Here is a 57,671-nt window from a genome sequence, read left to right as displayed (position 1 = left end):
CCCCTACTTCGGGCACTCCGGGCAGACCGACCCCGAGGGCTGGAAGCACACCGGCCCCTCGTCCCGCTTCCAGGACTTCATCGAGGGCACCGACCTGTTCGCCAAGGGTTACGCCTTCGTCATGGTGGACCTGCGCGGCTTCGGCGGCTCCACCGGGTGCCTGGACTGGGGCGGCCCCGGCGAACAGGCCGACGTCAAGGCGGCGATCGACTGGGCGGCGAAGCAGTCGTGGAGCACGGGCGCGGTCGGCATGTACGGCAAGTCGTACGACGCCGTCACGGGCCTGATCGGCAACAACCTGAGCCAGAAGGCCCTCAAGGCCGTCGTCGCCCAGGAGCCGGTGTGGGACATGTACCAGTACATCTACTCCAACGGGGTGCCCCGCCCGAACGTCACCGGCACCGCCAACGCCTACAACTCCATCGCCACGCTTCCCCAGATGGCGGACGACGACGCGCACTACCTGGCCAACGCCCAGTGGGAGAAGACGCACCCGGAGTGCCTCACCCAGAACTCGGCCGGGTACAAGATCGCCGACCAGTGGGACAAGCACTGGCGGGACCGTGACCTGGCGAAGATGGCCAAGGGCACCAAGACCCCGCTGTTCGTCACCCAGGGCTTCATCGAGAACAACACCAAGCCCGAGGAGATGCAGGAGTACCTCGACAACCACGTGGGCCCCGAGCGCGGTTGGCTCGGCCAGTGGGAACACGTCCGCGGCGGCGACCGCACCAGCGACGGGCGTCTGTCCATGGGCCGGGAGGGCTGGTACGACGAGACCCTCTCCTACTACGACGAGTACCTCAAGGGCATCAAGCCGAAGGTCAAGTACCCGGCCTACGTCGTCGAGGACTCCACCGGCGCCTGGCGCGCCCAGAACACCTGGCCGGTCGTGAAGCGGTCCGTCACGCTCCCGCTCGGCAACGGCTCGTACCTGGACGACGGCGGCGCCTCGGGCCGCGCGGCCCTGGCCGCCTCCGGCGAGGCGGTCCCGCAGACACTCGGCAAGCCGTCCGGCGGCCAGTGGGACATGGAGAACGCTCCCGCCACCGAGCCGGCCGCGCCGCAGGGCCTTGCCCGGGGTCTTGCGAAGCAGCAGAAGGACGGCAAGGTCACGTCGAGCTTCTTCGTGTGGTCCAAGCCGGTCGGACAGTCGGTGCGCCTCACCGGCACTCCGCAGCTCTCCCTGACCGCCAAGGGTGAGGGCAACGTCATGCTCAAGCTGTACGACGTCGCCCCGAACGGCAAGGCCGTCATGTTCGACGAGCAGGTCTCCGTGCTGCGTTCGGGCCGGATGAGCGTCGATCTGAAGGCGACCGACTGGACGCTGGCCGCGGGTCACGTCCTGGCCGTGGAGATCGGCTCCATCCAGACCGGCTCGTGGCGTGCCACGCCGTCCGGCCAGACGATCGACGTCAAGGGTGCGCAGCTCAGGCTGGCCCTGGACGACCCGGCCCGCGACACCGCCACCCCCGGTGCCCGTTCCCCGTTCCTGGACACCTACCTGCGCCAGTACACGGTGAACCTGCCCGCCGGTCCCGCGTCGTTCACGGTGACCCCCGGCAACCACCTCTGAGCCGAGCGGCAACACCTGACGAGGGTCCCGACCGCCGAGGTCGGGGCCCTCGTCGGCGTATCGGCACGGGCGTACACGGATCACGCGGGGGCCGCGGCGGGGCGCCGCCACCGCACACCGCCACCCGCCCACCCGCCACCGCCGCGCGTCAGCCCAGGCCGTGCAGCCGCTTGTACTCCAGCGTGTAGGCGAGCTTGCCGGGCTTGGTGTCGGAGTACGGCTTGCTCAGCTTGCCGAACTCGCCCTTGGTGGCCGCGCTGCCGTCGTTCCACCGGTCCAGCGCGCCGAGTTCGGCCGCGGTGAAGCCGCTGTCGACGAGGGCGTCCTTGGGCAGCGCCGTCATCGTCTCGGTCAGGGACCTGACGGTGGCAAGGTAGGTGTCGAGGTCGTCCGGGTTCCAGCCGGCCAGGTCGACCGGCCTGGCGTCGCGGACCCAGCTGCCCCAGTAGAACTCCTGGAACGGGAGCCCGTTCTGCGCGTATCCGATGTCGCGGCCGAAGTAGAGCAGGCTGCGGTACCTGTCGTCGGTGAAGTTGGCCAGGCCCACGCCGGTGGGCAGCTTGTTCACCGTGACCTGGCGGCCCTCGGGGTCGCGCAGGTACACCCATTTGTGCGCCTTCATCTCGTCCCAGAAGGCCTGGCGGGGCAGGTTGCTCAGGTTGGCCTGCACCCGCAGCCGGACGTGCAGGTCGGGCCCGCCGTCGGGGGCCTCGTAGAAGGAGGTGAGCGTGTGGTGCCCGTCGGTGAGGAACGGTTCGCCGCCGGGGCCGATGACGACGGTCTTCATGGCGGCGACGCCGTCCGCCGTCTCCGCGCCGACCGGGAGTTCGCACGTGAACGACGACGGGTCGTCAAGTCGTGCGCCGGACTGGACGGTTGCGGCGGCCGACCGGCCGTCGGCCTCGCACCAGTCGTCGAACTTCTTGTTGACCGCGTCCTTGCCGAGGGTGTAGCGGCCGAGCTTGTAGTACACCTCGTCGTAGCCGAGCGAGGGCTGGGTCGGGTGCACGTCGCCGATGCGGACGTCGAGCAGGTCGCCGGGCCGGGCGCAGAGGTACCGCGAGAACGGCGTGCTCCGGTTGTCGTGGCCGCAGAACGACGGACGGGTGCCGGGAGCACCGGGTGCGGCCGCGGCGGCCGGCGCCAGTGCGGCAACGCCTGCCCCGGTGACGGCGAGGGCCACTCCGAGGACCGAGGCCCGGCGGGACGGGGATCCGAAGCGCATCACACCTGCTCCTTGCGGTAAGGGGAATGTCGACGGTCAGCGTGTGGCCGATCGCCCAATGCACCGGATCGTCCCGGTGACCCGCGGTCGAGCCGCAGGTGAACAATTCACCGCCAACCGGCTTCCGTACGGCACTTCCTGCCCGGTTTCCGCGCGCGCCGCTCACGATCCGCCGTACCTGATTCAATTTTTCGCAACCACGAAGATGTTGCGAGCATGTCAATACATCCCTTACGTTTACGCGCGTCAACCCAACCCGCACGCCGAGGAGTTGACGGCGTGCCCGGCCCCTGCTGACCCCCACCGCGACCGGCGCACGCCCTACCGCCGCCCACAGCTCCGACGCCCCATTCCCGACCGTCGATGGCCGCGACCCACGGCCACCCCGGCACAAGCGCATCGCAGTGTCCCTCCACACCTCTGGGAGCACCATGCCTTCCGCCACCCCCTCGCGGTTCAGACCAGGCACCACCCCCACCGGCGGCCGCCGGACGTTCGCCCGTGCGGCCGGGCTGCTGGCCGCCGCCCTGACCCTGCTGGTCCTGCCGGGCACCGCCTCGGCGACGGCCGCCGGCGACCCGGGGACCTCCTCCGGGACCCCGGTGCGGATGACGCACCCGGAGCAGGACCACGCCGGATCAGGGCTCCAGCGCCTGGGCGCGGGATCGCTGGCAGCCCCGCTCGCCGTCAGCACGGGTCCCGCCGGACTCGACGTCAGCGGTCACCAGGGCAACGTCGACTGGACGTCCGTCAAGAACAAGGGCGCCGCCTTCGCCTACGTCAAGGCCACCGAAGGCACCACGTACACGAGCCCCTACTTCTCCCAGCAGTACACCGGCGCGTCCAACGTCGGACTGATCCGCGGCGCCTACCACTTCGCGCTGCCCGGCAACTCCAGCGGCGCCGTGCAGGCGGACTGGTTCGTGAGCCACGGCGGCGGCTGGTCCGCCGACGGAAAGACGCTGCCGCCCGCCCTGGACATCGAGTACAACCCGTACGGGGCCACCTGCTACGGGCTGAGCCAGAGCGCGATGGTCACCTGGATCCGGGACTTCAGCAACCAGGTGCGCGCCAAGGTGGGGCGCTACCCGACGATCTACACCACCACCGACTGGTGGACCACCTGCACCGGCAACAACAGCAGCTTCGGGGCCACCAACCCGCTGTGGATCGCCCGTTACTCCTCCAGCCCGGGCACGCTGCCCGCCGGCTGGTCGGCCCAGACGATCTGGCAGTACGCCGACTCCGGAACCTTCCCCGGTGACCAGGACACCTTCAACGGCACCCTCGCCGACCTCCAGGCCTTCGCCAAGGGCGGCGGCTACAACCCTCCGCCGACGGCCAGTTGGCCCACGGTGAAGCAGGGGGCCTCCGGTGAGCGGGTCAAGTCCGTCCAGTACCTGCTCAACGCGCACGGCTCCGCGCTGGCGGTGGACGGCGCGTTCGGGGCCGGGACCGACTCCGCGGTGCGTTCGTTCCAGTCCTCGCACGGCCTCTCCGTGGACGGCGTCGTCGGACCCGCCACCTGGCAGGCCCTCATCGTCACCGTGCAGCAGGGTTCCTCGGGGGCCGCGGTCCAGGCGGTGCAGAGCCAGCTCAAGGCTCATGGCGCTTCGTTGACGGTCGACGGCGCGTTCGGGCCGGCGACCGACACCGCGGTGCGTTCGTTCCAGTCCTCGCACGGCCTCGCCGTGGACGGCATCGTCGGTGCCAACACCTGGCAGGCCCTGGTCGCCTGACCTCCGGCGCGTCGTCACCAGCAGTCACCGAGTCACCTGCAATCACCTGTAGTCACCAAGGGAGGAGACTTCCATGAACCCGGCATCACGGCCGCAGCGAAGCATCGACCGCCGTACCCTGTTCCGGAGCGCGGCGGGCGTGACGGCCGCGCTCGGCGTGGCCGCGGTCACCGGCGTCGCCACGGCGGGCTCGGCCTCGGCCTACGGCTGGAGCCGCACCCTCCAGCAGGGCGCCTCCGGCGCCGACGTGGTGGAACTCCAGATCCGCGTCGGCGGCTGGGCCGCGGGCAGCGCCTCCCAGACGTACGTCGCCTGGGACGGCGCCTTCGGCCCGGCCACGGCCGCAGCCGTCCAGCGCTTCCAGTCCGCCTTCGGCCTCGGTGCGGACGGCGTCGTGGGCCCGCAGACCCAGAGCGCCCTCAACAGCCTTGAGGCGAGCGACGGTTCGACCGCCCACTTCAACTTCAGCGAGTTCTACTCCAAGGACGGCGCCGGCTTCAACAACGGCAAGGTCGCGGCCGCGACCGTCAAGGAGAACGTCCGCCGGCTGATGTACAAGCTGGAGGCGGTGCGCAAGAAGGCGGGCAACAGCCCGATCACGATCAACTCCGGCTTCCGCAGCATCGCGCACAACGCGGCCTCGGGCGGCGCGTCCAACAGCATGCACCTGTACGGCGTCGCCGCCGACATCGTGGTCTCGGGCCACAGCACGCTGCAGACCTACCGGATCGCCGAGACCTGCGGCTTCTCGGGCCTGGAGGCGTACACGAACTCGTGGCAGCACTGCGACAGCCGCGTCCAGTACCCCTCGTACGGCTCCGGCTCCTGGTGGTGGGAGAGCGGCGTGGCGTGACCCGCCCGCACCCACCGCACCGGGCCCGTCCGCGCCGTCATGGCACGGACGGGCCCGTCCGGTCGTGGCCGGTGTCCGGGGAGCCGCCCATCATCCGCAGCATGGCCGGCCCGCCGGTGCGCCGGAACCGGAGCAGAAGCAGCGCGGCGAGAAGGAGGAAGACGATGTTGAGCCAGGTGGTGTAGTTCCAGCTGACGCCTTCCGCGGGGAGCCTCGCGCGGGCCTGGTCGGGGATCAGGCCGAGGCCGCCGAAGACGAATTCGACCACATAGCCGGCGACGACCATCGCGAGGTAGAAGGTGCCCAGCAGGAAGGCCGCCGTCCGGGCGCCGTAGTACTTCCGGTAGATGTTGAGGATCGGCAGGATCAGCAGGTCGGCGAAGATGAACGCCACCACGCCGCCGAAGCTGATGCCGCCCTTCCACAGCACCACCGCCAGCGGCACGTTGCCGATCGAGCACACGAACGAGGCGATCGCCACCAGCGGGCCGATGACGGGGCCCCACAGCTTGGCGGCGAGCGGGTGGCCGTCGAAGAAGAAGGCGCGCCAGAACGAGTCCGGGACCCAGGCGGCGACGGCACCGGCGATGAGCAGACCGACGACCAGGTCGCGCAGGATCGCCGCCCACTCCATGACGAAGACGTGGCTGACGGCGGTCCAGCCCTCGCCGGAGACCAGACGCCGGACGAAGGACCCCTCGCGCCGTACGGACATGTCCATCGCCGCGTGACCCTCCATCGACCCGGCCAGTCCGCGTTCCGCCTGCTCACGGGCCCGGCGCAGCAGCCTCTCGCGCAGGAACAGCCGGAAGAGGACGGCCAGCAGGACGATCATGACGGGGCCGCCGACGAACTCGGCGGCGGTGAACTGCCAGCCCATCAGCAGCGCGAGGATGACGCCGAGCTCGACGACGAGGTTGGTGGAGGCGATCTCGAAGGCCATCGCCGCGGTGAAGTCGGCGCCCTTGCGGAAGAGGGAGCGGGCCAGTGCCACGGCGGCGTAGGAGCAGGACGAGGACGCCACCCCCAGCCCGGCTGCGACGGCGAGGGTGCGGGGGCGGTCGTCGCCGAGCAGTGCGACGACGGTGGACTTGCGGACCACGGCCTGGACGACCGCGGACAGGGCGAAGCCCAGGATCAGGGCCCAGGTGATCTCCCAGGTCATGGACCCGGTGATGGACAGTGCGTGCAGTACGGCGTGCATCTGTGCAGCCTGGCCCGCAGGGCGTGGCGGACGAACCAGGGACACGCCCGTCGCGGGTCCGGCCCTCCTCAAGTCCCAGTACCCGGCGAGAACGCGGAATAGGCAGTGTCCAAGGCGTGAGCACCTGCGGAGTCAAACTCATCCAGTCACGGCCTCGCGCGCGTCGGCGTGATCGGCTGCCGCCACGATGAGCGGTTGAAGCCGCCGCACTGCTTCCAGATGGTCGTCGGTCCAGATGATGCGGACGCCGGTCCCTGTCGCCCGCCCGTCCGCATCCCGCAGGTCCCGGCGGACCGCCTCGACCAGCCGGGCGTTGTGCTCGCGGTCGGAGTCCAGCGGCTCCGGCACCGGCCCTTCGCTCTCCAGCCCCCCGGCCAGACCCTCGTACCACCGGAAGATCCGGTCCGCCATGACCAGCAGTTCCCTCTGCGCGGCGGCGCGGTCCTCGAGCGGCCGGCCGCCCGGGGCCCGCCGCCACAGCTCCAGGACCGCGTCGGCGGCCAGACGGAGCCCTACGACACCGTTGACCAGAGTCGTCGTCTCGCACAACGGGACGTCCTTCGTTCCGCGCTCGGACAGGTAGGTCCTGAAGGCGTCGTCCAGTCGGCGCGCCGCGGCCGCCGCTCGGCGGCCCTCCTGCGGGATTTCGATGGTCTCGGGCCTGAAAGTGCAGCACGACACCGCATAACCCACTGCCCCGAGCACATAGCGCGCGCTGTCGACATACGCCTCTGCCAACGCCCTGGCGAGGGCGGCGGACGCGCCGCGCGGCCAGAAGAGCAGGCCGACGACCAGGCTCACCGCACAGCCGAGCGCGATGTCCTCGATACGGAACAGGACGACCGACAGGTCCGCCGGCCGGGCGATGTCGAACAGGATGACCAGGGTCAGCGTGAAGGCCGCCTGCCCGGCGGCGAACGAGATCGCGGCCGGGACGACGCCCGCCGCCATCACCGCGACGGGCAGCAGGATCCACAGCACGCCCGTGTCGTGTCCGATGAGCTGGAGCAGACCGGCGCCCACGATCGAGCCGACCAGGGTGCCGCCGAGGGCGCGAAAAACGTTCTGCCCGGTGCTGAGGGCGTTGGAACGCAGCACCGACAGGGTGCCCAGCGTGATCCAGAAGCCGTGCTGGACGCCGGTCACATCGGCCAGCGCGATGCCGCGCCCTGCTCACCAGGTGTTCCCGGCTGCGACAGCCGCCGGGCCCTCGTCACCGGCGGTGGACGCTGACCGCGTAGCCGCCGCCGTCGTACGGATCGGCGTCCCAGGTGGCGAAGCGGTCGACGAGGGTGAGGCCGGCCGCGGCGCAGTGGTCGTCGTACTCGGCGAGCGTGATGCCGGGCGGCACGGGCAGGTGGGCCTCGTCCAGGCCGAAGCCGGCGACCAGCAGACCGCCGGGCCGCAGGGCGGCGGCCAGTCGCTGGACCACCGCGGCCTCGGTGCCGGCCGCGAGCAACGGGAAGATGTTGCCCGCGGCGACGACGAGATCGAAGTCCGCCGCGATACCGAGCCGCTCCGACTCGAACGCGGCCAGATCGGCCTGTACCCAGGGCAGCCCGGGCGCCTGCTTCCGGGCCACCGCCAGCATCGACGCGTCGAGATCCACCCCGACGCAGTCGTACCCGAGCTCAGCGAGCCGGATCATGACCCGCCCGGTACCGCACCCGGCGTCCAGCACCCGCGCCCCGGCAGGCACTAGCGCGGCGCAGAACCGCGCCTCACCGTGGACGTCCTTCCCGCTACGGGCGAGAGCGGCGAACCGCGCGGCATAGTCCTCCCCGGACTTCCCCCCGGTCAGGTCCCGCCAACGGCTCATACGGCCCACTATAGGCCGCCTGTACGTCAGGACGGTCCTGGTGGCGAGGGTGCGGTCGGTTCTCGTGGTCAGGCGTACACGCCCAGCTCGTACAGCGAGTAGCCCCAACCGGTTCCCCGCTCCGTGCAGTTGATGCGGACATAGCGGCCCGTGCCGGTGATGTCGAGGTCGTCGACGCCGCCGTTGCCGTCGGTGACCCGGCGCAGGGTCTGCCAGTTCTGGCCGTCGTCGGACGTCTGGATGGCGTATGCCTTGGCGTAGGCGGTTTCCCAGACGAGTTGGATGTGCCGGAAGGTGGTGGGGGCGCCCAGGTCGACCTGGATCCACTGAGGGTCGCTCCAGTCGCCGGCCCAGCGGGTGTCCATGCGGCCGTCGACGGCGTTGGCGGCCGTGCACGGGCAGTCCCCGCCGGACGGCTGGTACGAGGAGGCGGTGGCCGTCCTGTGCAGGGCCACGTTCGTGCCGTCGATCAGCGGCGGGATCACCCTGATCGAGCGCGACTGGACGCCGACGTTTCCATGGCCGTCGGTCGCCTTGACGTAGATCTTCCAGACGCCGGGGCGGTCGGGCGCCGTGAACCTCAGCCGGCCCGCGCCCTCGCTGGTGAAGCGCAGGGAGTTGAGCTGGCCGCTGCCGTCGAGGTACATGCTGTTGTCCAGTACCTCGTACGTGACCGCGTCGCCATCGGGGTCGGTAGCCTGGACGTCGAGTGTCACGTCCCGTCCTGCCTGTACCGCGCCCGGGTCGCCCTGGACGCCGATCTCGGACAGCACCGGCGGGGTGTTGTCGCGGGAGGTGTCGCCACCGTAGGCCTTCTTCACCGCGTAGTAGGACAGCCGTTTCTGTCCGGCGGGCAGCAGGTTGAACCAGATGCCGCCGAAGTCGTACTCCGTGCCGTAGTGGAACAGCGTGGCGCCGAGCGCGACCCCGCTGTGGCCGGTGACGCAGCCCCACGCCTTGGTGTAGCCCGCGGCCTTGGCCTGGTCGTTGGGCTCCGCCGGGACCCCGTTGGCGTCGTTCGGCACTTCCCACTCGCCGGCCGGTCCTGACTCGGTCACGATGTACGGCTTGTCGTAACCGCCCTGTTCCCAGGCGGACCTGATGCCGCAGACGCCGTTGTAGGAGTTGACGGCATACAGGTCGAGGTCGGGCGCGTTGCGCTTGAAGTAGGGCCAGGCGCCGACCCAGGCGTCGGTGGAGGTGACCGGGTGGTTCGGGTCGATGCCGTGGATCCTGCGGACGACCTCGTTGACGAATCTCGTGTAGGCGTCGCGCTGCCGCTCCAACTGGTCGCCGCCGTAGCAGTTCTGCAGGCCGAGGACGGACTCGTTGCCCACGTCCCACATGAGCACGCCCGCGTTGTCCTTGTAGGTCTGCACCCAGTTCGCGAACTCGTTGAGCATGTTGTTCTTGTACGTGGTGTCCGTGACGTAGTCGACGCAGCCGCCGCTGCCGGGACCGCCGCCGGGCTGGAGCCAGAATCCGGCGACGACCTTGATGCCGTGCGCGGCCGCGGAGTCGAAGAGCGGCTTGCTGCTCGCGTCCGTGCCCCAGGTGCGGATGGTGTTGACGCCCAAGGACTTCAGGTCCGGCAGATAGGTGTCGGCCAAGGTGGGGGACGGGCCCCAGGTCAGGCCCTTGAGCTGGTACGGCTTCCCGTCCACGGTGAGCTGCCAGTTGCCCTTGGCGCCGGTCACCTTCACGACGCTGCCGGCCGCGTGGGCCTGCGTGGCGGGCAGGGCGGTGAGGGCGCCGAGGGTGAGGAGGCCCGCGGTGAGCGGAGCGGTCAGACGGCGGGTGCGACTTCGTGGCATGGGGGGTCTCCGATGCGCGGGAGGGTGGGGGGAGAACGGGTGGCCCGGCCGTCGTGGGGTGGGTCCGGCCGGGCCACCCTGCTTCGCGGAGTGGCGCGCGTTCGGGGTGCGGGTCAGGGAAGCCGGTAGTCCGCGCCCAGCGCCGCTCCCGCCTCGGGGTGCGTCTCGTCGTAGCCGCGGGCGTCGCACTGGAGGCCGCCGACGATGCAGTGGTCGACCATGGCCGCCAGCGTGGGCGCGTCCCAGGCGTTGAAGAAGTCGTAGTGGAAGGACCAGGCGGCCCCGCTCGACAGCCTCACCCGGGACATGTCGCCGTTGACCGGGAACGCCATCTTGAACTCGATCATCGGCAGCGCGACGGGATGGTCGGCCGGGCACATGTTGTCGTTGGTGCCGGGCCTGACCACCGGATACGCCATGTGGCTGCGGTGGTCAGGGGTGTCGAGGTACTTGCCGTCCCAGCAACTGGGCGCCTGAAAGCGGATGTTGAGCTGCACGTCGGGCCTGTTGGGACAGCTCGCCGGGAAGTCGACGTTGAAGTAGCTGTCGCCGCACTCCCAGCCCTCGACGAAACCGGGGCTGTTTCGGAACTCCTGGGCGCTCTGCAGCGGGTTGCCCACCACGAAGCGCAGCCCCTTGGGGAAGGGCCGCACACTGGTGTAGTCGGTGACGCCCGTCTTGTAGTAGATCGTCTGCGGGCCGACCGGCAGCACCGCCCGGTCGCCGTTGTGGACGGTCGGCACCCAGTAGCCCGACCGGTCGCCGGGCGCCTTGCAGGCGGTGCCGCCCGCGTCCAGTGACGCGGTGGTGCTGTTCGCGTCGGTCGTGGTGTTGCCCATGAAGGTGTGGTCGTGCGACTTGCCCGGCTGCTGCGGATAGACGATCGGGTCGTCGGGCCTGGTGTGGGTGACCGAGCAGTTGGCCTGGAACTCGTGGAAGTAGCGGTGGGGCGGGTTCGCGGTGGACGGGGTGACGCCGGTGACCGGCGGGTTCGCCGGGATGTAGCCGTCGCCGTCCGGGTCCTCGACCGAGAAGGCGGTCGACGCGGCCATGGCGTGCCCGGAGTGGCCGGCCGCGAAAGACGTCGCCGCCTCGCTGCCGGGGGCGGGCGGACCTGCACTGGTGGCGACGCCGGCCACACCGAGGGACGTCATGAGCAGTGCTCCGGCGATCAGCATTCCTGACAGGGCTTTCGATCTCCGTGGCATGGAGACCTCCTGAACACAGGGGGTGAGAAGTGGGGGGTGAAGAAGGGCGAGCGGGCACGGACCTGACGGTGCGTCACGCACGTCGCCGGCGGCGGGCAAGCGCTCTCCCGCCTTCGGAGTGTTGAGTGCTTGACGCGCGGGTGTCAAGGCATGCCGCAGAAGGATCAGCGCCCTCCCACCCGTCCTCACTTCCTGAACACCACCCCACCTGCGGCGGGCACCGGTCCCATCAACGCTTGAAAAGATTCCCGCGTCCGGGGGCTTGCCGACCCCTCTGCCTCATCAGTTAAATCAAGATGTGAACTAAGCTGCGTCGGCGTGTAGTTGAGCTTGCGCAGCCGTGACACAGCCCCGCCCTCCTCGCGAACACTCGCCCATCGCATCCGCAGGGACCCGTATGAGACTCAGATCCTTGGGTGTCGCGCTCGCCGCAGTGGCAGCGCTCGTCGCCCTTCCCGCCACCGACCTGCCGGCCGCCGCCGCGGCCGGGACCCCGCTGCCCCAGGGCAAGGCCGCCACGCCGTCGGCCGACCGGAGCGCCGGCCTCGCGGCCGCCTGCGGCACCGGCAACGCCGCCCTGGGCAGGCCCGCGTCGGCCTCCTCCACGGAGAACGCGGGCACTCCGGCCTCCGCCGCCTTCGACGGCGACCCGGGCACCCGCTGGTCCAGCGCCTTCTCGGACCCGCAGTGGGTGCAGGTCGACCTCGGCTCGGTCCAGAACCTGTGCAAGGTGGACCTGACCTGGGAGACCGCCTACGCCAAGGAGTTCCAGATCCAGGCCTCCGCCAACGGCCAGAGCTGGACCACGCTGAAGACCGTCACCGGCGCGACCGGCGGCACCGCCTCCTACGACGTCAGCGGCTCGGGCCGCTACCTGCGCATCTACGGGACGGTCCGCTCGACCGGCTACGGCTACTCCCTCTGGGAGGTCGCCGTCCACACCGATTCGTCCGGCGGCGGCACCCCGCCCGTCCAGGGCGGCGGCGACCTGGGGCCGAACGTCATCGTCGTCGACCCCTCCACCCCCAACCTGCAGCAGAGGTTCGACCAGGTCTTCGCCCAGCAGGAGTCCAACCAGTTCGGCAGCGGCCGCTACCAGTTCCTGCTCAAGCCGGGCACCTACAACGGGATCAACGCCCAGATCGGCTTCTACACCTCGATCTCCGGGCTCGGCCTCAACCCCGACGACACCCGGATCAACGGGGACATCACCGTCGACGCGGGCTGGTTCAACGGCAACGCCACCCAGAACTTCTGGCGTTCGGCGGAGAACCTCGCCATCAGGCCGTCGCACGGCGACGACCGGTGGGCCGTCGCACAGGCGGCCCCGTTCCGCCGCATCCACGTCCAGGGCGGCCTCAACCTCGCCCCGAACGGGTACGGCTGGGCCTCCGGCGGGTACATCGCCGACTCGAAGATCGACGGCACCGTCGGCCCGTACTCGCAGCAGCAGTGGTACACCCGCGACAGTTCGGTGGGCGGCTGGACCAACGGCGTGTGGAACATGACGTTCACCGGTGTGCAGGGCGCGCCGGGGACCGACTTCGCCACCGGCTCGTACACCACGCTCGACACCACGCCGATCTCGCGCGAGAAGCCGTTCCTGTACCTCGACGGCAGCACCTACAAGGTGTTCGTGCCCGCCAAGCGCACCAATGCCCGCGGTGTGTCCTGGCCGGCCAACGCGGGCAGCTCCCTCCCGCTCGACCAGTTCTACGTCGTCAAGCCGGGCGCGACCGCCGCCACCATCAACCAGGCGCTGTCCCAGGGCCTCAACCTGCTGTTCACGCCCGGTGTCTACCACCTCGACCGGACCATCGACGTCACCCGTGCGAACACCGTCGTGCTGGGGCTGGGTCTCGCCACCCTCGTGCCCGACAACGGCGTCGACGCGATGCACGTCGCGGACGTCGACGGCGTACGGCTCGCCGGGTTCCTGATCGACGCGGGCACCGCCAACTCGGACACGCTCCTGCGGGTCGGCCAGCCCGGCTCGTCCGCCGACCACTCCGCCAACCCGACCACGGTGCAGGACGTGTTCGTCCGCATCGGCGGCGCGGGCCCCGGTCTCGCGACCAACTCGATCGTGGTCAACAGCAACAACGTCATCATCGACCACACCTGGCTGTGGCGCGCGGACCACGGCAGCGGCGTCGGCTGGAACACCAACCGGGCCGACTACGGCCTGTGGGTCAACGGCAACGACGTGCTCGCCACGGGCCTGTTCGTCGAGCACTACAACAAGTACGACGTGTACTGGAACGGAGAGCGCGGCCGGACGATCTTCTTCCAGAACGAGAAGGCCTACGACGTCCCGAACGCCGCCGCCATCACCCACGACGGCATCGTCGGCTACGCGGCCTACAAGGTCGCCGACTCGGTCAACACGCACGAGGCCTGGGGTCTGGGCAGCTACTGCAACTTCACGTCCGACCCGTCGATCGTCCAGGCGCACGGATTCCAGGTGCCGGTCAAGTCCGGCATCAAGCTGCACGACATCCTGGTGATCTCCCTCGGCGGCCAGGGCCAGTACGCCCACGTCGTCAACAACACGGGCGCGCCCACCTCGGGAACGAGCACGGTGCCGTCCAAGGTGGTCCAGTTCCCCTGACCGGCAACGGATGACCGGCCCGGACCGGCGCCGGCGTGCGGCGAGTCACCCCCTCGGTGGCTCGCCGCACGCGTGAGCGGCAATCGGATGCGCGGGTGCTAGGAACCAGCCGCGCCCCTCGCGGTGTTCTCGCGGCGGGCCACCACCACGCCGATGGCGCCGACGATCAGCAGGAGGGCGACGGTGCCGAGGGTGAAGGCCTCGAACGAGGCGCGGGACACGCCCCAGACGTCGTGGAAGACGTAGTCGATGCCGAAGAGCCGTTCCAGGACTCCGGGGAAGAGCGCCGACCACGACCCGACCAGGATCCAGGCGTAGACGAGTACCGCACAGAGCATGAAGCCCCGGTCGCCGAAGGGGACGCGGTAGGGCCTCGGGACCTCCGGCCGGCGGGTCCGCAGCAGGACGAGGGCGGGGATGACGACCAGGTAGGACAGCAGCAGGGTGGTGACCGCGACGGTGAGCACCACCGCGAACACGTCGGCCGCGTCGCCGTTCGCGAGCCGCATGGCGGCGATCATGAACACCGTGGCCACGGCTCCGGAGAGCAGGTTGGTGCGCACCGGCGTGCCGAGCCGCGGGTGGAAGGCGCCGAGCGCGCGCGTGAAGAAGCCTCCGTCGGCGGCGGCCATGGCCTGCATGCGGTCGCTGACGATCATCCAGGCGCTGCCCTGGGTGAGCAGGGCGAAGACGAACATGACGGCGGTGAGCTTCAGCAGGGGGCCGGCCGCGCCGCCGTAGACGCCGAAGACGAGGCGGGCGCCCTCCATGAAGCCGCCGATGCCGGTGACCTGCTGCTTGGGCACGACGGCCAGGAGGGCGAGGACCGGCAGCAGATAGCAGCAGGCGGCGACGGTCGCGGAGCGTCCGAGTGCGGCGGGCACGTCGCGCTGCGGGTCGTGCATCTCCTCGCCGGCGGCGTTGGGCGCCTCGAAACCGACGTAGGCGAACAGCAGGATCGGCACGAGGGCGAGGAAACCGGCGGTCGTCGGGGTGAAGCGGGTTTCGGTCAGGCCGTGGAAGCCGTGCCGCAGCCCGTAGAGCACCGCCGTGAGGGTGAACAGGGCGAGCGCCAGGACCTTCATCGCCGCGCCCGCCGTGGTGATCCATTTGCCGCGGCGCAGGGAGACGACGGCCGTGAGGATGGCGATCCAGACGAACAGCAGCTTGAAGGTGTAGTCCGCCACCGTGCCCGACCCCAGGTGGAAGACGAATCCGTCCCAGGTCTGCGCGGCGAGGAAGACCAGTGAACCGCCCAGCCAGATGGGGTTGGTGACCCAGTACATGAGGGTCGTCAGGGCGGCCGCCGGACGGCCGAGGGCAAGCTTGGCCCATACGTACGGGCCGCCTTCCTGGGGGAACGCGGCACCTGTCTCGGCGAACAGCAGGGCGTAGGGGATGAGGAAGAGGAGCGCCATGGCCGCCGTCCAGGTGGCGGCCTGGCCGCCGCCGGTGGCGATCTGCCCGACGGTGTCGAAGGAGATCACCGCGGCGATGGCCATGGCGGTGATGTCGAAACGCTTGAGGCTGCGTTGCAGGCTGCCGGTCGGGGGCTGGGACGCGCGGGGCGGGGTCGTCGAGAGATGGGAGGACACGGGCAGTTCCTAGGAGGGAGAGGGGCAACTGCGAGGGGGCGCGTGCGCGCCGTGACGGCATGGGGTCCGTGTCGGGTGGTGCTGGTGCTTGTGCGGGGGACGCCCGGTCGGGGCCGGGCCTCCCCCGTGGGCGTCAGGCGGCGCGGATCTCGCCGGTGGGCTCGGTGCGCTCCAGGACGCCCCGCAGCGCGGAGGCCGCTTCCTTGGCCTCGGCCTCGGTCATGATGAGCGGCGGGGACAGCACCAGGCTGTGCGCGGAGTCGCGGACGATCACGCCGGTCTCGCGGCGGATGACGTCGTGGGGCATCCGGTCGGGGTTCAGGGGCAGGGGTGCGCGGGTGGCGCGGTCCTGGACGAGTTCGACGGCGAGCATCATGCCGACGGAACGGATCTCACCGACGATCGGCAACTCGCCGAGCTGGGCCTGGAGTTCGCCGTGGAGGAAGGCGCCAAGGCTCGTCGCGCGGGCGAGGAGGCCCTCCTTCTCGATGATGTCGAGGTTGGCGGTGGCGACCGCGGTGGCGACGGGGTGCCCGTTGTAGGTGTAGCCCATCGGGAAGCCGTGGTCGCGCAGCAGGACCTCGGCGACGTGGTCGCCGACCAGGAGGGCGCCGAGCGGGACGTAGCCGGAGGTGATGCCCTTGGCCGTGACGATGATGTCCGGGGTGACGCCGAAGTACTGGGCGGCGAACCACTCGCCGACGCGGCCGTAGGCGGTGACCACCTCGTCGAAGATCAGCAGGATGCCGTGCCGGTCGAGGACCTCGCGCACCCGGGGCCAGTAGTCGGCCGGCGGGACGAGCATGCCGCCGACGCCCATGATGGGTTCGCCGATCATCGCGGCGATGTTGTGCGGGCCGATCTCCGCGATGCGCTCCTCCAGTTCGCGGACGAGGAAGTCGGTGACCTGCTCGGGGCTCAGCGGCCGGTCGCCGTAGAGCTCGGAGCGGTACGGCCACGGGGGCGTGAGGTGCGAGACGTGCGGCATCATCGGGGCGAAGCCCTCGTGGTAGACGGGGAAGCCGGTGGCCGAGCCGCCGCCGTAGCCGATGCCGTGGTAGGCCTTGCTGCGCGCCAGGATCCAGGTCCGGCTGCTCTCCCCGCGCCGGTGGTGGTAGTAGCGGGCCATCTTGATGGCCGCCTCGTTGCCCTCGGAGCCGCCCGAGGTGAAGTAGACGTGGTTCAGGGAGTCGGGGGCGAGGGAGGCCAGGCGTGCGGCGAGTTCGATGGCGCGCTCGTTGGAGAACTCCCAGAAGCTGGTGAAGTACTCCAGCTTCTTCATCTGCTCGTGGGCGACGTCGGCCAGTTCCGTGCGGCCGTGCCCGACCTGGGCGAGCCAGAGGCCGCCGGTGGCGTCGAGGTAGCCGCGGCCCTCGGAGTCGGTGAGGCGGCAGCCTGCGCCGGAGGTCATGACGACGCGTTCCGTGGCGCTGCCCGGCAGGTAGGGGTGGATGATGTGGGCGCGGTCAAGCTGGATGAGGTCCGCAGGGTTGCGGGTCATGAGGGTGCGTCCTTTGCTCGGTACCGGTGGTGGGTGGGGTGGCCGGGGCAACGTCGCCGGGCCGGTCAGCCGTGGGTGATCCAGGTCGTCTTCAGGCCGGTGTACTTGTCGAAGGAGTGCAGGGAGAGGTCGCGGCCGTGGCCGGACTGCTTGAACCCGCCGAAGGGCGTGAACGGGCTGAGCGCGTCGACGGTGTTGACGGAGACCGTGCCCGCCCGCAGGGCGTCGGCGACGCGGTGGGCCCGGCCGAGGTCCCGGGTCCACACGGACGCGGCCAGTCCGTAGGCGGAGTCGTTGGCGAGACGGACGGCCTCGGCCTCGTCGTGGAAGGGCAGCACGGTCAGCACGGGGCCGAACAGTTCCTCGCGGACGAGCGGGGCGTCGGGTCCGAGGCCGGTGACGACGGTGGGGTCGAGGTAGGCGCCGTCGCGGTCGGGTCGCGTGCCGCCGCACACGAGCGTGCCGCCCGATGACTCCAGGGCCCGCAGGATGCGTTCCACCTGGGCGGCGTCGACGAGCGGTCCGAGCCGGGTCGCGGGGTCGAGCGGGTCGCCCGGCAGCCAGGCGCGGGCGTGTCCGGCGACCGCGGCCGTGAACTCCTCGGCGATCGACGCCTCGACCAGCAGCCGGGTGTTGGCGGAGCACACCTGCCCCGAGTTGTAGACGAAGCCCCAGGCGGTCCGTTCCGCGGCGGCCTCCAGGTCGGCGTCGGCGAACACCACGTTGGGGCTCTTGCCGCCGGCCTCGGGCCACACCTGCTTCATGTTCGACTCGGCGGAGTAGGCGAGGAACCGGCGGGCCACGGCGGTGGAGCCGGTGAACACCAGGGTGTCCACGTCCGGGTGGAGACCGAGGGCGCGCCCGGTCGTCTCCCCGGGTCCGGGGACGACGTTCAGCACGCCGTCGGGAAGGCCCGCACGCGAGGCGAGTTCGGCCAGCAGCAGCGCCGACAGCGGGGACTGCTCGGCCGGCTTGAGCACGACGCTGTTGCCCGCGGCGAGGGCGGGCGCCAGCTTCCAACTGGCGATGTCCAGAGGGAAGTTCCAGGGCACCACCGCGCCCACGACGCCCAGCGGGGCGCGCCGCACGAGGGCGAGGCTGCCGGGCGGGGTTGGGGCGACCTCGTCGTAGAGCTTGTCGACGGCCTCGGCGTACCAGGCGAAGACGCCGGCCGCGCCGGGCACGTCGGTGCCGTGGGACTCCGCGATGGGCTTGCCCATGTCGAGGGTGTCGCAGAGGGCGAGCTCCTCGCTGTTCTCCTCGATGAGGCGGGCCAGCGCGAGCAGGACCCGCTTGCGCTCCGCGGGTGCGGTGCGCGACCAGCGGCCGTCCTCGAAGGAGGCGCGGGCCGCGGTCACCGCCCGGTCGACGTCGGCGGCGGAGCCGGCCGCGACGTGGGCCGTGGTCTTGCCGGTCGCGGGGTTCACGGTCGGGATCCACTGGTCGTCGGCGGGGTCGGTCCACGCTCCGTCGATGAACAGGCGCGTGCGTGGCGTGAGGTCGGCGGCGCGCTGCCGCCAGTGGGCGTACGTCTGCATGCTGTGGCCTTCGATTGCGTCGTGGGACGTGGGCGAACCGGTGCCCGTGCGGACCGTGTGCGGCCCGGGCCGTTCCGGGGTGCTGTCGGTGGACGGCGGGCGCGGGACGGCGTGCGCGAGAGAGGGGCGGCCCGGCAGCGTGTGCCCGCGCCGAGTTCTTTGAGTCGAGATTCAAACAATAGGTGAACCGGCCGTCAATGCTTCCGACTGGAAGTTCTTGCGAAAACTGAGATGGGTGTCAGAGAATTGACCACCATGGGGAAAGCGGGCAGACCACGCAACCAGACGGCACGCCGACAGGCCCTCGTCACCGCCGCCGGACGGGCCATCGCCGAGCGCGGCCTCGAAGGCCTGCGCATCAAGGACATCGCGGACGCGGCGGGCGTCTCCCAGGGCTCGGTCCTGTACTACTACCCGGAGCTCGACGACCTCGTACTGGAGGTGCACCGGGGCGCGGTCGAGGGCTACCTGGCCTCTCGGCAGCGGGCCTACGACGAGGCACCCGCCGCGGATCCCGCGGCACGGCTGCGGGCGCTACTGCACAGCGGTCTGCCGAGCATGACGGAAGACCCGGTCCACGGGCTGCTGTACGAACTGCACCGGCGCGCCGGCCGCAGCCCGGGCCACGCCGAGCTGATGACCTCCCTGTTCGCCCGGGAGGTCGCCCTCTACACGACGGCCCTCGAAGTCGGCGCCGCGACCGGTGTGTTCTCCCTCGCCGCGTCCGCGCACGATCTGGCGCACGGCCTTGTGGCCCTGGAGGACGGCTACGGCCTGCACATCGTCAGCCGCAACGCGGCGCTGCGCCCCGAGCGGGCCCGTGAGCTGATCCTGGCCCATACCCGGGCGATGACGGGCTGCGCCGAACTGTAGAGCCCGGTTCGCCGAGGCCTGGAGGCTCAGGCCTCGGTCGACCGGGCGGCAATCTCCCGCAGCAGGTCCATCACCGCTCGGGCGCGGGCGGTCTGGGTCATGCCGTCCACCGAGGCGATCTTGACCTCGAGCGGGGGGCCGCCGTCCCGGAGCTGAAGTTCCACGACCTCGCCGCCGCCGTAGGTCTGGCTGGTCGCCGGCCGCTGGTTGAGCACGGAGTAGCCGAGTCCGCGGGCCACCAGGGAGCGCACGGTCTCGTAGCTCTGGGTGCGATAGCGGATGTCGGGCGCGGTGCCGGTGGCGGCCACCAGCGAACGGAAGTAGTCGCGGCTGTGGGGAAGGTCCAGCAGGACGAGCGGTTCGGCGGACAGTTCGGCCAGCTCCACACTGTCCTGACCGGCCAGCGGATGATCGGCGGCGACGATGACGTAGGCCGGAGCGAGGGCGATCGTCTCGCTGCGCAGCTCCGGCTCGGCCGACAGACCGAGGCCGTAGGTGAGGGCGAAGTCGATGCGTCCGGCCGCCAGGGCGTGGACGAGCTGGTCCGTCTCCGCCTCCACCACCTCGATCTCGATGCCCGGACAGCGTCTGGAGCACTCGCTGAACAGGGGCGGAAGGTAGGAGGGGGCCAGGGTCACGAAACAGCCGACGGCCACCGGCCCGGAGAGGGTCTCACCGTCTCCCCGGGCCTCCCGTTCGACCTCGCGGGCGCGGGCCAGCAGATCCCGCGCCTGCTGCTGGAGCCTCTCCCCGGCGGGTGTGAGGGTCAGCCCCCGGCCCCGTCGGCGGATGAACAGCTGCACCTGGAGGTCCCGCTCCAGGTTGTGGACGGCCGCCGACACGGCGGACTGCGCGATGTGCAGCTCCGCCGCCGCCTCTGTCATCGAACCGCGTTCGGCCGCGACGAGGAAGTAGCGGAGCTGAACGAGCGTGAAGCCCACTGGTGCCGTCATACGTGGCCCTTGCGCCTGGTGATCGGTGTCGGTGCCGACCCTATGCGGCACTGTCCACCGTGGCCTCGCGGGCCGCGCCCTCGGACACGTCCTCGGGGTGCAGCAGGGCGCAGCCGGCGGTCTCCCGCAGGGTGAGGGCGGCGATCAGACCGGCGAGGGCGAACACCATCAGGTACGGACCGGGCACCAGGGTGCTGCCGGTCGCGGAGATGAGCACGGTCATCAGGTACGGCACGGTGCCGGCAAACAGGGCGGCGGTGATGTTGTAGGAGATGGACAGGCCGCTCTGCCGCGTACGGGTGGGGAAGGTCTCCGCCGACCACACCGCGTACGTGCCGAGGATCGCCGCCAGGATCACGCCGAGCAGCAGGCCGGCGATCCAGGTCCCGGCGAGCCCGGTCCGCATCAGGAGGAAGGCCGGGGTGGAGACGACCAGCAGGGTCGCCGTCGCCCCTATGAACACCGGCTTGCGTCCCACCCGGTCGGACAGCATGCCGAACAGCGGCACGAGCACCAGCCCCAGCAGCGAGATCACCGTGGACAGCAGGGCGGCGCTGTCGGCCGAGTGGCCCAGGTGGTCGGTCTCGTAGGTGACGAGGTAGGTCAGCACGGCGTAGAACGGCACGTGCATGGCAGCCATCAGGCCGGCCGCCTGGAGCATCTGCCGCTTGTGGGTGCGCAGCAGCTCCCGCACGGGGCTGCGCGGGACGGAGCCGCTGGCTTCGAGCATCCGGTACTCGGGGGTGTCCTCGATCTTGTTGCGGATGACGAAGCCGATGACGCCCAGCGGCGCGGAGACGAGGAAGGGAATGCGCCAGCCCCAGGAGGTCAGCTGGTTTTCGTCGAGCCCCGCGGACAGCAGCAGGAAGACGAACGAGCCGGCGAGGAAGCCCAGCAGGGAACCGGCCTCCAGCCAGCTCACGCCGAATCCGCGACGGCGCCGGGGCGCGCTCTCGGCGAGGAAGCTCGCCGCGCTGCCGAACTCGCCGCCCGCGGCGAAGCCCTGGATCAGGCGCAGGACCAGCATGAGCACCGGGGCGGCGATGCCGATCGACGCGTAGCCGGGCAGCAGGCCGATCGTCAGTGTCGCGCCGGACATCATGAAGATGACCAGCGACAGGGTGCGCTTGCGGCCGATCCGGTCGCCGAGCGGTCCGAACACCAGGGCACCGATCGGCCGGATGCCGAACGACACGGCGAACACACCGAACACGGCGAGTAGTCCGGTCGTGCGGTTCTGGTCCGGGAAGAACACGGTCGCGACGGTGCCGGCGAGATAGGCGTAGGCCGCCCAGTCGAACCAGTGCACGAACACGCCGATGGCTCCCGCGATGACGCTCCTGCGCAATGCGACCACGTCGGTGGCCGCCTCGACGTCGGTCGTCGTGTCGGCGCTGTTATAGGTGCGCATGCGCGCCTCCTTGGGGGGTGGGTGGAGAAGCCGGAGCTGTGCGGGTGCTGCCGGCGCCGTGTCCTCAGAGCACGGGCAGGCCGGTGAGGGAGGCGGGGCTGGTGAGGTCGCGGAGTTCCGCCTCGGTCAGCAGCTCGCGCTCGCGTACGAGGTCGAGCGCGGGTCTGCCGGTGTGGTGGGCCTCCAGCGCGATGGCGCAGGCGGTCTCGTAGCCGAGTGCGGGGCTGAGCGCGGTGACCAGCCCGGTGGAGGTGGCGACGGTCTGCGCGAGCCGGTTCCGGTTGGCGGTGATGCCCCGCACGCAGTGCTCGGTGAGGACGGCGATCCCCGCGGTGAGGTGGGCGAGGCCGGCGCTCAGACTCCGGAAGATGACCGGCTCGAAGGCGTTGAGCTGGAGCTGTCCGCCCTCGGCGGCCAGGGTGACGGTCACGTCGTTGCCGATGACCTCGAACGCGATCTGGTTGACCGCCTCGGGGATCACCGGGTTGACCTTGCCCGGCATGATCGATGATCCGGCCTGCCGTGCGGGGAGGTTGATCTCGCCGAGTCCGGCCTGCGGTCCCGAGGACAGCAGACGCAGGTCGTTGCAGATCTTGGAGAGTTTCACGGCGATGCGCTTGAGCACGCCGGACAGCTGGACGAAGACGCCGACGTCCTGGGTGGCCTCGATCAGGTCGGGCGAGGACTGAAGCGTCGGGATCCCCGTCAGCCGGCGCAGGTGCTCCATCGCGCGCTCCCGGTAGCCCGGGCGGGCGTTGAGCCCGGTGCCGATCGCCGTGCCGCCGAGGTTGAGTTCGTGCAGCAGCACCCTGGCCTCGGCGAGCCGCTGTTCGTCCTCGGCGAGGGTGACGGCGAACGCCCCGAACTCCTGGCCCAGCGTCATGGGTACGGCGTCCTGCAGCTGGGTGCGGCCCAGCTTCAGCACGTCGGCGAACTCGGCGGCCTTGGCGGCGAAGGCCTCGCGCAGGCCGGCCAGGGCGACGAGCAGTTCGGCGATGTGCGCGTCCAGTGCCAGTTTCACCGCGGTCGGATAGACGTCGTTGGTGCTCTGTCCGAGGTTGACGTGGTCGAGGGGGTGCAGGAGCGCGTACTGGCCGCGGGAGTGTCCGAGCAGTTCCAGGGCGCGGTTGGCGATCACCTCGTTGGCGTTCATGTTGGTCGAGGTGCCCGCGCCGCCCTGGATGAGGTCGACGACGAACTGGCCCCGCAGCGCGCCGTCGCGGATCTCGGCGCAGGCCTCCGCGATCGCCGAGGCGAGTGTGCCGTCCAGGGCGCCGACTTCGGAGTTGGCGAGGGCCGCGGCGTGCTTCACCGCTGCCAGGGCGCCGATCAGGTGCGGCCGGGCGGCCAGGGTCTCCCCGGTGAGGGGGAAGTTGACCACCGCTCGAACGGTGTGGGCACCGTAGTGGGCGTCCGCCGGCACCTCGACGTCGCCGAGCATGTCGTGCTCCGTGCGGTACCTGTCGTCCGCCGGTGCGGTGCGTTGGGGGTCTGCGGTCAAGGGCATCGGTGTCCTCCGGGTCGTCGGGGATCGAGGGGGCCGGTGAACGACACGTCGAGCGTCGCGGGAAGGCAGTCCGGGGCGAGCGGACGGAGCGGGTGGCGGGCGGAGGTCACCGCGCCGGCCGCCTTGCCGAGGGCGTCGGCGCGACACCGGGTGGCCGCGAGCAGCCGCTGATGGCGGCGGTGCACCCCGTAGAACCGCCCGGTGGTGACCACTGCCGGACCGGACCCGGTCGGAACGTCACCCAGGTGCTTCCACAGCACGCGACCGGTCCGCGCGGCCGCGGCGGCGGCCGTCCCCGTCACGCCGCCGCTCCCCCGGCCGACGCGCTTCGGTCCACGCCGGTCCAGGCCAACGCGATCGCCCCGTCGAGCAGGGCCCGCTGCGCCGTCCCGCCCACGCAGTACGCGGCGAACTCGTGCTGGTGGTTGGTGGCGGGCAGGGATCCGATGCCGATGTAGGGGTGGATGGCCGGCACCACCTGCGAGACGTTGCCCATGTCGGTGGAGGCACGGTTCATCCGCGCGGCCTGGCCGGGCGGCGCGAACTCCCGGCCCAGGGCGAGGGCGTTCGCACGGTAGTGCCCGAGGGCGGCCTCGTCCGTGCGGAACTCCGCGTACGGCCTGCTCTCCGGCTCGATCCGAAGCTCGCAGCCGGTCGCGAGGGCACCGGCCTCGAAGGCCCGCATGACCCGTGGTTCCAGCTCGGCCAGTTCGGCGAGCGTCTCCGCGCGCACGTACCACCGGCCGGTCGAGCGCTCCGGGATGGCGTTCGGGGCGTCCCCGGCGTGGGTCACCACCCCGTGCACCCTGGCCGACGCGGGCAGCTGCTGGCGGAGCAGGCCGATCGCAACCTGGGCGACGGTGAAGGCGTCGGCCGCGTTGACCCCGGCCTCCGGGTAGGCCGCGGCGTGGGCGGACTTCCCGGTGTACGAGATCTTGGAGTGGCTGACCGCGAACGGGCGGGCCTCGGCGACGTCGACCGGCGCCGGGTGCACCATCATCGCGAGGTCCACCCCGGCGAAGGCACCCCGGTCGAGCATCTCGATCTTGCCGCCGCCGCCTTCCTCGGCCGGGGTGCCGTAGACCTCGACGGTGATGCCCGCCTCGTCGGCGACGGCGGCCAGGCCGAGTGCGGCCCCCACCGAGCTCGCCGCGATGAGGTTGTGCCCGCACGCGTGACCGAGGCCCGGCAGCGCGTCGTACTCGGCGCACAGCGCGATCCGGACGGGCCCACTGCCGAACCGGGCGAGGAACGCCGTCTCGAGACCCAGGTAGGACGAGGTGACGTCGAAACCGGTGCGGTCCAGCAGTTCCGGTACGGCGGCAGCGGCCCGGTGTTCCTCCCAGGCGGTCTCCGGGTCGGCGTGCAGCCGCTCGGAGAGGCCGATCAGCTCCTCGGCATGACGGTCGACCGCCTGCCGGGCCGCCTCCTTCAGCGCGCCCATCACAGGTCGCCCGGGACGCCGTACGAGGGAGCGGAGGCGGGGTCGAGTCCGCGCCGCACGTAGTCGTCCCGCTGCGGCAGCCAGACGTCGAGGAGTTCGCCGAGCCGGTCCACGGGATCGCCGGCCCAGTCCACCCGCAGGTCGGTCACCCGCCAGCCCACGTCCGCGACGACCGCCAGGCCCGCGGAGTACAGCGGCCCCTCCTCGCCGCCGGCCGCGACGCCGGCCTTCAGGGCGGTGAGCAGACGCTCCTCCAGCTCCCCGCCGGCCGCGAGGTACGCGTCGAGGATCACGCGGGGGATGTGCTCGCCGGAGAGCATGTTGCCGGCCGCCACCGCGCCGTCCGCGGTGGCCGAGGCGTGCGTGCCGAGCGTCCGCGCGCCGCTGTAGGCGAACCCGGCACCGGAGCGGCCGAGCACGGTCAGCTGCCGGTACTCGATGGTCTTCGCGTTCCGCGCCGCGCCGGTGACGTCGGCCAGGGCGCGTTCCGCGTCGCCATGCTCCGCCAGCCCGTCCAGCAGGCTCGTGCCGAGCGTGGGGTCGGTGACGTTCTGCGAGGCCGCCGCGCCGACCCCGGGCCGCAGATGGGCGACCCGGGCGGAGACCGCCGGACTCGACGAGCCGGCCACGATGCCGAACCGCTCGCCGTCGCGTACCACCAGGGACATGGTCATGCCCGGTCCTCCTCGGGGATCACGGCGATCGCGTCGATCTCGCACAGCCACTCCGGGCGGGCGAGGGCGGAGACCACCAGGCCGGTGGAGATGGGGTGCACGCCCTTGGTCCAGCGGCCCACGGTGCGGTACACCGCCTCGCGGTAGCGCGGGTCGGTCAGGTAGATGGTCAGCTTGACCAGGTGCTCCATGCGGCTGCCCGCTTCTTCGAGCAGCATCCTGATGTTGGCCATGGCCTGCTCGGCCTGGGCCTCGGCGTCGCCGATGCCGACGGACTCGCTGGTGTCGAGGTCCTGGCCGATCTGGCCCCGGACGTACACCGTGTTGCCGGCGACGACGGCCTGGCAGAGGTCGTTGTCGAGGTTCTGCTCGGGATACGTGTCGCGCGTGTTGAACGGACGGATCCGGGTGTGTCCGCCGGCGACGATCGGGGCCTTCACCCGGCGGCCCTCACTCGTGGACGTCATGATCTGCTCCTCAGTCGTTCTGGATCGCCGGGGCGGCGCCGGGCCGGTCGGTGGTGCCGTACGCGAGGTAGCCCCGCTGGGTCACGATGTGGTCGGCGACGTACCTGGCGTCGTGCCACACACCCCAGATGAAGCTGGACCCGCGGCGGGACAGCCAGGGCAGGCCCAGGAAGTAGACGCCGGGCTCGCAGGACACTCCGCGCCGGTGGTCCGGCCTGCCCTTCTCGTTGAACGCGTCGACCTCGAGCCAGTCGTAGTCGGTGGCGAAGCCCGTCGCCCAGACGATCGAGGTGACGCCGGCCCCGGCCAGGTCGAGCTCCAGGAGCGGACTGGTCACGCACTCCGGGTCCGGCCCGAGGACGTGGGCCTCCGGCTCCTCGGGGAGGTCGAGCCCATTGCGCTCGATGTACTCGTCCGCCGCCTTCAGGAACGCGAGGTACTTGTCGTCGCCGAGCGCGATGTTCGGGGCGAGGTCCGGCGCGAAGCGCAGCACGCCGTCCTCGTACGACGCGGTCATGCCGACGAGCTCGATGCCGGTGCCGGCCAGGGCGCGGAAGTCCACGGTGTGGCCGCCGCGGGCGCCGCTGACCGCGATGGTGACGTGTTCGGCACCCTGGGGAGGCGTCTGAGCGTCCCAGATCCCGAGCACACCGAGCCACCAGCAGAAGTCACGTCCGCGGTACTGGCGGGGAGGACGGTCGTGCGGACCGACGGAGAGGAAGACCCGGCGACCGGAGCGGCGCAGCTCGTCGGCGATCTGGACCCCCGAGGAGCCGGCCCCGACCACGAGGACCGCACCCTCGGGCAGCTGCTCCGGGTTGCGGTACCCGCTGGAGTGGAGCTGCACGGGAACGGCACCGTCCGGGACGATGGGCGGGATCACGGGCCGCTGGAAGGGTCCGGTCGCCGCGACGACGAAGCGTGCGTCGATGGAACCCTCCGACGTCTCGACCCGGAAACCGGGCCGGCCGGCCCGCTTGCGCACCGAGGTCACCTCGACACCGCACCGGACCGGGGCGCCGATCTTCTCGGCGTATGCGACGAGGTAGTCCGCGACCTGCTCCTTCGAAGCGAAGCCGTCGGGGTCGACGTCGGAGAACTCCAGTCCCGGGAACCGGTCGTGCCATGCGGGCCCGTTCGCGACCAGGGAATCCCACCGCTCCGAACGCCACCGCTCGGCGATGCGGTGCCGCTCCAGGACGACGTGCGGTATGCCGTGGGCTCCCAGGTGCTCACTCACCGCGACGCCCGCCTGGCCCGCCCCGACGACGACTACTTCAGTTTCTTCACTCGGCATTCCAGCCTCCACTCAGGCGGTAGTCCATTCCGGTGTCGCGTCGACTGTGCTACCGCACGAGACATCCTGGGGCGCGGCCGGAAACCTGTCGAACAGATGTTTCCGGTTTGAGTGATCTGATTTTTGGATTCGCCAGAGGGTATTGGTCGTGATGGCCGGCCACCGCGAGCACTACCGCGACGCAGGCGGATCAAGGGACGCGACGCTGGGCGTGTCGTGCGGGACGGATGGTTACCGTTGGGGCCGGCGCCGGCGATCCGTTGCCGCGTCCGCCCACACGGAAGGGGACTCTTCGATGGTCGATGAGCCGGTCCTGGTGCTTGCGGCAACCGGAGGACAGGGCAGGGCGGTGACCGACGCGCTGCTGAGCCGCCGGGCCCGGGTCCGCGCGCTGGTGCGCGACCCGGCGCGGAGAGCGGCGCGGGAACTGGCCGACCAGGGTGTCGAAGTGATGGCGGGATCCTTGACCGATCGCGGGTCGCTCGCCGCCGCGATGAGCGGGGTGGCGGGGGTCTTCGCGTTCACCACCCCCTTCGAGGCCGGCGTCGAGGCGGAGGTGGGCCAGGGACGGGCCATCCTGGCCGCTGCCGGGGAGGCGGGCGTGGCGCATCTCGTGTTCAGCTCGGTCGCCGGCGCCGACCAGAAAAGTGGGGTTCCGCACTTCGAGAGCAAGGCACGCATCGAAGCCGAGCTGGCCGCCGGTGATGTGCCCCATACGATCCTGGGGCCGACGTATTTCTTCGACAACGCTCTCGGCGGAACGGAGCGCGTCCGCAGCGGCGTTCTCGACCTGCCGCTGCCGCCCGATCGGCCGTTGCAGCAGCTTGCCCGCCCCGACCTCGGAGCGTTCGCGGCGGAAGTGCTGCTCAACCCTGCCCGCTACGTCGGACGGCGCATCGAGCTGGCAAGCGACGCGCCCACTCCCACGCAGATGGCGGCCGCGCTCGGCGCGACGCTGGGACGGGAGGTTCGCCACGAGCAAGTGCCTTTGACGGCGATCGCCGACCCGGACATGCACGCGATGTGGACGTTCCTGAACGGACCCGGCTACCGCGTCGACATCCCCGCACTGCATGCCGCTCACCCGGAGGTTCACTGGAGCAGCTTCGCCGACTGGGCACACCGCACGTTCGCGACGGCCTGCTGAAGCAGCCATGCCGAAACCGCCACGGTATCGGCAGCCGCCGCAGGGTCATGTCCGTCAGGTCTTGCGGAGTTCGGGGCGAAGATCAACCCAACCGCCCCAGGCATGGGGGCGGTTGAGCGGGCGCCATGGTGCTGCCGCTGTCACCGCCCGGACCCGGGCCTCACAGAAAGCGGACCCGCCAGGCCAGTACGCCGCCAAAGACGCCGGGCCGCACCCGCCCCCGCAGGCACAGGGTGGTGGCGGTCACTGGGGGGGTCGGGGACGGCCGGCGCGTGCGGAACGGCCAAGGCGCCGCACGGACGCGACGTCAGCGCGCCTTATAACGTTGCAGAGATGTCCGCCGACAGGAATGACAGCACGCGCGAGCGGTCGTGTCCAGACCTCGAACGGCCTGTGATCCCCGCTGACTTGGCAGTCTTCCCCGCCCCAGCGGGTAGGTCCGGATCGGTTGGGTCCGGGGTCTGGACAGGGTTGTGAGGGCCCTGCTTTCATGCTCCCGCGCCGACTTTTCCAACGTTATACAAGAACGCCTCCGCCGCGCTTCCCCTGTGCCGCCCGGCGCGAGCGTCCCCTTCGGCGCAGGTTCAGGCGTGGAGAATTTCCGTTACGGAAAGGGTGAGCATGAGCCCAGGCAGACTCCGAATACCCTTCCTCGGCCGACTCGCTGCGTTGCTGCCGCTGTTGCTGGGCGCCGCGCTGCTGGTGCCGGCCCAGGTCAGTGCCGCACCGGCCGCGGCGTCCCGTCCCCCGGCCGAGGCCACCGACCTCGGTCTGCGAGGCGACTACTACCGGATGTCCAGCGCCTCCGCGCTGGACTTCGCGTCGTACACCGGCACCAGGATCGACCACTCCCTCCACGTCGACGACCTGCTGCCCGCGCTGCGCGCCTACGCCGGGACCACGGACAACGTCGCGGTGCGCTGGACGGGCCGGCTCCAGGTGCCCGCGGACGGCGTCTACACCTTCTACATCAAGGGCGACAACGGCTTCCGGATGTCCCTCGACGGGGCCAGTGTGATCGACCACTGGACCACCGACTGGGACGTCCAGACCACGTCCGAGGCGATCACGCTCACAGCCGGTCTGCACGACCTGGCGGTCGACTACAACCAGGGCAACGGCGGCGCCTATCTGCACACCGAGTGGTCCGGTCCCGGCTTTGCCCGGCAGCCGCTCCCCGACTCGGCGCTGCACCTGCCGGCCGGCTTCTCCCCCGCCGACGCCAAGGGCACCGTCGGCGCGACCGGGAAGACCGCCACGATCGAGCTGCCCTCCGCCGTGAAGTCGGTCCCGGCCGACGCGGCCAAGCACCTCGCGCTGGTGTCCGGAGGCACCCTGTGGTCCGCCACGGTGGCCAAGGACCCCAAGAACGCCTCCAGGCTCGTCATCACACCCGGCAAGGACGACACCCCCGTCTCGCTCAACGCCGACGTGCGGATCAGCTACGACGGAAAGGGCGGCATCACCACCGCCGGGGGCGAGCTCGGGCCCTTCTCCGTGGTGGCGCAGAACAACTCCACCTGGTACTTCGCCACCAAGTGGGCCAAGGACGTCTCCGCCAAGAACGCCCTGCCCGAGTACCCGCGGCCGCAGTTGACCCGCAAGAACTGGCAGAACCTCAACGGCACCTGGCAGTTCCAGGCCACCGAGCAGGGCGCCGCGCTGCCCACCGGGAAGCTCTCCGGCAGCATCCTGGTGCCGTACCCGATGGAGTCGGGCCTGTCCGGCGTCGCCAGGCACCACGACTGGTCGCTGTACCAGCGCACCTTCACCGTGCCGAACGGCTGGAAGGTGGGATCGGGCAACCGGCTGCGCCTGAACTTCGGCGCGGTGGACTACGAGGCCTGGGTCTACGTCAACGGCCGTCAGGTCGCCCATCACACCGGCGGCTACGAGGAGTTCGGCGCCGACGTCACCGACGCGCTCGTGGGACGCGGGACGCAGACCCTGCTGGTGAAGGTCAAGGACACCACGGACGACCGGTACGCGCTCGGCAAGCAGTCCACCGATCCGAGCGGCATCTGGTACACCCCGACCTCCGGCATCTGGCAGACCGTCTGGATGGAGCCGGTCCCCGAGACGAGCGTCGACTCGCTGGTGCTCACCCCGGACCTGGCGGACAAGTCGCTGTCCGTCACCGTGCGTCCCACCGCCGGGACCGCGCCGACGGCGAAGGTCACCGCGACCGCCTACACCGGCAACAAGGCCGTGGCATCGGTCACCGGGCGGCCCGGTACCCCGCTGCGCCTGCCGATCAGCAAGCCGCACCTGTGGAGCCCGGACGACCCGTACCTGTACAACCTCAAGGTGACCGTGGACGGCGGACGGGCCGGAAAGGACGAGGTCGGCTCCTACTTCGGCATGCGGTCGATCGAGGTCGCCCCGGTCGGCGGCGTCAACAAGATCGTGCTCAACGGCAAGCCCACCTTCGTGATGGCCACCCTGGACCAGGGGTTCTGGCCGGACGGCCTGTACACCGCGCCGACCGACGAGGCCCTGAAGTACGACCTGGTGGAGCACAAGAACCTGGGCTTCAACGCGGTGCGCAAGCACATCAAGGTGGAGCCCGCCCGCTGGTACTACTGGGCCGACCGGCTCGGCCTGATGGTGTGGCAGGACATGCCGAGCCGCATGACGGCCGCGGCGGGCACTCCGGAGACCCGGACGTTCACCGACCAGGTGCACACGATCGTCGACCAGCACATCAGCAGCCCGTCGATCGTCATGTGGACGATGATGAACGAGGGCTGGGGCGAATGGAGCAAGGCCGCCACCGGTGAGCTCGCGGACGCGGTCAAGAAGCAGGACCCGTCCCGCCTGGTCGACGCCCACTCCGGCGTCAACTGCTGTGCCTCCAAGGGAGATTCGGGTCGCGGTGACATCATCGACTTCCACGACTACCACGGGCCCGCCAACCCCGCCCCGGACGCCACCCGGGCCTCCGTGGACGGCGAGCACGGCGGCTACTCGTACGTCGTTCCCGGCCACATCCTCGGGACCGCCGGCGGCCAGGACTACGGTGACGCCGCCACCAGCACCGAGGAGCTGACCAAGGCGTACGTGGAGAACACCAGGAAGCTCGTCCAGCGGGCCTCCTGCGGGCTCTCCGGCTCGGTCTACACCCAGGTGACGGACGTGGAGGGCGAGCTCAACGGCCTGCTCACCTACGACCGCAAGGTGGTCAAGGTGCAGCCCGGACCCGTGCGGGAGATCAACCAGCAGGTGATCGCGGCGGGTTCCGCCGCGGGCGGCGTGAACGTCCCGAAGGGCACCCCGGGTCCGGCCGGAGTCTCCTGGTGGCCGCTGCACCAGCAGTCCGGCACGACCGCCACGGACGTCGCCGGCCACCACGACGGCACCCTCAAGGGCGGCGCGAGCTGGACCACCGGGCCGAACGGCGGCGCGGTGCAACTGGACGGCAGCACCGGTTACATCGACGCCGGAGCGCCCGTCCTGGACACCGAGAAGGGCGACTACTCGGTGGCCGCCTGGGTCCGGCTCGACGACAAGGGGCACTTCAGCACCGCGGTGTCCGTCGACGGCGACAAAAGCAGCGTCTTCTACCTCCAGTACTCCCAGGCCGACAAGCGGTTCGCGTTCAGCTTCTCCGGCTCCCGGGCGCTGGCGAACAGCATCGGCGAGCCGCAGGCCGGAAAGTGGTACCACCTGGTCGGCAGCTACAGCCACCGGGACGGCGCGCTGCGGATCTACGTGGACGGCACCGAGGCCGGCTCCACCCGTGCCTGCAACGGGGAGGTGCCCACCGGGAACCTGCTGATCGGCCGCGGCAAGTACAACGGCGGCCCGGTCGACCACTGGACCGGTGCGATCGCCGACGTCCACGCCTACGACCGCGCCCTGAGCGGCGCCGAGGTGGCCTCGCTGGCGGCCGGCGAACCCACCGCACCCGCCAGGCGGTGACGGCGGCGGGAGGCCCCCGGTCCACCCCGGGGGCCTCCCGGCCCCCCTTGCCGAGAACGCGCACGACGCCGCATTCCACCCGCGGCCCCAGCGGCGACCGGACGACCTCGTCGGCCGCGCCGTGCCAGAGCAGTCGCCCCACCACGCAAGGAGTGCAACAACCATGACCAGCCCTCGCAGATCCCGTCTCGTGGCCGCCGTGTGCCTCGCCGCCGCCGCGGCCCTCGCCGCCGGCTGCTCCAAGGAGGAGGGCACCGGCGCGGCCTCCTCCGACACCAGCCAGGGCGCCCAGGTGGTGCAGTCGCCGTCCGCCGACTCCTCGGGATCGGGCTGCACCCTGGAGGCCTACGGCGCCGGCAAGATCGACCTGAAGGACGCGGTCGTCGGCTTCTCGCAGTCCGAGAAGGAGGCCAACCCCTTCCGGATCGCCGAGACCCAGTCCATCAAGGACGAGGCCGCCAAGCTGGGCGTCAAGAAACTGCTCACCACCAACGCCCAGTCCCAACTGTCCAAGCAGATCAGCGACATCAAGGACATGCTGGCGCAGGGCGCGCAGCTCCTCATCGTGGCGCCGCTGAACTCCGACGGCCTGGAACCGGCGTTGCAGGCCGCCGCCGCCAAGCACGTGCCCGTGATCACCGTCGACCGCAAGCTCAACGCCACCGCCTGCAAGGACTATGTGGCCTTCCTCGGCTCGGACTTCGTCGAGCAGGGCAAGCGGGCGGCGGACGCGATGATCCAGGCGACCGGCGGCAAGGGTAAGGTCGCGATCCTGCTGGGCGCGTCCGGGAACAACGTCACCACCGACCGCACCAAGGGCTTCGTCGACCAGCTCAAGGCCAAGGCACCGGGCCTGGAGATCGTGGCCCAGCAGACCGGCGAGTTCGCCCGTGACAAGGGCCAGCAGGTGATGGAGCAGCTCATCCAGTCCAAGCCGGACATCACCGCCGTGTACGCGGAGAACGACGAGATGGGCCTGGGCGCCGTCACCGCGCTCAAGGGGGCCGGCAAGAAGCCCGGCAAGGACGTCAAGATCATCTCCATCGACGGCACCCGCAACGCGGTGCAGGCCCTCGCCGACGGCCAGTACAACGGGGTCATCGAGTCCAACCCGCGGTTCGGTCCGCTGGCCTTCGCCACCGCGCAGAAGTTCTTCGGCGGCGAGTCCATCCCGGAGAACGTGATCATCTCCGACCGCGCCTACGACGCGTCCAACGCCAAGGACTCCCTGTCCGGAGCCTACTGAGACGCCCTCGGGCCGCCCGGCCCCCCGGACCCGGGCGGCCCGCTCCCCACTCACCGACCCACGGAAGGCCTGAGCCCATGGCACCCCCCGAAGCGGCAGTCGCCGCACCGCACCCGGACGCGGACGGCGCCGCGCCCCCGACGGTGCTGGAGGCCGTCGGCGTCGGCAAGCGCTTCGCCGGCGTGGTGGCGCTCGACGACGTCTCCCTGACGCTGCGCCGCGGTGAGATCCACGCCCTGGTCGGCGAGAACGGCGCCGGCAAGTCCACCCTGATCAAGGTCCTCACCGGCGTGCACCGCCCCGACTCCGGGGAGCTGCGCCTGGGCGGGCGGCCGGTCTCCTTCGCCCGGCCGCACGAGGCGCAGCAGGCCGGCGTGTCCACCATCTACCAGGAGGTCAACCTCGTCCCGATGATGAGCGTGGCGCGGAACATCTTCCTGGGCCGCGAACCCAAGAACCGCCTGCGCCTGATCGACTTCCCGCGGATGCACCGGGAGGCGGCCGAACTGCTGGCCGGCTTCGGGGTCACCGCCGACGTGCGCCGCCCCCTGAACAGCCTGGGCGTGGGCACCCAGCAGATGGTGGCGCTGGCCCGCGCGGTCTCGGTGCGGGCCCAAGTGGTGGTGATGGACGAACCGACGTCCGCACTGGAGCCGCGCGAGGTGGAGACGCTCTTCCGGGTCGTCGAGGAACTGCACAGCCGGGACATCGCCATCCTCTACGTCAGCCACCGGATGGACGAGCTGTACCGCGTCTGCGACCGGGTCACCGTGCTCCGCGACGGACGGCTGGTGCACAGCGGCCCGCTCGCGGAACTGGACCGGATGCAGCTCGTCTCGATGATGCTCGGCCGGGAGGTCGCCGAGGTCCGCCGGCACGGCGTCACCGGCTTCGGCGCTGAGCACGACGCCGCCCGTGAACCGGTCCTCACCGCCGAGAGTCTGAGCCGCCGTCACCTGCTGGACGAGGTGTCGCTGGAACTGCGCCCCGGAGAGGTCCTGGGCCTGGGCGGCCTGCTGGGGTCCGGGCGCACCGAGACCGCCAAGGCACTGGTCGGTGCGCTGCCGCTGGACTCCGGCACGGTCTCGGTGGCGGGCAGGCCGCTGCGCCGCCTGTCCCCCGCCGCGGCGATCCGGGCCGGTATCAGCCTGCTCTCCGAGGACCGCAAGGCCGAGGGCATCGTGCCCGGTCTGTCGGTGCGGGAGAACATCGTCCTGGCCGCCATGCCCCGCCTGTCCCGGGCCGGTGTCGTCTCCCGCAGGCAGCAGGACCGCATCGTCGAGATCTTCATGAAGCGGCTGCGGATCAAGGCCTCGGGACCCGAGCAGAAGGTCGAGGAGCTCTCGGGCGGCAACCAGCAGAAGGTGCTGCTGGCGCGCTGGCTGTGCCTGGAACCCAAGGTGCTGCTGCTGGACGAGCCCACCCGCGGGATCGACGTCGGCGCCAAGGCCGAGGTGCAGGCCCTCATCGACGAACTGGCGCGGGAGGGGCTCGCGGTGCTGCTGATCTCCTCCGACGTCGAGGAACTGGTGGAGGGCGCGGACCGGCTGGTGGTGCTGCGCGGCGGCGCGGTGGCCGGAGAGCTGGCCGGCGACCTGGTCAGCGAGGCCGAACTGCTGGACGCGCTGGCCGCGCACACGCACACCCCCGAGGCCACGGCCGGGCCCGCTTCCGGGCCCGGCGCCGAAGAGCCGCACACGGCACCGCACACGGACGAGGAGCAGGAATGACCCAGTTGTCGCCGGCACTGGGACGGAAGGCGGTCCGGCTCGCCGCACCGGCCTGGTTCCAGAAGTACGGCGTCTACACGGCGGTGCTGGTGCTGCTCGCCTTCAACGCCGCGTTCACCGAGCACTTCCTGACCGTCGCCAACCTGCGGACGCAGCTCGTGCAGGTCTCCCCGGTCGTCATCGTGGCGCTCGGCATGGCGCTCGTCATCGGCACCGAGGGCGTGGACCTGTCCGTGGGGTCCGCGATGGCGCTGGCCGCCGCGCTGCTGCCGCTCTATCTCGGCTACGGCCTGGTCCCGGCACTGCTCGTGGCGCTGCTGGCCGGGGTCTTCGTGGGCGCGGTCAACGGCACCCTGGTCGCCGTGGTGGGCCTGCAACCCATCGTGGCCACCCTTGCCCTGTTCGTCGGCGGCCGGGGCCTGGCCCTGGTGATGGCCGACGGACAGCTCAAGCAGATCGTCAACCCGGACCTGCTGGCGCTGGGCAGCGGAGAGGTGCTCGGCATCCCCGTGGTCGTACTGACCGCGGGCGTGCTGGCGCTGGCGGTGGCCGGCGTCGTGCACCGCACCACCTTCGGCCGGCAACTGGTCGCGGTGGGCGGCAACCGGGCCGCCGCCGGACTCTCCGGGCTCCCGGTCAAGCGGGTCCTGATCGGCGTCTACGTGCTGTGCGGCGTCCTGGCGGCGCTCGCCGGCGTCCTGGCCACCGCCCGGCTGACCGCGAGCGACCCCTCCGCGCTCGGCAACCTGATGGAACTGTCCGCGATCACCGCGGTGGTCGTCGGCGGCACACCGCTGACCGGCGGCTCGGTGCGGGTGCTGGGCACCGTCACCGGGGCGCTGCTGATGCAGCTCCTGCGGGCCACCCTGGTCAAGCACGATCTGCCGGACTCCACCACGCAGATCGCCCAGGCCGTCATCATCCTCGTCGCCGTCTACGTCGCACGGGAGCGTCGGTCCCGATGAAGTCACTCACCAGCACCCGGCAGTCGCCGGCCGCCCTCCGTCCGACGGCCGCGTCCCCCTCCCCGGCCACCGGCCAGGAGCGGATCGCGGAACTCCTGCAACGGCACGGCGCCCTCGCCGTCCTGGTGGCGGTCGTCCTGGTCTCCTCGTTCGTCTTCCCGTCCTTCGGCACGCTCGACAACGCCCAGAACATCGCCGTACAGGCGTCCTTCGTCGCCGTCGTCGCCCTCGGCATGACCCTGGTGATCATCACCGGCGGCATCGACCTCTCGGTCGGCTCGGTGTTCGCGCTCGGCGGCGTACTGGCCGCCTGGGCCTCCCAGTACGGCATCTGGGCCGCGCTGCTGCTGCCGCTGGCCGTCTGCGGGGCGATCGGCACCCTGAACGGGCTGCTGATCGCACGGGCCGGCATGGCCCCCTTCATCGTCACCCTGGCCACCCTGCTCGGGGCCCGCGGTCTGCTGCTCGCCCTCACCGACGAGGGCGCCACCACCTATCTGGTGCCGCACGGCTCGGCCTTCGCCGAACTCGGCCAGGGCACGGTGGGCGGCTTCGGGTATCCGGTGCTCCTCGCGCTGGCGCTGTTCGCCGCGGGCGGGGTGGTGCTGCAGCGCACCTCGTTCGGCCAGTCGCTGTTCGCGGTCGGCGGCAGCCCCGACGCCGCGACCCTGATGGGACTGCCGGTGGCCCGCACCCGGGTCCTGGTCTACACGCTCAGCGGCCTCCTTGCCGGGTTCGCCGGCGCGCTCAACGCCGCCCGGCTGTCGTCCGGGGTCACGATCATCGGCGTGGGCATGGAGCTGGACGCCATCGCCGCGGTCGTCATCGGCGGCACCCTGCTGATAGGCGGCGCCGGCTCGGTGAGCGGCACCCTGTGGGGAGTGCTGCTGCTCGCGGTCATCCAGAACCTGATCAACCAGATAGGCTCGCTCAATTCGTCCTACCAGTCCGTGGTCAGCGGCGGCTTCCTCATCGTGGTGGTCGTGGCCCAGCGGTACCTGGCGCGGGCACGCCGCACCTGATGACAGACGCCGCGCAGCAGGACACGTCGCTGTCCTGCGCCCGGCCCGACAAGGAGGGAACGCCTTGGGCGTCAGCCTCAAGGACGTCGCGCAGCGAGCGGGAGTGTCCATCAAGACCGTCTCGAACGTCGTCAACGACTATCCGCACGTCACCCCCGCCATGCGGGCCCGGGTGCAGCAGGCGATCGACGAGCTCGGCTACCGCCCCAATCTCACCGCGCGCCATCTGCGCAAGGGCCGCACCGGGATCATCGCGCTGGCCGTCCCCGAACTCGGCAACCCGTACTTCGCCGAGCTGGCCAGCGCGGTCATCGACGCCGCCGCACGCCACCACTACACCGTGCTCCTCGACCACACCGCCGGCCTGCGGGAGAAGGAGATGCTCGTCTGCCAGGGCTTCCGCACCCATGTCATCGACGGCTTGATCCTCTCTCCGATAGAGCTGGAGAACCCGGACCTGCGCGGCCGCACCGACACCTCGCCGCTCGTGCTGCTCGGCGAGCGGGAGTACGACGCCCCCTACGACCACATCGCGATCGACAACGTCGCCGCGGCGCGCAGCGCGGTCCGCCACCTGGTCGGGATGGGCCGGCAGCGGATCGCCTTCCTCGGCGCGCGGGCGGAGAGCGCCCGCCAGCCCGCCCATCTGCGCCTCCAGGGCTGGCGGGAGGAACTGGCCGCGGCCGGGCTGCCGCACGACGACTCGCTGGTGGCGCCCACCGACGGCTACGGCCGGGCGGACGGCGCACAGGCCATGGCCCTCCTGCTGGACCGCGGAGTGCGGCCCGACGCGGTCTTCGCCTACAACGACCTCCAGGCGATCGGCGCCATGAGGGTGCTCGGCGAGCGCGGGCTGCGCGTCCCGCAGGACGTCGCGGTGGTGGGGTTCGACGACATCGAGGAGGGCCGCTTCGGGGCGATCACCCTGACCACCGTCTCCCCCGACAAGCAGGCCATCGCCCGCCAGGCCGTCAGCTGCGTCATCTCCCGGCTGACCGGCTCCGCCGACGCCGAGCCGCGCCGGCTGCGGCCGGGCCACGACCTGGTGGTGCGCGAGTCGACGCTGGGCCGCCAGCGCTGAACCGGCCCGCCCTCCTCTCCCCTTCCCCCGAGGACCTTCATGCCACGACCCGCCCTGCGCTGCTCCCCCTTCGGCACCACGCCCGACGGCACTCCGGTGGAGCGCTGGCACCTGGACTCAGGCCGCGGCGTGCGCGCGGAGGTACTCACCTACGGCGGCATCCTGCACGCCCTGGAGGTGCCGGACCGTGACGGAGTCGCCCGCTCGGTCGTCCTGTCGCTGACCGGCACCGATGACTACGCCGGCCCGAGCCCGTACCTCGGGGCCCTGGTGGGGCGGTACGCCAACCGGATCGCCGACGGCCGCTTCACCCTGGACGGCCGGGCGCACCGGGTGCCGGTGAACGACCGGGGCCACGCCCTGCACGGCGGCCCGGACGGCTTCGACCGGCGGATCTGGGCCGCCGCGCCCGTAACGGGCGACGACTTCGCGGGGGTACGCCTCACCCTGCGCAGCCCCGACGGCGACATGGGCTTCCCCGGCACCCTGGACGTCACGGCCACCTATGTCCTGGACGCCCGGGGAACCCTCTCCCTGGACTACCGGGCCGTCACCGACCGGCCGACCGTGGTCAACCTCACCAACCACGCCTACTTCAACCTGTCGGGCGCCCCCACGGTGACCGACCACGTGCTCCGACTGGACGCGGACCGGTACCTGCCGCTGACCGACGAGGGCATCCCGCACGGGCCCAGCGCGGAAACCGCGGGCACACCCTTCGACTTCGCCCGCCCGCACACCGTCGGCGCCCGCCTGCACGAACCCGATCCGCAACTGCGGGCGGCCGGCGGCTACGACCACTGCTGGGTGCTGCGCCCGCCGTCGGACGGGGAGGCCCTGCGGCGTGCGGCCCGGCTGGAGGATCCGGGCAGCGGGCGGGCCCTGGAGGTGTGGACCACCGAACCGGGCCTCCAGGTGTACACCGGCAACCAGCTCGACGGGACGCTCAAGGACGCGACGGGCCGCCGCCATGAGCGGTACGCGGCCGTCTGCCTGGAGACCCAGCACCTGCCCGACTCGCCGAACCACCCGGAGTACCCGAGCACGGTGCTGCGCCCGGGTTCGGTCCTGAGCAGCCGCACCGAGTACCGCCTCGATCCGCCGGCGCGGTAGGCCCGGTCCGGCCGGAGGTCACTCGTCCATGAACACGATCCGCCGCGACGGCGTGGTACCACCGGGAGCGGTGGCCGTCGCGGAGCGGCCCGCCGGTACCGCGCGTTCCCGGCCCCAGGCCCGGATCTCCTCGATCTGCTCGGGGTTGACGCGGCTCAGCGGCACCGTGTTGGCGAAGGCGTCGAGCAGGAAGGAGGGCTTGAGCCGGTCGGCACCGCCGCTGCGGTAGGCCTCCTCGCCCACATCGTGCAGCGTGGACTCGATGTCGGAGCCCGCGAAGCCCTCGGAGAGGTCGACGAGCCGGTCCACCTGCTCCGGCTCCGGGGAGGTCTTCAGATAGCGGCGGTAGTACAGCTCGATGATCTCCTTGCGGTCCTGGCCGTCGGGCAGGTCGACGAAGAACAGCTCGTCGAACCGGCCCTTGCGCAGCAGCTCGGGCGGGAGGCTGCGGATGTCGTTGGCGGTGGCCACGACGAAGGCCCTCGACCGTGACTCCTGCAGCCAGAACAGGAACTGGCCGATGATCCGCTGGGGCACGCCGGACATGTCGTCCCGGCCCGCGAGGCCCTTCTCGATCTCGTCGATCCACAGGATGCAGGGCGCCACCCGGTCGGCCTGCGCCAGGGCCTCCCGGAAGCGGCCCTCGGACTCGCCGAGGAACTTGCCGTGGATGCTGGCCATGTCGAGCCGGTAGAGGGGCAGTTGCCACTCGTGGGCGATGGCCTTGGCGGAGAGGGACTTCCCGCAGCCCGGCACGCCCACCAGAAGCACCCCGCGGGGCGGTCGCAGCGCCGTGTCCCGCAGGTCGGCGTGCATCATGTCGTGCTTGCGCTTCAGCCACTGCCGCAGGCTGGCCAGCCCGCCGACCGTGTAGTCGCCCTCCTTGAGCTGGACACGTTCCAGTCCGGTGAGGTTGCTGAAGATGCGGTCCTTGGACTGCGCGAGCCCGAGGACGTCGCCCTTCAGGATCGAGCCCTTGGCCGCGATGGTGGCCATCAGGTTGATGCACTCGGCCTCGGTGACCCCGCTGAGGAACTCGGCCGCCCGCCGGGCGTCGTTCTCGTCCCATTCGATGGGGATGTGCCCGCGGTGGTCCGACAGGAAGCCGGCGAGGGTGCCGTACATCTCGTCGGCGTCCGGCAGGTCGAGGTGCAGGCTCATGCCGAGCCGCTGCAGCCCGCTCCAGATGGGCGAGTCCGTGATCAGGACGATGCTGCCCATGTTGTTGTCGGCGAGCCGGGCGAGTTCGGCGATGTGCCGGGTGACATGGGTGTCGTCCTCCAGGTGGTCGGGGTCGACGAGGACGACGGTGGAGTTGGGCCGGCTGCTGAACTGGGCGGCCGCGTAGTCCATGGCACCGGTCAGCGACCGGTCGTCCTGCACCGGCGCGTTGGTGCGCAGATCGCGCAGGCCGGTGGCGCGTGTGTAGATCCAGAAGGGCATGCTGCTGCGGCGCGGCTGCACGGCCGCCTCCCGCAGCAGGCGCAGAGCACGCTGCTGCTCGATGGTCCGCATGCCGATCACCGGCACCCGGGCGGAGATGTAGCTGTCTAGGTGGGCCAGGCTTTCCGAGTAGTTCGACATGCGTGCCTTCGGTCGCGGGACGGACGGGTTCTGCGGGCGGTCGAGCGGAGGGGCGGAGTCAGTCGGTGATCACGCGGCGGCGCGGACGGGTCGCCGGGGCATGGGCCCACGGGTCGGCGACCGGGGCGGCCCCGGTGGGCGCGTCCGCGCCGGAGGCGGGTGGCCGAGCGGCGAGCAGGACCGTGAGCGGGTTGTCCCGGAGGGTGCGCCGGCGCTGGTCGACCCATCGCGGGTCGGAACCCTGGGCCGCGAGCCGGTCCAGGTTCCGCTCCAACTGGTCCTGCAGATCGGTGATCTGGGCGTCGACCACCTCGGCCATGCGGGTACGCGTCGACTCGGGCAGCCCCGGATGCCCCGCCAGGGCCCGTACCGCCTGCAACTCCGTCCTCGCCTGGGCCAGCGCCCGGCCCGCCGAGAACTCGTCCGGGGCGGCGAGCATCGCCTGGACGAGCCGCTCGGCCCAGGCCCTCAGACGGGTGTCGAGGGCGGCGCCGAGGTGGAGCACGAGCCGCTCCCAGGTCTCGCCCGGGAAGTGCTCCTGGGCCAGCGCCGGCAGCGTCCCGGGATGCACGGCCTCCTCGGCGGCCCACCGGCGCAGGAACTCCACCCAGGTCTCGTACGGGCCGCCGTGCCCCCAGTACGCGGTCATCCCGTGCCCCCGGGCCTGCGGACGACGGTCTCGCCGGGCGGAAGCGGCTCCCAGTCGGGCAGCCCCTCGACCACCTGGCGGACCCGGCTGGTCACGCGCTCCCCGGAGGGCCTGCGGGTGGTCGCCCACGGTGACTCGCCGCCCGAGGCGTCCTGCCTGGCCGACGACGTGCCGGACGCGCCGGGCGCGAGCCACTGCGGATCCCCGGGGGGCCGCCGGGGCGGCGGCGGAGCTGCGGGGTACGGACCCGGGGCGGTGCTCATGAGGCGGTTCCTTCCTTGGCCACGGTGCGGCCCTCGAACGGCGAGCCTCCCCGGGTCGCCGTGACCAGGGACTTGATCAGCTCACGGCAGTGCGGCTCGACACCGTCGGCGGCGCGGAACTTCTCGTTCCAGTCGGTGAGTTCCGCGGAGGCCGCGCGCAGCTGGTGCAGGGACTCCAGCTTGGCCTGCTCCAGGATCCTGCGGGCGTTCTCCTGGTGGCGGGCCGCGGCCTGGGCGCCGTTGCGCAGGACGAGGCCCCAGACGCCGCCGACCACCGCGGCGATCACCAGCGCGACCGGGATGCTGGCCGCACCGACGAGCACCAGGATGCCGACGAGGACGAGTGCGAGCGGCGTCACCTTCTTCGCCCACGGATAGGCGTACGAGGCGATGAAGGGCTGCATGTGCTGGTCCCAGTGGGCGTTGAGCGACCGCTCCAGATCGGGCAGGGGCTGTCTGAACGAGCCGGTCCACGGCGGCAGATGGAAGGTCTGGGCGGTCACCGTGTACGCCGTGCCGAAGTGCGCCTGGACGTCCTGCGGCATGGCGGCACGGTAGTCGCGGGTGAATCCGGCGTGCGCCTGGAGGAACCACTCCTGACAGGCGGCGACGGAGAGCCGCTGGGTCGCGGGCGAGGTGCCGATGGCCGCCGGGTTGAGCGCGGCGGTGGTCTGCACCGTCAGATAGTCGAGCGTCTCCTCGTACGAGGCCGAGTCGGCGTCGGCCGCGTGGCGGGCCGCGTCCAGGTCGCCGCCGTGGTCGATCACCGCGTGGTTGAAGGCGAGGTCGCGGCGGAGCGGCAGCTCCTCGCCGTCGTACTCGGAGACGAGCCGGTCGAGGATGTCGTCGACCGCGTCCTCCAGCCGCTCCGACGGCTGGAACTCCTGGTCCAGTATGGCGCGGTACTTGTCGAGCACCACCTGATGGGCGCGGGCCCGGCTCAGGACGCCGTCCAGCTGCTGCCACTGCGGACAGATCTGGACCAGGCGCGGGAACTCGGCGGCCGCGGACGGCTGCGCGAGGGAGTCGACCTCCTCGCGCCATCGCGTGATCTGCTTGGTCTGTGCCTCCTCGCTGTCCATGAGCCGTTCGCGCCAGCGGGCCAGCGTGCTGTTGAGCAGCTCCCGTCCGGCGAGCCCGAACGCACCCTGGGCGATGGACTCCAGGATGACGGCGAACTCCCGGCCGAGGGCCGCCGGATCCTGCGCGAGGAGGTAGTGGCGCAGCCACCGCACCGCCGCCTCCTGCCGGTTCTGGCGGCGCAGCACGAGCGCGAAGAACAGCGACGTACGGTCCGGCGAGCGCCGGAAGGCCTCCTCCACGGCACGCTCGCACAGCGACCGGTCGTCGGCCGACCAGGAGGCGAGGGCGACCAGGGCGGGGGCCAGCCAGTAGCGGGGGGTCTGGAGCATCAACTGGTCCCCGACCATGCGGACGTTGTCCTCGGAGACCAGGCCCAGGTCGAACGCCTGGAGCATGCCGACCGCGGTGCGCCGCACGGTCTTGTAGTGGCCGAACTCGTGGTCCACCTGGTCCTGGATCACTCCGACCCGGATCTCGGCGCGCTGGACGTTGGCCGTGAGCTGCGCAGTCTTGACGAAGGCGAGGAACTCGTCGCGCAGCTGCTGGAGTTCGGTGCGGGTCTCCTGCTGGTCGGCCTGCACGGCGGAGACCTGGCCGGACACGGAGCCCACCTGCTCGCTGAGCCTGACCACGAGGTTGCTGACCTGCTGCACCTTGTGGTGCAGGGCTACGTCCACCTCGGACATTCGGTTTCTCCGATCACACGGTTCTGTGAGGACGTACGTACTGCTCGCACGGCGCCTCCCGGGGCCGTACGGCTCGGTGCGGAAAGTGCCGGTGTCAGGGGCGGACGACGGTCCCGTCGTCGAGGACCGGCAGGAGCAGCCCGCCGGAGTAGACCTCGACGTAGGCGTAGCCGCCGGAGCGCACCAGCATCCGGGCGCCCGAGAACGGGTCGGGCACGGTGTCGGACGGGGAGAAGTGCCGGACGATGACGGCGAAGAGGTCGAGCTGGTGGTCGACGTAGGGCGGGCCGAGGTGGCAGCGGGCGAAGAAGCCCAGCGGGATCTCGCCGTAGCTCGTGCGGTACTCCTCGCCGATCGACTGGGCGAGCTGCCTGCGGGCGTGGTCGTCCAGGCCGGCGTCGAGACGGCCGACCGCGTCGCGCAGGCCTTGCGGGCGCGGGGCGAGGCGTTCGCGCCGCAGCGGTGCGGCGGGGCCCGGCGCGCCGACGACCCTCCGGGTCCCGGCCCCCGTGGTGAGCCCCTGGTCCGTGCGGCGCAGCATGTCGGACGACGTGGACGGCGTACCGGCCCCGCCCGTCTGCACGATGCGCCGGGGCCGCTCAACATGATTCATGACATCCCCCGACTTTCCCCCGGTAGAACGATGGCGCTCGCTCTCGCGCCGGTGTGCGCGACGCGCGTCGCGACCGGCGGGAGGTGAGACTAGTCACTCCGTCATCATCATGCGACTCGCGACGGCCTGTTGACACCCCGGCGACCCGCAGGACTCCCGAATTCGCCCTGTTCCCGCCCAGTTCACGCCTCTCATCGGCCGGCGGGGCTGACAGACTCCCCGCCATGGGGTCGATCTATGCGTTCATGGTGGGCATCAACGACTATCCGGCAAAGACCGCCGAGCCGCTGACGGGCTGCGTCAACGACATCACCGAGGCCCGGCGGCTCCTGGTGGACCGGACCGGCGGTGCCGCCCGGATCCGGGCCGTGCTGGACGGCGCGGCGACGGTCACGGCGGTGGAGGACGGCATCCGCACGTTCCTGGGCGCGGCCGGGCCCGGGGACACGGCGTTGTTCTGGTTCTCCGGGCACGGCACGGAGGAGGCCGCCTCGGGCGCGGACCTGCTGATCGAGGCGACGGGGCGGAACCAGGCGCTGGTGTGCGCGGACGGGCCGCTGCCGGACAAACGGCTCGGCGCGCTGCTCGACGCGGTCGCGGCACGCGGCGTCCATATGGCGGCGGTGCTCGACTGCTGCTACGCGGGGGGCGCGACCCGGAACGCCGGGGAGGCCTCCGACCTGACCGCGCGGTTCGCCCCGCCGCTGTCCGGCTGGCGGACGCCCGCCGGTCGTGACGTCGCGGTTCCCCAGGGGCCCGCCCGGCATGTGCTGCTGGCCGCGAGCAGGCTCGATCAGCCGTCGTACGAGGGGCACTTCGGCGGCCGGCGGCACGGCGCGTTCACCCACGCCCTGCTGGGCGCCGTCCGCGCCGCGGGCCCGGAGGCCACGTACCGCCAACTGCTGGCCGCCGCCGACGCCCGGGTACAGCGCTCCGGGGGCCGGCAGCAGCCGGTGCTGTATCCGGCGACCGCGGGCGGTACCGCCGATCTGCCGTTCCTCGGGGGCGCGGCCGCGGGCGTCCCCGGTGAGCATGTGCTGCGCCACGGCGCGCACGGATGGGAGGTGGACTGCGGCACGACCCACGGGCTCCCGGACAAAGACGGCGCCCAGGGCACGGAGTTCGCGGTGGTCGGCGCGCAGGACACGGGACCGGCGCCCGCGCTCAGGGCCCGCGCCGTGCACCCTGCCCGGACGCTCGTGGACCCGCTGGGATGGGTGCCCGACACGGAACGGGTGTACCCGGTGGCGCTGTCCGCGCTGGCCTCGGCACCCGCGACGGTGAGCGTGGAGGGCCCCGGGCGGGCCGGTGCGGAGGACCGGCTGCGGGCGGCCGTCGCGTCGTACGGGCCCGGGGGCGGTCGTGCGCCGCTGGTGCGGGTCGTCGACGGCCTGGAGGACAGCGCGGACCTTCACGTGCGGCTGGTGGTGGAGGGCGGGACCGCGCGGGTGCTGGGACGGGACGGCACCGCGTTCGTGCGGCCGTTGCCGTTCGGTGCGGACGGCGACGCGCGGGGGGTGGTGGACTGCCTGACCCATCTCGCCCGCTGGCACCGGCTGCGGGACCTCACATCCCGGCCCTCGGAGCTGGACAACCTGGTGCAGGTGGAGATCGTGCCGTGGGACGCGCCGGACGGGCGGGCGCTCGTGCCGGACGGCAGCGGCGAGATCGTCCGCGCCTACGGACCCGAGGACACGGCCGGGCCGCGCGAGCCGTGGGTCTCCATCCGCCTGCACAACCGCTCACCGCGCAGGTCGCTGTGGTGCGTGCTGCTCGACCTCACCGACAGCTACGCCGCCGACCCCGTGCTGTTCCCGGGGCACTTCATCGGGCCCGGCCGCACCGGATACGCCCTGGACGGCGATCCCGTGCAGCTCTCCCTCCCGCCGGACCGGCCCGCCGTACCGGGCGCCCACGTCCGGGACTGGCTGAAACTCATCGTCGCCGAGGGCGAGTTGAACACGGCGCCGTTCCAGCTGCCGGCCTGGGACCCGGCCCGTACGGGCAGCCGTACCGGCGATGCGCGGCCCGGCGTACGGGACGACGACGGCGTCCTGCGGTTCGCCGCACCCGAGCGGGCGGCGGGCTCCCGCGAGGCGGGCCGGGTCACCCGGGGCGCGCCCGGCCGTTGGGCGACGCGGACGATCGCCCTGCGCACGGTCGTCCCGGACTCCGGCCGGGCGGCTACTGGCCGAGATGGGTGAACCCCGCCCAGGCGCTCAGGTCGTCGGGGTCGATGTGCCGGACCCGTTCGGCGAGTCGGGCGGGCAGCGCGGCGGGCGTCTCCCGGGCGGGGTCCAGCATCCACAGCTGGGCCCGGCGCAGCGCCCTGGCGGGCGGTTCTCCCCCGGTGCGCAGGAAGTGGTGGGTCAGGAACATCAGCACGGACGTCGCCTCGTCCGGCACGGGCCACAGCGAGCCGACGACGGACCGCGCACCGGCCACCAGGAAGGCGGTGGCAAGGCTGTACGCCTCGTTGTGGCCGCGTCCCGAGACATGGCTGCGGCAGGAGGCGAGCAGGACGAGCCCGAGCCTGCGGCGGCCGACCCCGCCGACCGCCTCGGTGAGCTCCTCGGCGGCCAACTCCCCGCCGTACAAGGACAGATACGCGGTGCGCCGGGTATCTCGCGCGATGGAGGCGTGACAGGCGAGGTGCAGTACGGCGCCCTCCTGCCCCTGGTCCGGGTCCTCGGCGTCCGCGCCGGTCAGCCACGACAGCACCTCCTGCGGGGTGCCGGGCCCGTCCGCGCCGCCGCCCGCGCGCCGTCCCAGGAACCGGCCGCGCGGGTAGAAGGCGCGATGCACCGCGTCGGCCTCCTCACCCGCGTACCGGAGGTCACCGGTGGGGTTGCCCACGACCAGCGCCGCACCCGAGTGCACGGCCTCCGGCCGGGCGGCCACGTCGCACAGGAGGCGCGCGGAGGCCGCGTACGAGATCTCCGCCTCGTGCAGCGCGTAGTGACGCCGCCCCTTGGGTGCCTGCTCCCAGGCGGCGTGCCAGGGCACGAGGCCGAGCGGGCCCATCGGCACGAGCACCAGCCGCGGGATCCGCCCGGTGCGGGTGCTGAACACGTCGAGCAGCGGCCGCATCGCGGCGTACCACGCCCACCCGCACAGCCGGTCGAGCCGCTGCCTGAGCGACGGCGAGGCGGCGGTACGACCGGTCACGGGCCCCAGGTCCCGGCCGTGCCCGGCGGACTCCCCCGCCACCGGGCTGCGGCCGCCGCCGTCCTCGAAGGCGCGCACGTGTTCCAGCAGTGGCCGCGCGTCGTCGGTCAGCGTCGGCAGCGGCACCGAGTGCACGGCTCCGGTCGAGGTGACGACGACGGCGGCGCCCGGGGTGTCGTCGGTGGCGGGGACCAGGTAGACGAGGGCGTCCTTGCGCAGGGTCCGCAGCGCGGAGCCGATCTCGTCCGGGGCCGGCGGGTCGAGGAGGCGGTCCTGGACGGTGTCCGCGCCGGTGAGGGCGGCGAGTACCCGGCGGCGCAGGGCACTGGGGACGGACAGCGGGGCCTGGACGGCGGTGAGCGGGTCGGCCGGCTCGGCCGTGAGGCCCGCGGCGCGCCACTCGTCGGCCAGGGCGGCGTGTCCGGCCGCAATCAGACGCTCGGGCACGGTGCGGGAGGTGGTGGCGGCGTGCAGGACGAGGCCGCGGCAGGCGTCCAGGGCCTGCACGGCCTCTTCGAGGGCGTTGTCGCGCAGGCACCAGCCGGCCACTTCGAGGGCGCCCGAGGTGGCCTGGACCGCGGCCTGTGCCGCGTGCTCGGTGCCGGACTGCAGCAGCGCGGCCCACGCGTGGCCGCGCAGCGCGTCGAGTCCGGTGCGGCGCCCGGTGGCCCGGTCGTCGCGGCGCAGCTCCCCCCGGGTGCGGTAGGCCCGGCCGAGGGCGAGACCGGTGGCCGCGTAGAGGCGGTGCTCGGGGCCGCCCGCCGTCCGCAGCGCGGACTCCAGCAGGGCGATCCCCTGGGCGAGGTCACGGGCGCGGGCCGAGGGCGAGAGCCGCGTCGCGGAGAGCGCGCAGTGACCCGCGCCGAGGCAGTAGGCGTACCGCAGCCTGCTGTCGCTGCCCTCGTCCACCATGTCGTGGGCTTCCCGGATCAGCTCCATGGCCTCGACGACGTCGGCCGTGTTCCCGGCCTCGCAGGCCCGCGAGAAGCGGTTGATCCCGTTGTCCCCGAGCACCCAGGCCCGGTGGTCGCGCGGCAACTCCTTCGCCGCCCGCCGCAGTTGCGCCAGGGAGGGGCGGCCGGTGAGCGGCGGCGCGGGTGGGGCTCCCAGCTCCTGGGCCAGCCGGTCCCGGGCGGCCCGGGCGTTCTCCACCAGCGTCCAGAGCCCGATGCGGGCGGGATCGTCGGAGTCGAGCGAGTCGTGCGCGGCACGCATCTGAGCGAGGTGCTCGTCCACGGCCCGCAGGTCCCGCCGCCGGGCGGCGGTCTGCGCGTCGAATCCGGCCTGCTGGGCGGCCAGCACCCGGCGCTCGTACGCAGTCAGATGGGGGCTGTCGCGCAGTCGCCGCCACAGCTCGCGGGCCGTCTCCGTGTCGTCATCCGCACCGGCCGTCTGCCCCCGGTGGGCCACGGCGGTGAACCGGGCCATGTCGATGTTGTGCCCGAGCAGCCCGTCGCCGCCCTGCGCGCCGTCCGCGGCCTCCGCGCGCGTGAGGAGGTCGATCACGCCGTCCATTCCGCTGCCCGAGCCGGCCAGCTCCTGCCGCAGCCGGCTCTGGGCGGCCACGGCGAGGGCCTTGCGCTGCCACTCGGGATCGTCCTTTCCGTGGGAGAGGACGCAGTCGATCAGTTCTTCCTTCTGCTGGGCGGTGACATGGGTGCCGTGCGGGTCGAGGAGGCTCGTGTACGGCAGCAGGAGGAGGGCGTGGTCCGCACGGTCACGGCCCGGCTCGGCGGCGCGGTAGGAGGCGTACATCGTGTCGAAGCCCTCCGCCATCCGGCTCGTGTCCTCGAACTCCTTGAAGATGCCGGGGAAGTCGTCGTCGCCACCGAAGCTCAGAAAGCCGCGCCCCTCACCCACGTCGTCCAGCATGCCGAGGTAGAGGTCCCGCATGTCGTCGAGGCGCATCCCCTCCGGGACGGCGTCCGGAGTCTCGGGGACCACTCCGTGCCGGCTCTTCAGCGTGAGCCAGGCCCAGCCGCCCAGGAAAGAAGCCGCCTGACGGAGCGCGGGGGACTGGTCGCCGTCCAGGGCCAGACGCGCGCACTCGGCGACCTCCTCCAGCCGCCTCGGGTCCGGGTCGTCCCGGTAGCGGGTGTACTGGAAGAACCCGAGGAAGACGGCCGTGACGGTCACCTCGCCGTCCCGCTCCGGCCGCCAGATGTCGACGGCGCGCCGTATCAGTGCGATCGCCCGGTCCTGCCCGGCCCCGTCGCCCCGGACGCTCGCCCGCTCGTACAGCAGCCGTCCGAAACAGTCGAGATACAGCGGGGAGAGCATGTCGACCTTCTCCGGGTCGGCCAGCAGCCCGGGCAGTTCCACCTCGGCCGCGGCCGCCTGGGCCTGGTCCTTCCATTGCAGCCAGATCAGGCAGCGGATGAGGGCGCTTCGGGTCTCGGCCTCCCAGGCCCAGGGCGGCCGTTCCCCCGTCAGCCGCCGCGCCTCGAGAAGCGCGGAGCCGAACTCCTCGCGTGCCTGCTCCAGTTCGCCCCGGTCGGCGACGGCCTTGCCGTGGCTCATGAGGGCGACGCCCAGGCTGAACCGGACGAGCGGCAGGTCGCTGCCGGGCAGCCCCGCGTCGAGGACGGCACGGTAGTGGGACGCCGCGGCCTCGGCGTCCGCCGTGCCGGCGCGCAGCTCGCTGAGCTCCAGGTGCAGGAAGCCCCGTGCCTCCGTGAGGTCCACGGCCTCCTGGCTGCCGGGTTCCAGGTCTCCGGCCGCCTCCTCGTGCAACCGCAGCGCCTCGCCGAGGAGTTCGACGCGCCGTTCGACCGGCTCGTCGGCCTGCAGGTACCGCTGCTTGGAGCAGACGGCGAGCAGCTGGCGTCCCAGCTCCCGCACGAGGTCGTAGTCGGGGTCACCGTCGGGCAGGGCGGCCATGCCCTCGGTCAGCAGGTCCCAGCACGCGTCGAGGAGCCCTTCGGCCGGTTCGGCTTCGTGCTGGAGCGCCCGGACGTGCCCGTACACGATGCGCCAGGCCGCCCAGTCGCCGTCGTCCCCGGGTGTCCGGAAGGCCAGCGAGAACGCCTCGCCGGCCAGCTCCAGGTCCGCCGGGTCCCCGGCCAGCAGGTGCAGGCGGTAGCTGAGCTCACCGGCCAGTGCGCACCCGGCGGAGGCCTCAGGCGCGTCGGAGGCCGTCGTGGAGAGGGCGTCGAGGATCGCCTCGCGTTCGGCGCGGAGCTCGGCGACGAACGCGTCGTCCGAGGCCGGGGTTTGTGTGGTCACGGTGCGGACTCTCAGGGTCTGTGGGCTCTGCGGGGAAATGAGTTCCAAAGGGCCGGGCCGAGGGGCGCGCCCGGCGGGGCCGGGGCGGACGTCAGGGCGCGAGGCGCACGTAGTACGGCTCGAGGACGGAGTCGAGCCACTCCCGCCCTTCGGCCGTGTCGAAGTCCACGGCGTCCGTCTCGTCCGCGCGCAGCGACCCGGCCGGGCTGCGGTCGCCGAACAGCACCACCGTCCGGTCCCCGGGCTCCCGCTTGGACGACCACACGAGGCCCTGCGCCCACGGTTCGGTGTGGCGGCGGATCCAGTGCGCCCAGTCGCGGGTGTACGGGTACTCGTGCGCCTCGGTGTGCACCAGCCAGCTGTCCTGGTGAACGGCTGCCAGGTCCTGCGCGGTCATCAGCGGAAGGACGCACAGATCGGCGGTGAGCCGCAGCATGCTGAGCCGGCGTCCCTCGACCGCGCGGCGCGGCAGCAGCCGGGGCCCGCCCGAGGGGTCGAACGGCAGCGAGCGCAGCAGCGTCTCGCACACGGCGGCCGCCGCGCTGAGGCCCGCGTACAGATAGCCGTACGGATCGCAGGAGGTGCCGTCGAACCGACCGCCCCCGTAGAGGCAGTGGGCAGGCCGGGGATTGAAGCCGGCGGCGGCGCGGTGGGATCCGTGGACGCGGTACAGCAGGGTGCCGCGGGCCAGTGTCACCTTGCCGGGGGTGCCGGTCAGCGCCTCGGGCGGCCGGTAGTTGGGCACCGTCACTCACTCTCCGTCCATGCGTCCTCCATCAGGAACCGTGCTGTGTCGACGAGTTGACGGTCGCGCGCTGTGCCGAGCAGCCGGGCGGGGCTGGTGCCCAGCCAGGAGTTGGCCGACAGCCACCAGTCCGCGGCGCCCCACGGGTCGCGGTCGGCGGCCAGCAGCGCGTTGACCTCCAGGACGACCAGCCAGGGCAGGGTGTCCTCGGCGAACTGGAAGCTCGGCAGCCGCAGGCGCCCGCCCGGGCCCGGCAGCCGGATCAGGTCGGGCGCGTGGGGGTCGCCGCCGTGCCGCAGGACCGTCCCGGCGTCCAGGGCCGGTTCCGCGAGGAGGCGTTCGCGTACCGGGCCGAGGACCGGCCCGACCATGCGGTGCCCGTCGATCAGCAGCACGGCCAGGTCCTCGGGCGCGAAGCCCTGCACCGTCGGCCGGCCGCCGGGGGCGGCGGGGACCGTGACGAGCCGCGCCTGCGCGGCGGTCCCGAACTCCTCCGGCAACCGTTCCCTCAGCAGTCCCGCGGCCTCGTCCGCGGCGGCCGCGCGGACGGGCGCCTCACGCTCCGGGTCGCGTACGACGGCGAGCAGTGCGGCCAGCCGGGCACGGGTGTCCTCGCCGAGGCGCCCCGCGACCCGGTCCCAGCCCGCCGCGGCCGCGGCGAGAACGACGTACGGATCTCCCGGCCCCACCGGACCCGCGGCATCCACCGGATTCAACGCCCCTCCCCGTCCACGTCGGCCTTCTCGTACGCCACGCGCTCTCCGGGCTCCGCGCGCCTCTCGGGCCCGGTGCGCTTCTCGTGTCCGGTGCGCTTCTCGTGCTCGCGCGCGTCCCCCTCCCGTTCCGCGAGTCCCCCCAGCAGCCGTTCCAGGAGGTCGGCGACGGCGTGGCGCCGTACGACGAAGTGGATGTCCCAGTCGGCGCCGCGGACGAGTTCGGCCTCGACCGCGGGCCACAGGGCCGCGAAGCTCTCGAGCGGGGTGAGTCCGCCGCGCCCGGCGCCGAACAGCGGCAGGCAGACGGAGCGCAGCGGAGGATCGTACCGCCCGGCCTCCTCGGCGAGCAGGGCGAAGACCCGCGCCACTCCTCTGGTGATGTCGGCGGGCTGCACGTCGTAGTCGTTGCTCTCGGGGCGGGGCACGGCCACGGCCACGTGGTAGAGGCGCCGGACGCCCTGCGCGTCGAGCGCGCCCGCGGAGGTGGCGGCGACGGTGCCCGGCAGGACCGCCCGGCCGGCGGCCCCGTGCCGGGCGGTCCACTCCCCCAGCTCGTCGTGGATCCGGTCCTCGACGAGTCCCCCGGCGGGGTCCCGGCGCGCCCCCGCCCGGCGCAGGGTCGCGGAGACGGACGACTTGTAGGGCGCGGGCAGGGCGAAGTACGTGTTCGACGGGGAGAGGACGACGTCGATGTCGCGCAGCAGGTCGACGGAGTGGACGTGCACGGTGACGGGGACGGTGCGGTGGCGCGTCCGGACGCCCAGGACCCGGTGGGCGGCCCGGACGGGGTCGTACGGGGCCGGGACGGCGGGGAGCGGCTCGGGGCGCCCGGCGGCCCGCACGATCTCCTCCGCGACCTGCCCCAGCACCATGAGTTCGTGGTACTTGCGGAAGCGCTCCACGCTCACCCCGTACACCTGGGCGGCCCGTCTGCGCCGGTCGGCGGACGGCCAGTCCCGGGTGCCCTGGGCGAGACCGAGGCTGTACTCGGCGGCGGTCTGCAAGCTGCCCCCGCCCAGCCGGGAGACGGCGAGCCGCAGTACCTTCTCGACCGGGCCCCCCTGCAACCCGCCGCCTTCCCGCGGAAGTTCACGGGCGACCCCGGCGAGCACCGGCACGTCGAGATCACGCAGTCGGACGACTCCGGCTCGCCGCACCTTCCGCACCTCCGCGAGGACCGCTCCGTGGTCGGGCGCGTACGAGTGCTGCGGCGGCGGCATGCCGATCAGCATGCCGCACCGTCAGGACTCCCACAATCCCGTTCCGTCCTCCATTGCAGCGCACGGGCCGGGCGCGAACGGGTCGGATCCGGGGCGCGGACGGGGCTCCGGCCGCCTAACTCCGTCCGGTCAGGTGCTTCCTGAGTGAGGCGATGACGGCGGGGGCCTCCGCCGTCAGGTAGAAGTGGCCGCCGGGGTAGACCTGGAGGTCGAAGTCGCCGGTCGTGTGGCCGCGCCACGCCTCGGCCTCGGCCATCGACGTCTTGGGGTCGCTGTCGCCCGTGAGGACGGTGATCGGGGCGCGGACGGTGACGTCGGGGGCGCACCGGTAGGTCTCGATCGCCTCGTAGTCGCTGCGGATGGCGGGGAGGATCATGCGCAGGATCTCCTCGTCGCCGAGCAGCGCGGTGTCCGTGCCGGCGAGGAGCTTCAGCTCCCGCACGATGCCCTCGTCGGAGAGCCGGTGCACCTTCTCGTCGCGGACGGTCGACGGCGCGCGCCGCCCGGACGCGAACAGCCGGACGAGCTCGCCGCCGTCGGCCTCGAGGCGGCGGGCCACCTCGAAGGCCAGGGTGGCGCCCATGCTGTGCCCGAAGAACGTGGTCGGCCGTGCCTTGAGGGAGGGGCCGAGGGCGTCGTAGAGCTGGTCGGCGAGGGTGGCGATGTCCGTGGGCGAGACCTCCTTGCGCCGGTCCTGCCGCCCCGGGTACTGCACCGCGAACACCTCGGCAACGGAGGACAGCTGGGCGGACACGGGGAAGTAGAAGGACGCCGAGCCGCCCGCGTGCGGGAAGCAGAAGAGCTGGGTGGAGCGGGAGGGGGCCGGGTGGAAGCTCCGGGCCCACAGGCTCTCCTCGGTGGACGTAGGGGTTGTCACGCTTTCCTGGACCTTTCGTGAGCGCCGGCACCACGGTGCCGGCGGTGTGGCTTGCGGGCGTTCTCGGCGGGTACGGGCAGCCCGCGGCGGGGGCCCGCGGGCCGCCGAAGCGGTCCGCGGGCTCGGTCAGTTGAGGCCGAGTTCGTCGTCGAGGAGCGCGAACATGTCCTCGTCGGACGCCTCGTCCAGGTCCTCTTCCTTCGAGGAGTCGTCGCCGGACGCGTCCGTGCGGCCCAGCTCGGCCCACTTGGTCCTGAGGACCTCGATCCGGCCGGTCACCCGACGGTGCTCGTCCGCGTCGTCGAGGCTGAGTCCGGCGATCGCCTTCTCCAGCGCGTCGAGCGCCGAGAGCACCGAACCGGCGCCCGCGGGACCGTCGGTGACGAGCTGTCCGCGCACGTACCGGACCACGTCGGCCGGCGTCGGGTAGTCGAACAGCAGCGTGGCGGGCAGCCGCAGTCCGGTGGCCGCGTTGAGGCGGTTGCGGAACTCGACCGCGGTCAGCGAGTCGAAGCCCAGCTCCTGGAACTGACGCTCCGCGCCGATCGCCGCCCCGTCCCGGTGTCCGAGCACCGTCGCCGCCTGCCCGCGCACCAGCTTGAGCAGCGTCTCCTCCTGCTCCTGCGCGCCCAGCCCGGCGAGCTGCCGGGTGAGCGTGTCCGCGGACGGCACCGCGCCCTGGGCCGCGGCCCGCCGCGCGGGCACCCGGATCAGGCCGCGCAGCAGCGCGTGCACCTCGCCGCGGGCCCGCAGCGCGGCGAGGTCCAGCCGGACCGGCAGCGCCAGCGCCCGGTCGCCCGCGACCACCGCGTCGAACAGGGCGTGGCCCTGCTCGACCGTCAGCGGCGGCATCCCGGACCGCGCCAGGCGGTCGGCCTCGGTGTCCGAGAGGGTGCCCGTCATGCCGCTGTCCTGCTCCCACGGGCCCCACGCGAGGGACACGCCGGGCAGTCCGTCGGCGCGGCGCCGCGCCATCAGGGCGTCCAGGAACGTGTTGGCCGCCGCGTAGTTGGCCTGACCGGCACCGCCGAACACACCGGCCACGGAGGAGTAGACGACGAACGCGTCCAGGTCCAGGCCGCGGGTCGCCTCGTGCAGGTGCCACACCGCGTCCGCCTTGGGCCGCAGCACCGTGGCGAGGCGCTCCGGCGTCAGCGAGCCGACCACACCGTCGTCGAGCACACCGGCCGTGTGGATCACCGCCGACAGCGGACGGGCTTTCGGTGCCGACGCGACCAGGGCGGCCACGGCCTTCCGGTCGGCGACGTCGCACGCCCGCACGGTGACCTCGGCGCCCATCTCCTCGAGTTCGGCGACGAGCTTGCTCGCGCCGTCCGCCTCCAGGCCGCTGCGGCTGGCGAGGAGCAGGCTCCGTACGCCGTGCCTGGCCACCAGGTGCCGGGCGAGGAGCCGGCCGAGCCCGCCGGTGCCGCCGGTGACCAGGACGGTCCCGGTGGTCCGGAACGTGCCGGATGTGCCGTCCGCCACGGTACCGGAGGCGGGCTCCGGCTGTGCGGCGCCGGTGCCGAGCCGGGCGAGGCGGGCGGCCACGACCTCGGTACCGCGCAGTGCGAGCTGCGGTTCCTCGGCGCCGGCCGTCAGGGCCTCGACGAGCCGGGCGGACGGCTCCGCCGCGGCCGGATCGAGGTCGAGCAGGCCGAAGCAGCCGGGGTTCTCCGTCTGCGCCGACCGCACCAGGCCCCAGACCGCGGAGGCCGCGAGGTCCGCGGTCCCGCCGCCGTCCACGGCGACCGCGCCGCGGGTGACGAACACCAACCGCGAGGCCGCGAGCGCCTCCTCGCCGGTCCACTGCTGCACGAGCGCGAGCACCCGCGCGGTGGCCTCCCGGACCGCGCCGGGCAGGTCCTCCCCGTCGGCCGGGGATCCGGCGACCGGGACGAGCACCGTGTCCGGTACGGCGGCCTCGGACGAGGCCGTCAGCGCGGTGAGGTCGGCCGCCGTGACGGCCGTGAGGCCGGTACCCGTGAGCGCGTCGGCGAGGCCGAACGGGTCGGCCCCGAGGACCACGACCGACGCGGGCCGATCGGCCCCGATGTCGGCCACCGGCATCCAGTCGACGCCGAACAGCGTGTTCTGGTCCTCGCCCGCGGACTTGAGCTGGTCACCGGTGACGGTGCGGGTCAGGAGCCGGTCGACGGTGACCACCGGCGCACCGGTCGGGTCCACCGCGTTCACCGACAGCGCGTTGTCGCCCGCGGGGGCCAGGCGCACCCGCAGCGCCGAGGCGCCGGAGGCGTGCAGCGCGACGCCCTCCCACGAGAACGGCAGGGCACCTCCACCGTCGCCCTCGTCGCCGCCGGTGGCGGCCAGCATGGTGGCGTGCAGCGCGGAGTCGAGGAGCGCCGGGTGCAGACCGAACTCGGCCGCCTCGCCGCTGACTTGCTCGGGCAGGACGACCTCTGCGAAGAGTTCCTCGCCACGGCGCCAGGCCGCGCGCAGACCCTGGAACAGCGGTCCGTACGCGAATCCGGCCTCGGCGAAGCCCCGGTAGCAGTCCTCGGTGTCCAGCGACTCGGCGTCCCGCGGCGGCCAGACCTCGGTGCCGAGGCCCTGGTCCGGTGCGGTGGCGCCGGGCGCCAGGACACCGGCTGCGTGCTGCGTCCACGCCGACTCGTCGGCGCCTTCGGGGCGCGAGTACACCCCGACGACGCGCCGGCCGGAGTCGTCCGGCACGGCGACGGCGACCTGCACCTGAAGCGCGCCCCGCTCGGGCAGGACCAGCGGCGCGGCGAGGGTCAGTTCCTCGACCCGGTCGCAGCCGACCTCGTCACCGGCACGGACCGCCATCTCCAGCAGGGCGGTACCCGGCAGCAGGACGGCGCCCATGACGACATGGTCGGCCAGCCACGGGTGCGAGGTCAGCGACAGCCGGCCGGTGAACAACACGCCCTGCCCGGCCGCGAGTTCCACGGCGGCACCGAGCAGCGGGTGCTCGGCGGAGCCGAGGCCGGCGGCACGGACGTCACCGGTGGCGGCGGCCCGGCCGGTCGGCCAGTACCACTGGTGCTGGAAGGCGTACGTCGGCAGGTCGACGCGGGTGGCGCCGGTACCGGCCAGCAGGTCCTGCCAGCCTCCCCCGATCCCCCGCGTGTAGAGACCGGCCCGGCCCAGCAGGGCGGTCGTCTCCTCGTCGCGGTCCTTGCGCAGGACCGGGATCGTGACGGTCTCGTCGCTGGTCAGCGTCTCCTGCGCCATCGCGGAGAGCACTCCGTCCGGGCCCAGTTCCAGGAAGGTCGTCACACCCTGCTCTTCGAGCGTGGCCACCCCGTCAGCGAAGCGGACCGCCT

General features: G+C 72.1%; 42 protein-coding genes and 1 pseudogene (2 of these 43 only partly in view). 15 read left to right on the top strand and 28 right to left on the bottom strand.

From position 1 onward, the window contains the following. Positions 1 to 1,576, top strand: the 3' portion of a protein-coding gene (locus ACF09J_RS11895) for a CocE/NonD family hydrolase (RefSeq protein ID WP_392305254.1). The gene continues 320 nt to the left of window position 1, outside the view; only the last 1,576 of its 1,896 coding nucleotides appear in the window; its start codon lies off the left edge, out of view; its stop codon occupies positions 1,574 to 1,576. A gap of 148 nt (positions 1,577 to 1,724) precedes the next feature. Here ACF09J_RS11895 and ACF09J_RS11890 read toward each other — a convergent pair whose 3' ends face one another. Next, a complete protein-coding gene (locus ACF09J_RS11890; RefSeq protein ID WP_392305253.1) occupies positions 1,725 to 2,801 on the bottom strand; it encodes a ParB-like protein in 1,077 nt (358 codons plus the stop codon). Positions 2,802 to 3,232: 431 nt separating this feature from the next. On the opposite strand from ACF09J_RS11890, the pseudogene ACF09J_RS11885 reads away from it, so the two are divergent. The 3 genes and pseudogenes from ACF09J_RS11885 to ACF09J_RS11875 form a co-directional block, all read left to right on the top strand. Then, positions 3,233 to 4,117, top strand: a pseudogene (locus ACF09J_RS11885) (lysozyme); the annotation flags it as partial. 39 nt (positions 4,118 to 4,156) lie between these two features. Further along, positions 4,157 to 4,540, top strand: a complete 384-nt coding sequence (locus tag ACF09J_RS11880; protein WP_392305417.1) for a peptidoglycan-binding protein — start codon at positions 4,157 to 4,159, stop codon at positions 4,538 to 4,540. A gap of 73 nt (positions 4,541 to 4,613) precedes the next feature. Next, positions 4,614 to 5,393, top strand: coding sequence for a D-Ala-D-Ala carboxypeptidase family metallohydrolase (locus ACF09J_RS11875; RefSeq protein ID WP_392305252.1), 780 nt, complete (start codon positions 4,614 to 4,616; stop codon positions 5,391 to 5,393). Between the two features lie 37 nt (positions 5,394 to 5,430). Here the strand turns inward: ACF09J_RS11875 and ACF09J_RS11870 are convergent, their stop codons facing one another. From ACF09J_RS11870 to ACF09J_RS11850, 5 genes are all read right to left on the bottom strand, one after another. Beyond that, the gene (locus ACF09J_RS11870; protein ID WP_392305251.1) at positions 5,431 to 6,597 is read right to left on the bottom strand and encodes a permease; all 1,167 of its coding nucleotides are present in this window, start codon (positions 6,595 to 6,597) and stop codon (positions 5,431 to 5,433) included. A 138-nt stretch (positions 6,598 to 6,735) separates the two neighbouring features. Beyond that, positions 6,736 to 7,752 (bottom strand): FUSC family protein, encoded by a 1,017-nt coding sequence (locus ACF09J_RS11865; RefSeq protein WP_392305416.1) that lies wholly within the window; start codon positions 7,750 to 7,752, stop codon positions 6,736 to 6,738. Between the two features lie 58 nt (positions 7,753 to 7,810). Continuing rightward, complete coding sequence (locus ACF09J_RS11860) at positions 7,811 to 8,416, bottom strand: class I SAM-dependent methyltransferase (protein ID WP_392305250.1); 606 nt, start codon at positions 8,414 to 8,416, stop codon at positions 7,811 to 7,813. 68 nt (positions 8,417 to 8,484) lie between these two features. Beyond that, on the bottom strand, positions 8,485 to 10,230 hold the full coding sequence (locus tag ACF09J_RS11855) for a discoidin domain-containing protein (RefSeq protein WP_392305249.1): 1,746 nt from the start codon (positions 10,228 to 10,230) through the stop codon (positions 8,485 to 8,487). Between the two features lie 113 nt (positions 10,231 to 10,343). Next, entirely contained in the window at positions 10,344 to 11,438 is a 1,095-nt protein-coding gene (locus ACF09J_RS11850; protein ID WP_392305248.1) for a DUF1996 domain-containing protein, read from the bottom strand. 397 nt (positions 11,439 to 11,835) lie between these two features. On the opposite strand from ACF09J_RS11850, the gene ACF09J_RS11845 reads away from it, so the two are divergent. After that, positions 11,836 to 14,049: a discoidin domain-containing protein gene (locus ACF09J_RS11845; protein ID WP_392305247.1), complete on the top strand. Its 2,214-nt coding sequence runs from the start codon at positions 11,836 to 11,838 to the stop codon at positions 14,047 to 14,049. A 98-nt stretch (positions 14,050 to 14,147) separates the two neighbouring features. Here the strand turns inward: ACF09J_RS11845 and ACF09J_RS11840 are convergent, their stop codons facing one another. The 3 genes from ACF09J_RS11840 to ACF09J_RS11830 all read right to left on the bottom strand — a co-directional run bounded on the left by ACF09J_RS11840 (position 14,148) and on the right by ACF09J_RS11830 (position 18,683). After that, positions 14,148 to 15,644, bottom strand: coding sequence for an APC family permease (locus tag ACF09J_RS11840; RefSeq protein ID WP_392305246.1), 1,497 nt, complete (start codon positions 15,642 to 15,644; stop codon positions 14,148 to 14,150). A 133-nt stretch (positions 15,645 to 15,777) separates the two neighbouring features. Then, positions 15,778 to 17,145 (bottom strand): aspartate aminotransferase family protein, encoded by a 1,368-nt coding sequence (locus ACF09J_RS11835; RefSeq protein ID WP_392305245.1) that lies wholly within the window; start codon positions 17,143 to 17,145, stop codon positions 15,778 to 15,780. Between the two features lie 65 nt (positions 17,146 to 17,210). Beyond that, positions 17,211 to 18,683 carry an aldehyde dehydrogenase gene (locus ACF09J_RS11830; protein WP_392305244.1) on the bottom strand — a complete coding sequence of 491 codons (1,473 nt, stop codon included), beginning with the start codon at positions 18,681 to 18,683 and terminating at the stop codon, positions 17,211 to 17,213. Between the two features lie 255 nt (positions 18,684 to 18,938). On the opposite strand from ACF09J_RS11830, the gene ACF09J_RS11825 reads away from it, so the two are divergent. After that, the gene (locus tag ACF09J_RS11825; RefSeq protein WP_392305243.1) at positions 18,939 to 19,556 is read left to right on the top strand and encodes a TetR/AcrR family transcriptional regulator; all 618 of its coding nucleotides are present in this window, start codon (positions 18,939 to 18,941) and stop codon (positions 19,554 to 19,556) included. Positions 19,557 to 19,582: 26 nt separating this feature from the next. Here the strand turns inward: ACF09J_RS11825 and ACF09J_RS11820 are convergent, their stop codons facing one another. The 8 genes from ACF09J_RS11820 to ACF09J_RS11785 all read right to left on the bottom strand — a co-directional run bounded on the left by ACF09J_RS11820 (position 19,583) and on the right by ACF09J_RS11785 (position 27,309). Continuing rightward, entirely contained in the window at positions 19,583 to 20,509 is a 927-nt protein-coding gene (locus tag ACF09J_RS11820; protein ID WP_392305242.1) for a LysR family transcriptional regulator, read from the bottom strand. 40 nt (positions 20,510 to 20,549) lie between these two features. Further along, the gene (locus ACF09J_RS11815; protein WP_392305241.1) at positions 20,550 to 21,920 is read right to left on the bottom strand and encodes an MFS transporter; all 1,371 of its coding nucleotides are present in this window, start codon (positions 21,918 to 21,920) and stop codon (positions 20,550 to 20,552) included. Between the two features lie 64 nt (positions 21,921 to 21,984). After that, on the bottom strand, positions 21,985 to 23,427 hold the full coding sequence (locus tag ACF09J_RS11810; protein WP_392305240.1) for an aspartate ammonia-lyase: 1,443 nt from the start codon (positions 23,425 to 23,427) through the stop codon (positions 21,985 to 21,987). Continuing rightward, positions 23,418 to 23,729 carry a hypothetical protein gene (locus ACF09J_RS11805; protein ID WP_392305239.1) on the bottom strand — a complete coding sequence of 104 codons (312 nt, stop codon included), beginning with the start codon at positions 23,727 to 23,729 and terminating at the stop codon, positions 23,418 to 23,420. Before ACF09J_RS11805 ends, ACF09J_RS11810 begins: the two co-directional genes overlap by 10 nt. Then, positions 23,726 to 24,871, bottom strand: a complete 1,146-nt coding sequence (locus ACF09J_RS11800; protein WP_392305238.1) for a M20 family metallopeptidase — start codon at positions 24,869 to 24,871, stop codon at positions 23,726 to 23,728. Before ACF09J_RS11800 ends, ACF09J_RS11805 begins: the two co-directional genes overlap by 4 nt. Then, on the bottom strand, positions 24,871 to 25,545 hold the full coding sequence (locus tag ACF09J_RS11795; RefSeq protein ID WP_392305237.1) for a DUF1028 domain-containing protein: 675 nt from the start codon (positions 25,543 to 25,545) through the stop codon (positions 24,871 to 24,873). The genes ACF09J_RS11800 and ACF09J_RS11795 overlap by 1 nt, the downstream gene beginning before the upstream one ends. Continuing rightward, on the bottom strand, positions 25,542 to 26,012 hold the full coding sequence (locus ACF09J_RS11790; protein WP_392305236.1) for a RidA family protein: 471 nt from the start codon (positions 26,010 to 26,012) through the stop codon (positions 25,542 to 25,544). Before ACF09J_RS11790 ends, ACF09J_RS11795 begins: the two co-directional genes overlap by 4 nt. Before the next feature lie 10 nt (positions 26,013 to 26,022). After that, positions 26,023 to 27,309 carry a flavin-containing monooxygenase gene (locus ACF09J_RS11785; RefSeq protein WP_392305235.1) on the bottom strand — a complete coding sequence of 429 codons (1,287 nt, stop codon included), beginning with the start codon at positions 27,307 to 27,309 and terminating at the stop codon, positions 26,023 to 26,025. A 295-nt stretch (positions 27,310 to 27,604) separates the two neighbouring features. On the opposite strand from ACF09J_RS11785, the gene ACF09J_RS11780 reads away from it, so the two are divergent. From ACF09J_RS11780 to ACF09J_RS11745, 8 genes are all read left to right on the top strand, one after another. Then, entirely contained in the window at positions 27,605 to 28,456 is an 852-nt protein-coding gene (locus ACF09J_RS11780) for an NmrA/HSCARG family protein (RefSeq protein WP_392305234.1), read from the top strand. Between the two features lie 621 nt (positions 28,457 to 29,077). Further along, positions 29,078 to 32,377 carry a LamG-like jellyroll fold domain-containing protein gene (locus ACF09J_RS11775; protein ID WP_392305233.1) on the top strand — a complete coding sequence of 1,100 codons (3,300 nt, stop codon included), beginning with the start codon at positions 29,078 to 29,080 and terminating at the stop codon, positions 32,375 to 32,377. A gap of 163 nt (positions 32,378 to 32,540) precedes the next feature. Then, on the top strand, positions 32,541 to 33,623 hold the full coding sequence (locus ACF09J_RS11770) for an ABC transporter substrate-binding protein (RefSeq protein ID WP_392305232.1): 1,083 nt from the start codon (positions 32,541 to 32,543) through the stop codon (positions 33,621 to 33,623). A 77-nt stretch (positions 33,624 to 33,700) separates the two neighbouring features. Beyond that, positions 33,701 to 35,353, top strand: coding sequence for a sugar ABC transporter ATP-binding protein (locus ACF09J_RS11765; protein WP_392305231.1), 1,653 nt, complete (start codon positions 33,701 to 33,703; stop codon positions 35,351 to 35,353). Beyond that, positions 35,350 to 36,318, top strand: coding sequence for an ABC transporter permease (locus tag ACF09J_RS11760; RefSeq protein ID WP_392305230.1), 969 nt, complete (start codon positions 35,350 to 35,352; stop codon positions 36,316 to 36,318). Before ACF09J_RS11765 ends, ACF09J_RS11760 begins: the two co-directional genes overlap by 4 nt. Beyond that, complete coding sequence (locus ACF09J_RS11755) at positions 36,315 to 37,340, top strand: ABC transporter permease (RefSeq protein WP_392305229.1); 1,026 nt, start codon at positions 36,315 to 36,317, stop codon at positions 37,338 to 37,340. Before ACF09J_RS11760 ends, ACF09J_RS11755 begins: the two co-directional genes overlap by 4 nt. A 64-nt stretch (positions 37,341 to 37,404) precedes the next feature. Continuing rightward, positions 37,405 to 38,421 (top strand): LacI family DNA-binding transcriptional regulator, encoded by a 1,017-nt coding sequence (locus ACF09J_RS11750; RefSeq protein WP_392305228.1) that lies wholly within the window; start codon positions 37,405 to 37,407, stop codon positions 38,419 to 38,421. Positions 38,422 to 38,460: 39 nt separating this feature from the next. Continuing rightward, on the top strand, positions 38,461 to 39,534 hold the full coding sequence (locus ACF09J_RS11745; RefSeq protein ID WP_392305227.1) for an aldose epimerase family protein: 1,074 nt from the start codon (positions 38,461 to 38,463) through the stop codon (positions 39,532 to 39,534). Positions 39,535 to 39,552: 18 nt separating this feature from the next. Here ACF09J_RS11745 and ACF09J_RS11740 read toward each other — a convergent pair whose 3' ends face one another. The 5 genes from ACF09J_RS11740 to ACF09J_RS11720 all read right to left on the bottom strand — a co-directional run bounded on the left by ACF09J_RS11740 (position 39,553) and on the right by ACF09J_RS11720 (position 44,412). Then, positions 39,553 to 41,118: an AAA family ATPase gene (locus tag ACF09J_RS11740; RefSeq protein ID WP_392305226.1), complete on the bottom strand. Its 1,566-nt coding sequence runs from the start codon at positions 41,116 to 41,118 to the stop codon at positions 39,553 to 39,555. A gap of 58 nt (positions 41,119 to 41,176) precedes the next feature. Next, a complete protein-coding gene (locus tag ACF09J_RS11735) occupies positions 41,177 to 41,767 on the bottom strand; it encodes a hypothetical protein (protein WP_392305225.1) in 591 nt (196 codons plus the stop codon). After that, the gene (locus ACF09J_RS11730; RefSeq protein ID WP_392305224.1) at positions 41,764 to 42,030 is read right to left on the bottom strand and encodes a hypothetical protein; all 267 of its coding nucleotides are present in this window, start codon (positions 42,028 to 42,030) and stop codon (positions 41,764 to 41,766) included. The genes ACF09J_RS11735 and ACF09J_RS11730 overlap by 4 nt, the downstream gene beginning before the upstream one ends. After that, on the bottom strand, positions 42,027 to 43,799 hold the full coding sequence (locus ACF09J_RS11725) for a hypothetical protein (RefSeq protein ID WP_392305223.1): 1,773 nt from the start codon (positions 43,797 to 43,799) through the stop codon (positions 42,027 to 42,029). The genes ACF09J_RS11730 and ACF09J_RS11725 overlap by 4 nt, the downstream gene beginning before the upstream one ends. A 94-nt stretch (positions 43,800 to 43,893) precedes the next feature. Continuing rightward, entirely contained in the window at positions 43,894 to 44,412 is a 519-nt protein-coding gene (locus tag ACF09J_RS11720) for a hypothetical protein (protein ID WP_392305222.1), read from the bottom strand. A 224-nt stretch (positions 44,413 to 44,636) separates the two neighbouring features. Here ACF09J_RS11720 and ACF09J_RS11715 point away from each other — a divergent pair, with 224 nt between their 5' ends. Beyond that, positions 44,637 to 46,616 carry a caspase domain-containing protein gene (locus ACF09J_RS11715; protein ID WP_392305221.1) on the top strand — a complete coding sequence of 660 codons (1,980 nt, stop codon included), beginning with the start codon at positions 44,637 to 44,639 and terminating at the stop codon, positions 46,614 to 46,616. Here the strand turns inward: ACF09J_RS11715 and ACF09J_RS11710 are convergent. The 6 genes from ACF09J_RS11710 to ACF09J_RS11685 form a co-directional block, all read right to left on the bottom strand. Further along, positions 46,597 to 50,805, bottom strand: coding sequence for a CHAT domain-containing protein (locus ACF09J_RS11710; RefSeq protein WP_392305220.1), 4,209 nt, complete (start codon positions 50,803 to 50,805; stop codon positions 46,597 to 46,599). The two genes, ACF09J_RS11715 and ACF09J_RS11710, sit on opposite strands and share 20 nt — an antisense overlap. Before the next feature lie 91 nt (positions 50,806 to 50,896). After that, positions 50,897 to 51,556 (bottom strand): RES family NAD+ phosphorylase, encoded by a 660-nt coding sequence (locus ACF09J_RS11705; RefSeq protein ID WP_392305219.1) that lies wholly within the window; start codon positions 51,554 to 51,556, stop codon positions 50,897 to 50,899. Further along, the gene (locus ACF09J_RS11700; protein WP_392305415.1) at positions 51,553 to 52,257 is read right to left on the bottom strand and encodes a hypothetical protein; all 705 of its coding nucleotides are present in this window, start codon (positions 52,255 to 52,257) and stop codon (positions 51,553 to 51,555) included. The genes ACF09J_RS11705 and ACF09J_RS11700 overlap by 4 nt, the downstream gene beginning before the upstream one ends. A gap of 5 nt (positions 52,258 to 52,262) precedes the next feature. After that, on the bottom strand, positions 52,263 to 53,486 hold the full coding sequence (locus ACF09J_RS11695; RefSeq protein ID WP_392305218.1) for a hypothetical protein: 1,224 nt from the start codon (positions 53,484 to 53,486) through the stop codon (positions 52,263 to 52,265). Between the two features lie 115 nt (positions 53,487 to 53,601). Further along, a complete protein-coding gene (locus tag ACF09J_RS11690) occupies positions 53,602 to 54,363 on the bottom strand; it encodes a thioesterase II family protein (protein ID WP_392305217.1) in 762 nt (253 codons plus the stop codon). A gap of 126 nt (positions 54,364 to 54,489) precedes the next feature. Further along, on the bottom strand, positions 54,490 to 57,671 hold the end of the coding sequence (locus ACF09J_RS11685; protein ID WP_392305216.1) for an SDR family NAD(P)-dependent oxidoreductase. 29,539 nt of this gene lie beyond the right edge of the window; the window shows 3,182 of its 32,721 coding nt (coding positions 29,540-32,721); its start codon lies beyond the right edge, outside the window; the stop codon is at positions 54,490 to 54,492.

The sequence above is a fragment of the Streptomyces sp. NPDC014889 genome, from assembly GCF_043081205.1.
Taxonomy (GTDB): Bacteria; Actinomycetota; Actinomycetes; order Streptomycetales; family Streptomycetaceae; genus Streptomyces.
Note: the sequence above shows the minus strand (reverse complement) of the source record. Positions and strands in the feature narration are given on the sequence as shown.

Excerpts from the sequence above, each read along its gene's own strand:
- ACF09J_RS11890 (WP_392305253.1), bottom strand. The coding sequence starts at position 2,801 with ATGCGCTTCGGATCCCCGTCCCGCCGGGCCTCGGTCCTCGGAGTGGCC.
- ACF09J_RS11875 (WP_392305252.1), top strand. The coding sequence starts at position 4,614 with ATGAACCCGGCATCACGGCCGCAGCGAAGCATCGACCGCCGTACCCTG.
- ACF09J_RS11870 (WP_392305251.1), bottom strand. The coding sequence starts at position 6,597 with ATGCACGCCGTACTGCACGCACTGTCCATCACCGGGTCCATGACCTGG.
- ACF09J_RS11860 (WP_392305250.1), bottom strand. The coding sequence starts at position 8,416 with ATGAGCCGTTGGCGGGACCTGACCGGGGGGAAGTCCGGGGAGGACTAT.
- ACF09J_RS11855 (WP_392305249.1), bottom strand. The coding sequence starts at position 10,230 with ATGCCACGAAGTCGCACCCGCCGTCTGACCGCTCCGCTCACCGCGGGC.
- ACF09J_RS11850 (WP_392305248.1), bottom strand. The coding sequence starts at position 11,438 with ATGCCACGGAGATCGAAAGCCCTGTCAGGAATGCTGATCGCCGGAGCA.
- ACF09J_RS11845 (WP_392305247.1), top strand. The coding sequence starts at position 11,836 with ATGAGACTCAGATCCTTGGGTGTCGCGCTCGCCGCAGTGGCAGCGCTC.
- ACF09J_RS11835 (WP_392305245.1), bottom strand. The coding sequence starts at position 17,145 with ATGACCCGCAACCCTGCGGACCTCATCCAGCTTGACCGCGCCCACATC.
- ACF09J_RS11830 (WP_392305244.1), bottom strand. The coding sequence starts at position 18,683 with ATGCAGACGTACGCCCACTGGCGGCAGCGCGCCGCCGACCTCACGCCA.
- ACF09J_RS11825 (WP_392305243.1), top strand. The coding sequence starts at position 18,939 with ATGGGGAAAGCGGGCAGACCACGCAACCAGACGGCACGCCGACAGGCC.
- ACF09J_RS11820 (WP_392305242.1), bottom strand. The coding sequence starts at position 20,509 with ATGACGGCACCAGTGGGCTTCACGCTCGTTCAGCTCCGCTACTTCCTC.
- ACF09J_RS11815 (WP_392305241.1), bottom strand. The coding sequence starts at position 21,920 with ATGCGCACCTATAACAGCGCCGACACGACGACCGACGTCGAGGCGGCC.
- ACF09J_RS11810 (WP_392305240.1), bottom strand. The coding sequence starts at position 23,427 with ATGCCCTTGACCGCAGACCCCCAACGCACCGCACCGGCGGACGACAGG.
- ACF09J_RS11800 (WP_392305238.1), bottom strand. The coding sequence starts at position 24,871 with ATGGGCGCGCTGAAGGAGGCGGCCCGGCAGGCGGTCGACCGTCATGCC.
- ACF09J_RS11795 (WP_392305237.1), bottom strand. The coding sequence starts at position 25,545 with ATGACCATGTCCCTGGTGGTACGCGACGGCGAGCGGTTCGGCATCGTG.
- ACF09J_RS11790 (WP_392305236.1), bottom strand. The coding sequence starts at position 26,012 with ATGACGTCCACGAGTGAGGGCCGCCGGGTGAAGGCCCCGATCGTCGCC.
- ACF09J_RS11785 (WP_392305235.1), bottom strand. The coding sequence starts at position 27,309 with ATGCCGAGTGAAGAAACTGAAGTAGTCGTCGTCGGGGCGGGCCAGGCG.
- ACF09J_RS11780 (WP_392305234.1), top strand. The coding sequence starts at position 27,605 with ATGGTCGATGAGCCGGTCCTGGTGCTTGCGGCAACCGGAGGACAGGGC.
- ACF09J_RS11775 (WP_392305233.1), top strand. The coding sequence starts at position 29,078 with ATGAGCCCAGGCAGACTCCGAATACCCTTCCTCGGCCGACTCGCTGCG.
- ACF09J_RS11770 (WP_392305232.1), top strand. The coding sequence starts at position 32,541 with ATGACCAGCCCTCGCAGATCCCGTCTCGTGGCCGCCGTGTGCCTCGCC.
- ACF09J_RS11765 (WP_392305231.1), top strand. The coding sequence starts at position 33,701 with ATGGCACCCCCCGAAGCGGCAGTCGCCGCACCGCACCCGGACGCGGAC.
- ACF09J_RS11760 (WP_392305230.1), top strand. The coding sequence starts at position 35,350 with ATGACCCAGTTGTCGCCGGCACTGGGACGGAAGGCGGTCCGGCTCGCC.
- ACF09J_RS11755 (WP_392305229.1), top strand. The coding sequence starts at position 36,315 with ATGAAGTCACTCACCAGCACCCGGCAGTCGCCGGCCGCCCTCCGTCCG.
- ACF09J_RS11745 (WP_392305227.1), top strand. The coding sequence starts at position 38,461 with ATGCCACGACCCGCCCTGCGCTGCTCCCCCTTCGGCACCACGCCCGAC.
- ACF09J_RS11740 (WP_392305226.1), bottom strand. The coding sequence starts at position 41,118 with ATGTCGAACTACTCGGAAAGCCTGGCCCACCTAGACAGCTACATCTCC.
- ACF09J_RS11735 (WP_392305225.1), bottom strand. The coding sequence starts at position 41,767 with ATGACCGCGTACTGGGGGCACGGCGGCCCGTACGAGACCTGGGTGGAG.
- ACF09J_RS11730 (WP_392305224.1), bottom strand. The coding sequence starts at position 42,030 with ATGAGCACCGCCCCGGGTCCGTACCCCGCAGCTCCGCCGCCGCCCCGG.
- ACF09J_RS11725 (WP_392305223.1), bottom strand. The coding sequence starts at position 43,799 with ATGTCCGAGGTGGACGTAGCCCTGCACCACAAGGTGCAGCAGGTCAGC.
- ACF09J_RS11720 (WP_392305222.1), bottom strand. The coding sequence starts at position 44,412 with ATGAATCATGTTGAGCGGCCCCGGCGCATCGTGCAGACGGGCGGGGCC.
- ACF09J_RS11715 (WP_392305221.1), top strand. The coding sequence starts at position 44,637 with ATGGGGTCGATCTATGCGTTCATGGTGGGCATCAACGACTATCCGGCA.
- ACF09J_RS11695 (WP_392305218.1), bottom strand. The coding sequence starts at position 53,486 with ATGCCGCCGCCGCAGCACTCGTACGCGCCCGACCACGGAGCGGTCCTC.